The sequence below is a fragment of the Kribbella sp. NPDC056951 genome (genome assembly GCF_042674205.1).
Lineage (GTDB): Bacteria > Actinomycetota > Actinomycetes > Propionibacteriales > Kribbellaceae > Kribbella > Kribbella yunnanensis.
On record NZ_JBHUQZ010000006.1, the window covers coordinates 337968 to 395000 of the forward strand.

50 protein-coding genes (2 of these 50 running past the window's edge) are annotated in these 57033 nt (G+C 67.7%); 23 read left to right on the top strand and 27 right to left on the bottom strand.

Annotation, left to right across the window (positions count from 1 at the left end; all coding sequences use genetic code 11):
• A protein-coding gene (locus ACFTSF_RS24865) for a transposase (RefSeq protein ID WP_380156007.1) crosses the window boundary here: on the top strand, positions 1–885 show its 3' portion. It extends 786 nt beyond the left edge of the window; only the last 885 of its 1671 coding nucleotides appear in the window; its start codon lies beyond the left edge, outside the window; its stop codon occupies positions 883–885.
• On the top strand, positions 882–2219 hold the full coding sequence (locus ACFTSF_RS24870) for an AI-2E family transporter (protein ID WP_380156008.1): 1338 nt from the start codon (positions 882–884) through the stop codon (positions 2217–2219). Before ACFTSF_RS24865 ends, ACFTSF_RS24870 begins: the two co-directional genes overlap by 4 nt.
• 528 nt (positions 2220–2747) lie before the next feature.
• Here ACFTSF_RS24870 and ACFTSF_RS24875 read toward each other — a convergent pair.
• The 3 genes from ACFTSF_RS24875 to ACFTSF_RS24885 all read right to left on the bottom strand — a co-directional run bounded on the left by ACFTSF_RS24875 (position 2748) and on the right by ACFTSF_RS24885 (position 7033).
• Positions 2748–4712: a DUF222 domain-containing protein gene (locus tag ACFTSF_RS24875; RefSeq protein ID WP_380156009.1), complete on the bottom strand. Its 1965-nt coding sequence runs from the start codon at positions 4710–4712 to the stop codon at positions 2748–2750.
• 644 nt (positions 4713–5356) lie between these two features.
• On the bottom strand, positions 5357–6076 hold the full coding sequence (locus ACFTSF_RS24880) for a PIG-L family deacetylase (RefSeq protein ID WP_344154916.1): 720 nt from the start codon (positions 6074–6076) through the stop codon (positions 5357–5359).
• Between the two features lie 12 nt (positions 6077–6088).
• Positions 6089–7033, bottom strand: coding sequence for a GNAT family N-acetyltransferase (locus ACFTSF_RS24885; RefSeq protein WP_380156010.1), 945 nt, complete (start codon positions 7031–7033; stop codon positions 6089–6091).
• A gap of 160 nt (positions 7034–7193) precedes the next feature.
• Here ACFTSF_RS24885 and ACFTSF_RS24890 point away from each other — a divergent pair, with 160 nt between their 5' ends.
• On the top strand, positions 7194–9140 hold the full coding sequence (locus ACFTSF_RS24890) for a hypothetical protein (RefSeq protein ID WP_380156011.1): 1947 nt from the start codon (positions 7194–7196) through the stop codon (positions 9138–9140).
• On the opposite strand, the gene ACFTSF_RS24895 is transcribed toward ACFTSF_RS24890, so the two are convergent.
• The 4 genes from ACFTSF_RS24895 to ACFTSF_RS24910 form a co-directional block, all read right to left on the bottom strand.
• Positions 9121–9888: an alpha/beta fold hydrolase gene (locus tag ACFTSF_RS24895; protein ID WP_380156012.1), complete on the bottom strand. Its 768-nt coding sequence runs from the start codon at positions 9886–9888 to the stop codon at positions 9121–9123. The two genes, ACFTSF_RS24890 and ACFTSF_RS24895, sit on opposite strands and share 20 nt — an antisense overlap.
• 10 nt (positions 9889–9898) lie before the next feature.
• Entirely contained in the window at positions 9899–10198 is a 300-nt protein-coding gene (locus ACFTSF_RS24900) for a hypothetical protein (protein WP_344154904.1), read from the bottom strand.
• A gap of 65 nt (positions 10199–10263) precedes the next feature.
• Positions 10264–11655, bottom strand: coding sequence for a M28 family metallopeptidase (locus tag ACFTSF_RS24905; RefSeq protein ID WP_380156013.1), 1392 nt, complete (start codon positions 11653–11655; stop codon positions 10264–10266).
• A 76-nt stretch (positions 11656–11731) separates the two neighbouring features.
• Positions 11732–12766, bottom strand: coding sequence for a fatty acid desaturase family protein (locus ACFTSF_RS24910; protein ID WP_380156014.1), 1035 nt, complete (start codon positions 12764–12766; stop codon positions 11732–11734).
• 131 nt (positions 12767–12897) lie between these two features.
• Here ACFTSF_RS24910 and ACFTSF_RS24915 point away from each other — a divergent pair, with 131 nt between their 5' ends.
• Entirely contained in the window at positions 12898–14193 is a 1296-nt protein-coding gene (locus ACFTSF_RS24915) for a sensor histidine kinase (RefSeq protein WP_380156015.1), read from the top strand.
• Positions 14145–14789, top strand: a complete 645-nt coding sequence (locus ACFTSF_RS24920) for a response regulator transcription factor (protein ID WP_344154892.1) — start codon at positions 14145–14147, stop codon at positions 14787–14789. Before ACFTSF_RS24915 ends, ACFTSF_RS24920 begins: the two co-directional genes overlap by 49 nt.
• Before the next feature lie 43 nt (positions 14790–14832).
• Here ACFTSF_RS24920 and ACFTSF_RS24925 read toward each other — a convergent pair whose 3' ends face one another.
• From ACFTSF_RS24925 to ACFTSF_RS24940, 4 genes are read right to left on the bottom strand one after another with little or no spacing between them, the layout of a single operon-like run.
• Entirely contained in the window at positions 14833–15564 is a 732-nt protein-coding gene (locus ACFTSF_RS24925) for an amino acid ABC transporter ATP-binding protein (protein ID WP_380156016.1), read from the bottom strand.
• Positions 15561–16409 (bottom strand): amino acid ABC transporter permease, encoded by an 849-nt coding sequence (locus ACFTSF_RS24930; protein ID WP_344154889.1) that lies wholly within the window; start codon positions 16407–16409, stop codon positions 15561–15563. Before ACFTSF_RS24930 ends, ACFTSF_RS24925 begins: the two co-directional genes overlap by 4 nt.
• Entirely contained in the window at positions 16406–17275 is an 870-nt protein-coding gene (locus ACFTSF_RS24935; RefSeq protein WP_380156017.1) for an ABC transporter substrate-binding protein, read from the bottom strand. Before ACFTSF_RS24935 ends, ACFTSF_RS24930 begins: the two co-directional genes overlap by 4 nt.
• Before the next feature lie 31 nt (positions 17276–17306).
• The gene (locus ACFTSF_RS24940; protein ID WP_380156018.1) at positions 17307–18095 is read right to left on the bottom strand and encodes a helix-turn-helix domain-containing protein; all 789 of its coding nucleotides are present in this window, start codon (positions 18093–18095) and stop codon (positions 17307–17309) included.
• 49 nt (positions 18096–18144) lie between these two features.
• Here ACFTSF_RS24940 and ACFTSF_RS24945 point away from each other — a divergent pair, with 49 nt between their 5' ends.
• The 3 genes from ACFTSF_RS24945 to ACFTSF_RS24955 are packed head-to-tail and all read left to right on the top strand — an operon-like array spanning position 18145 to position 20848.
• Positions 18145–18927, top strand: a complete 783-nt coding sequence (locus ACFTSF_RS24945) for a phytanoyl-CoA dioxygenase family protein (RefSeq protein WP_380156019.1) — start codon at positions 18145–18147, stop codon at positions 18925–18927.
• 36 nt (positions 18928–18963) lie between these two features.
• On the top strand, positions 18964–19548 hold the full coding sequence (locus tag ACFTSF_RS24950) for a PadR family transcriptional regulator (protein ID WP_380156020.1): 585 nt from the start codon (positions 18964–18966) through the stop codon (positions 19546–19548).
• A 1-nt stretch (position 19549) separates the two neighbouring features.
• Positions 19550–20848, top strand: a complete 1299-nt coding sequence (locus ACFTSF_RS24955) for an FAD-dependent oxidoreductase (RefSeq protein ID WP_380156021.1) — start codon at positions 19550–19552, stop codon at positions 20846–20848.
• Positions 20849–20890: 42 nt separating this feature from the next.
• Here ACFTSF_RS24955 and ACFTSF_RS24960 read toward each other — a convergent pair whose 3' ends face one another.
• The 6 genes from ACFTSF_RS24960 to ACFTSF_RS24985 all read right to left on the bottom strand — a co-directional run bounded on the left by ACFTSF_RS24960 (position 20891) and on the right by ACFTSF_RS24985 (position 25986).
• Positions 20891–21922: a hypothetical protein gene (locus ACFTSF_RS24960; RefSeq protein ID WP_380156022.1), complete on the bottom strand. Its 1032-nt coding sequence runs from the start codon at positions 21920–21922 to the stop codon at positions 20891–20893.
• Between the two features lie 27 nt (positions 21923–21949).
• Positions 21950–22144 (bottom strand): hypothetical protein, encoded by a 195-nt coding sequence (locus ACFTSF_RS24965; protein WP_380156023.1) that lies wholly within the window; start codon positions 22142–22144, stop codon positions 21950–21952.
• An 87-nt stretch (positions 22145–22231) separates the two neighbouring features.
• Entirely contained in the window at positions 22232–24007 is a 1776-nt protein-coding gene (locus ACFTSF_RS24970; protein ID WP_380156024.1) for a 3-hydroxyacyl-CoA dehydrogenase family protein, read from the bottom strand.
• 62 nt (positions 24008–24069) lie between these two features.
• Positions 24070–24516, bottom strand: coding sequence for an NUDIX domain-containing protein (locus tag ACFTSF_RS24975; RefSeq protein ID WP_380156025.1), 447 nt, complete (start codon positions 24514–24516; stop codon positions 24070–24072).
• A gap of 201 nt (positions 24517–24717) precedes the next feature.
• Positions 24718–25629 (bottom strand): class I SAM-dependent methyltransferase, encoded by a 912-nt coding sequence (locus ACFTSF_RS24980; protein WP_380156026.1) that lies wholly within the window; start codon positions 25627–25629, stop codon positions 24718–24720.
• A gap of 33 nt (positions 25630–25662) precedes the next feature.
• The gene (locus ACFTSF_RS24985) at positions 25663–25986 is read right to left on the bottom strand and encodes a hypothetical protein (RefSeq protein WP_380156027.1); all 324 of its coding nucleotides are present in this window, start codon (positions 25984–25986) and stop codon (positions 25663–25665) included.
• A 54-nt stretch (positions 25987–26040) separates the two neighbouring features.
• Here ACFTSF_RS24985 and nucS point away from each other — a divergent pair, with 54 nt between their 5' ends.
• The 6 genes from nucS to ACFTSF_RS25015 all read left to right on the top strand — a co-directional run bounded on the left by nucS (position 26041) and on the right by ACFTSF_RS25015 (position 31193).
• Positions 26041–26700: an endonuclease NucS gene (gene nucS / locus ACFTSF_RS24990; protein WP_344154857.1), complete on the top strand. Its 660-nt coding sequence runs from the start codon at positions 26041–26043 to the stop codon at positions 26698–26700.
• Between the two features lie 29 nt (positions 26701–26729).
• Positions 26730–27035 carry a hypothetical protein gene (locus tag ACFTSF_RS24995; protein ID WP_380156028.1) on the top strand — a complete coding sequence of 102 codons (306 nt, stop codon included), beginning with the start codon at positions 26730–26732 and terminating at the stop codon, positions 27033–27035.
• 77 nt (positions 27036–27112) lie between these two features.
• The gene (locus ACFTSF_RS25000) at positions 27113–27394 is read left to right on the top strand and encodes a hypothetical protein (protein ID WP_238175947.1); all 282 of its coding nucleotides are present in this window, start codon (positions 27113–27115) and stop codon (positions 27392–27394) included.
• A 36-nt stretch (positions 27395–27430) separates the two neighbouring features.
• Positions 27431–29251 carry a glutamine--fructose-6-phosphate transaminase (isomerizing) gene (gene glmS / locus ACFTSF_RS25005; RefSeq protein ID WP_344154851.1) on the top strand — a complete coding sequence of 607 codons (1821 nt, stop codon included), beginning with the start codon at positions 27431–27433 and terminating at the stop codon, positions 29249–29251.
• 134 nt (positions 29252–29385) lie between these two features.
• Entirely contained in the window at positions 29386–30519 is a 1134-nt protein-coding gene (locus ACFTSF_RS25010; RefSeq protein WP_380156029.1) for a mandelate racemase/muconate lactonizing enzyme family protein, read from the top strand.
• Positions 30516–31193, top strand: a complete 678-nt coding sequence (locus ACFTSF_RS25015; RefSeq protein WP_380156030.1) for a FadR/GntR family transcriptional regulator — start codon at positions 30516–30518, stop codon at positions 31191–31193. The genes ACFTSF_RS25010 and ACFTSF_RS25015 overlap by 4 nt, the downstream gene beginning before the upstream one ends.
• Before the next feature lie 22 nt (positions 31194–31215).
• Here ACFTSF_RS25015 and ACFTSF_RS25020 read toward each other — a convergent pair whose 3' ends face one another.
• The 4 genes from ACFTSF_RS25020 to ACFTSF_RS25035 are packed head-to-tail and all read right to left on the bottom strand — an operon-like array spanning position 31216 to position 35424.
• Positions 31216–32466, bottom strand: coding sequence for a glucarate dehydratase family protein (locus ACFTSF_RS25020; RefSeq protein ID WP_380156031.1), 1251 nt, complete (start codon positions 32464–32466; stop codon positions 31216–31218).
• Positions 32463–33974, bottom strand: coding sequence for a tripartite tricarboxylate transporter permease (locus tag ACFTSF_RS25025; RefSeq protein ID WP_380156032.1), 1512 nt, complete (start codon positions 33972–33974; stop codon positions 32463–32465). The genes ACFTSF_RS25020 and ACFTSF_RS25025 overlap by 4 nt, the downstream gene beginning before the upstream one ends.
• Entirely contained in the window at positions 33974–34441 is a 468-nt protein-coding gene (locus ACFTSF_RS25030) for a tripartite tricarboxylate transporter TctB family protein (RefSeq protein WP_380156033.1), read from the bottom strand. Before ACFTSF_RS25030 ends, ACFTSF_RS25025 begins: the two co-directional genes overlap by 1 nt.
• The gene (locus ACFTSF_RS25035) at positions 34438–35424 is read right to left on the bottom strand and encodes a tripartite tricarboxylate transporter substrate binding protein (RefSeq protein ID WP_380156034.1); all 987 of its coding nucleotides are present in this window, start codon (positions 35422–35424) and stop codon (positions 34438–34440) included. Before ACFTSF_RS25035 ends, ACFTSF_RS25030 begins: the two co-directional genes overlap by 4 nt.
• A 102-nt stretch (positions 35425–35526) precedes the next feature.
• Between ACFTSF_RS25035 and ACFTSF_RS25040 the strand changes: the two genes are divergently transcribed.
• The 6 genes from ACFTSF_RS25040 to mmuM are packed head-to-tail and all read left to right on the top strand — an operon-like array spanning position 35527 to position 41572.
• Complete coding sequence (locus tag ACFTSF_RS25040) at positions 35527–36405, top strand: LysR substrate-binding domain-containing protein (RefSeq protein ID WP_380156035.1); 879 nt, start codon at positions 35527–35529, stop codon at positions 36403–36405.
• Between the two features lie 52 nt (positions 36406–36457).
• On the top strand, positions 36458–37363 hold the full coding sequence (gene kdgD / locus ACFTSF_RS25045) for a 5-dehydro-4-deoxyglucarate dehydratase (RefSeq protein WP_380156036.1): 906 nt from the start codon (positions 36458–36460) through the stop codon (positions 37361–37363).
• Positions 37360–38679 (top strand): enolase C-terminal domain-like protein, encoded by a 1320-nt coding sequence (locus ACFTSF_RS25050; protein WP_380156037.1) that lies wholly within the window; start codon positions 37360–37362, stop codon positions 38677–38679. The genes kdgD and ACFTSF_RS25050 overlap by 4 nt, the downstream gene beginning before the upstream one ends.
• Positions 38680–38710: 31 nt before the next feature.
• The gene (locus tag ACFTSF_RS25055) at positions 38711–39793 is read left to right on the top strand and encodes an esterase-like activity of phytase family protein (RefSeq protein ID WP_380156038.1); all 1083 of its coding nucleotides are present in this window, start codon (positions 38711–38713) and stop codon (positions 39791–39793) included.
• A 14-nt stretch (positions 39794–39807) separates the two neighbouring features.
• Positions 39808–40704 (top strand): FAD-dependent oxidoreductase, encoded by an 897-nt coding sequence (locus ACFTSF_RS25060; protein ID WP_380156039.1) that lies wholly within the window; start codon positions 39808–39810, stop codon positions 40702–40704.
• Positions 40694–41572 carry a homocysteine S-methyltransferase gene (gene mmuM / locus ACFTSF_RS25065; protein WP_380156040.1) on the top strand — a complete coding sequence of 293 codons (879 nt, stop codon included), beginning with the start codon at positions 40694–40696 and terminating at the stop codon, positions 41570–41572. Before ACFTSF_RS25060 ends, mmuM begins: the two co-directional genes overlap by 11 nt.
• Here the strand turns inward: mmuM and ACFTSF_RS25070 are convergent.
• Entirely contained in the window at positions 41561–42943 is a 1383-nt protein-coding gene (locus ACFTSF_RS25070; RefSeq protein ID WP_380156041.1) for a PLP-dependent aminotransferase family protein, read from the bottom strand. The two genes, mmuM and ACFTSF_RS25070, sit on opposite strands and share 12 nt — an antisense overlap.
• Positions 42944–42989: 46 nt before the next feature.
• On the opposite strand from ACFTSF_RS25070, the gene ACFTSF_RS25075 reads away from it, so the two are divergent.
• Together ACFTSF_RS25075 and ACFTSF_RS25080 are read left to right on the top strand one after the other, a co-directional pair.
• Entirely contained in the window at positions 42990–43451 is a 462-nt protein-coding gene (locus tag ACFTSF_RS25075; protein WP_380156042.1) for a carboxymuconolactone decarboxylase family protein, read from the top strand.
• Positions 43448–44149 carry an isocitrate lyase/phosphoenolpyruvate mutase family protein gene (locus ACFTSF_RS25080; RefSeq protein ID WP_380156043.1) on the top strand — a complete coding sequence of 234 codons (702 nt, stop codon included), beginning with the start codon at positions 43448–43450 and terminating at the stop codon, positions 44147–44149. The genes ACFTSF_RS25075 and ACFTSF_RS25080 overlap by 4 nt, the downstream gene beginning before the upstream one ends.
• Before the next feature lie 7 nt (positions 44150–44156).
• On the opposite strand, the gene ACFTSF_RS25085 is transcribed toward ACFTSF_RS25080, so the two are convergent.
• From ACFTSF_RS25085 to ACFTSF_RS25100, 4 genes are all read right to left on the bottom strand, one after another.
• The gene (locus ACFTSF_RS25085; protein ID WP_380156044.1) at positions 44157–45863 is read right to left on the bottom strand and encodes a DNRLRE domain-containing protein; all 1707 of its coding nucleotides are present in this window, start codon (positions 45861–45863) and stop codon (positions 44157–44159) included.
• A 92-nt stretch (positions 45864–45955) separates the two neighbouring features.
• Positions 45956–52078, bottom strand: coding sequence for a DNRLRE domain-containing protein (locus tag ACFTSF_RS25090; RefSeq protein WP_380156045.1), 6123 nt, complete (start codon positions 52076–52078; stop codon positions 45956–45958).
• A gap of 116 nt (positions 52079–52194) precedes the next feature.
• A complete protein-coding gene (locus ACFTSF_RS25095) occupies positions 52195–53178 on the bottom strand; it encodes a LuxR C-terminal-related transcriptional regulator (RefSeq protein WP_380156046.1) in 984 nt (327 codons plus the stop codon).
• A 149-nt stretch (positions 53179–53327) separates the two neighbouring features.
• Positions 53328–55172 (bottom strand): hypothetical protein, encoded by a 1845-nt coding sequence (locus tag ACFTSF_RS25100; RefSeq protein ID WP_380156047.1) that lies wholly within the window; start codon positions 55170–55172, stop codon positions 53328–53330.
• A 79-nt stretch (positions 55173–55251) separates the two neighbouring features.
• Here ACFTSF_RS25100 and ACFTSF_RS25105 point away from each other — a divergent pair, with 79 nt between their 5' ends.
• The gene (locus tag ACFTSF_RS25105; RefSeq protein WP_380156048.1) at positions 55252–55740 is read left to right on the top strand and encodes a pyridoxamine 5'-phosphate oxidase family protein; all 489 of its coding nucleotides are present in this window, start codon (positions 55252–55254) and stop codon (positions 55738–55740) included.
• Here the strand turns inward: ACFTSF_RS25105 and ACFTSF_RS25110 are convergent.
• A protein-coding gene (locus tag ACFTSF_RS25110; protein WP_380156049.1) for a sialate O-acetylesterase crosses the window boundary here: on the bottom strand, positions 55737–57033 show its 3' portion. The gene runs 737 nt beyond the window's last position; the window shows 1297 of its 2034 coding nt (coding positions 738–2034); the start codon falls outside the window, past its right edge — the gene reads right to left on this strand; it ends in the stop codon at positions 55737–55739. The genes ACFTSF_RS25105 and ACFTSF_RS25110 overlap by 4 nt on opposite strands.

Genomic DNA, 57033 nt, shown 5'->3' on the forward strand with positions numbered 1-57033 from the left:
AAGATCCGCGCCGAGGCCGAGGAGTCCGCCGAGCGCACCCTGAGCCGCACCCGCCGCGAAGCCGAGCAGGTGCTGAGCACGGCGCGCACCCGCGCCGAGTCCGAACTGGCGAGCGCGGCCGACGAGGCCGAGCGCTCACGCACGATCGTCGCCCGCGAGACCGAACGCCTCGCCAAGCGCCGCGACGGCATCCTCACCCAGATCGCCGGCCTGAACGAGATCGCCGGCAACATCGCCCGCCAGGCGGCCGAACTCGACTCCGAGACGGCAGCCGCGACGCCGTACGTGAATCCCTTCAGCCGCCCGACCGAAACCCCGGCAGCGAGCGGCTTCACACCGTCGGCGGATGGGCCTGCTGCGGCTGGTCTCGCGCCTTCGGCGGGTGGACCCGGTACGGCGGGCAGCCCGTTCGGGTCGTCGACCGAGAGCTCGCTGTCGAGCGACAACCCGTTCAGCGCGCCTGCCGTGGAGTCGAGCGACAACCCGTTCGGCGGGCCTATCGTCGAGTCGGGCGACAACCCCTTCGCGCCGAAGACGCCGGCCGACGACCACGCGTTCGGCGCCGGTACGTCGGCCGCCGACTCGGCGCTCGACGGCGACGGACCGTTCACCGGTTCGAGCCCGTTCGTCGGATCCGATGCCGGTGACGCCCGGGTCGACGAGACCCGCATCGACACCGGACTGCGGGTCGACCCGGCGACCGCCGCGAAGCTGACCAGCACGACAGCCGGCGGCCCGGCAGCTGATGAAGACGAGACCGCGGACGACGACGAGCCGGCCGACTCGACGAGGATCGACGAGTTCCGCCTCGGTGACCTCGCGACCGGCAAGACTTCGGCCGACGACGAGAAGACCGACGCGCGATCCCCGAAGGACACGATGTGACGCCATCCGGCGACGACAACTCGACAGCGACCCCCGATCCAACAGCGCCATCTGCTGAAGACGTCGCCAAGGCGACCCGCGAGGCCCAAGTGGCCGCCGCGCACGCCGAGGCCGCTGCCGAGCATGCGGAGAAGTCGGCCGACGAGGCCGAGGAATCCGCCAACCAGGCTGAGGAGTCGGCCGATGAGGCCGACGACTCCGCGGATCACGCGACCGAGAAGGCCAACGAGATCGACGACCTCGCCGACGAACTCCTGATCGAGGAACGGCACCCCGACGAAGGCATGGGCCGCCCCGGTCCGCCGATCCAGCGGTCGAACCCGTTCGTCTTCGGGTTCTTCGCGGCCCTCGGCGTACTGGTCGCCTGGGGTCTGTGGAACGCGCTCGGTCACGCGAAGTCGGTGCTGATCCTGCTCGTGGTCTCGATGTTCATCGCCGTCGGCCTGAACCCGCTGGTCGAGTGGTTCATGCGCCGCGGCCTGAAGCGCGGCCTCTCGGTCGGCGTCGTCTTCCTGATCATGATCCTCGCCGTCGCCGGCGTCGGCTTCGCGATCGTCCCGGTCGTCACCGACCAGATCGACGGCCTGATCAAGAACGCCCCTCAGTGGCTCGACCTGCTGCAGAAGTCGAAGACCCTGGACGAGCTCGACAACAAGTACCACTTCATCCAGAAGGCCCAGGAATACATCCAGGACCCGGCGCTCGCCCAGAAGGCGTTCGGGGGCATCCTCGGCGTCGGCAAGGTCGTCGCCGGTGCCCTCTTCAACACCTTCACGATCCTCATCCTGACCCTGTACTTCCTGGCGTCGCTCCCGTCGGTCAAACGCGCCGCCTACAGCCTGGTCCCCCGCACCCGCCGCAACCGCGTCTCGATCCTCGGCGACGAGGTCCTGACCCGCGTCGGCGGCTACGTCAGCGGCCAGTTCACCGTCGCCCTCTGCGCCGGCGTCTTCATGTTCATCTTCCTGGAGATCGTCGGCCTCCGCGAGTACGCCGTGGCCCTGGCGATCGTCGTCATGTTCACCGCCTTCATCCCGATGGTCGGCGGCCTGATCGGCGTCGTCGTGGTCTCCCTGATCGGCTTCACCGACAGCCTCTGGGTAGGCCTCGCCTGCCTCATCTACGGCATCGTCTATCAGCAGATCGAGAACTACGTCGTAGCCCCCCGCATCATGCGCCGCGCCGTAGACATCCCCGGCGCCGTCACCGTCATCGCAGCCCTCCTGGGCGGCGCCCTCCTAGGCGTAGTAGGCGCCCTCCTCGCCATCCCCTCAGCCGCCGCCATCCTGCTGATCATCCGCGAAGTCTGGGTCCGCAAAGCCGACGCTTCCTGACAGCCTGGTAGAGCCGACTGCTAACGCCGAGCGGCCGCCGCTCCCCCAGCCGGCCGCCTCGGCATGCTCGGTAACCGGCCAGCTCGGCGCGCTCAGTGACCCGTCAGCTCGGCGGACTCAGTCACCCGTCAGCTCGGCGTACTCGGTCGGCGTCGGCGGTCGGCGTACTCGGTCACAGGTTGGCGAGCTCGGTCGACAAGCGGCGTACTCGGTCGGCGTGCAGGCAGGTCGGCGTACCCGATCGGCAGGTCGGCGTACCAGGTCGGCGGGCACGCAGTTCGGCGTACCCGGTCGGCAGGTCGGCGTACCAGGTCAGCGGGCAGGCAGGTCGGCGGGCCGCAGGTCACCGCATTCGGTCGGCAGATCGGCCAGCTAGCAGCCCTCGGCCAGCCGAATGACCTACGACGACGCGACGGACGACGACGAACGACCGACGACGTACGAGCAGGCGCAGCGCCGCGGACGGCGTACGAGCAGACCGGGCGGCGCCCACACAGGGCCGTGCGCGGGCGCCGACGTGACGGAGCCTTAGTACGGCGGCGGATCTGAGGAAGCCGCTCGGTCGACCGAGTCCGGCTGCGGTTCGTTGTCGTCGATCGGCCTGCGGGGTTGGATCGGACCGCGGGCCGGCGGAACCGTGGTGTAGCGGTGACCGGTGGGTGTGGTCAGGGTGATCGAACCGTCTGGGTGGTTGTCGGTATGCCAGCCCCAGGCGGGTGTGTCCTTGATGACGTGGTGGTACTCGCAGTACGGCGCGAGGCCGGCCAAGCTCGTCGTACCGGAGATCACGAACCGCGTGCCGTGGTCGCGATCGCATTCGCGGGACGCCCGGTTGCAACCAGGCCACGCGCAGACCGGATGCCGTGCGAGCAGAGTCTCGCTCACCAAAGAGCCAGGCTCGTGCCGTGTCGTCGATGCCTCCAGGACGACCCCGTTCGCCGGGTCGGTCAGGAGACGCCGCCACGTACCGTCGGCGGCGATCCGGCGGGCCATCTCAGCGGAGATCGGACCGTAGCCGGACAGCTCACAGGGGTCATCGTCCATGCCGAGCAGCGTGCTCGCCGGGATCAGTACCTCAATGTGCGGACGTCTCCGGTGCTGGTCGGGCAGACGTCGCCCCAGCCAATCGAGCCCGTTGTGAAGCATGTACTCGAACACATCCGCCGCGACGTCAGCCCTTCGCTGCCCTGCTGTGCGCTCGTCTCGCCGAGGCTTCTGATCCCCACCTTCGACGCTCGCGCCCGGCGAACCAGAACAGTTGCTCACGGCATCATCGGAATCTGCATCACCATCGGCATCGGTGCTGCCGGCCGTGCTGCAATCGGTCGCCGTCCTGTTGGTCGCCGTGTCGGTCTTGCTGGAGATGTCGATGTCGCTGGAAGGGCCGGTGTTGCTGGCCGCCGTATTGCTGGACGTGCCGCCGTTGGTAGCCGTCGTGCTGGCGGCCATGCCAGCGCTGGTGGCCGCGCCGGTGTCGGTGGCCGCGCCGGTGTCGGTGGACGGGTCTGTGTTGCCGGGCCGTTTGGCGAGATCTGCCATGGCTTGGATGACAACCCACATTTGCTGGATCTTGTCGGCTTCGTGGACGATCCAGAGTCCGGCCATGCCGCCCGTCAGCGGAACGATCTTGCAGGTACGCTCGCGCACTGCCTCGCGGTGCTGGTCCGCCTCGGACTCGGCCGCATGCTTGGCCACCTGCTGGCGTAGGGATCGGCGCAGGTTGGCGTGGGTCTGGGATGCGGCGCGACGCAGGACGTGAGCCTCAACCGCCTGGGCCGACTCATCCGATAGGGACCGGGTCGCTTCCGAGATCGACAGGGCTTTGGACCAGGACAAGGCACCGGACCGCAGACCCGTCAGGGTCGCCGACAGCGGACCGGTCAGGTGCAGGGCGGTCTCGATGTGCCGGGTGGCTGTGTCCGCGGAAAGGCGCAGCGCGGCACCCACCTCGGCGGCCCAGGATCGCTCCGGGTCCACTGGACGACCGGACGAGTCAATCTGGGCAGGACGAGGAGCTTCGGCATGCTGGGCCTTGCGCTGCTGAAAGAACGATGCGACTGCGGTGGCTTTGATCGACTCGGCCCAGGACGCCATCCGAGCGGCCGCCTTCATCAACTCGATCAGCGCAACCGGTGTCTCCGCCTGTGGACGTACGGCCTCCAGTTCGGCGGCCAGATCGCCGCCCGGCGGCAGGAAGACCCAGGCCGGGGCGCATCGACGCAGCATCTCCCGCTCAGCCTCATCCTGGTCGACCCCCGACCACAGCTCCCATTCCAGCTCATCGACCTTGTTCGCCCGTAGCGGGATGTCGAACAGGTCTTCCACGCTCAGCGCGATCGGCGCGTCCGGGCCATCAGGGTCGTAGAGGTCGTCCGGAGGTGGAGAGTCTGGGTAGTCGGGCCATTGCTCGGGTGGCGGACTCAGATCGGGCTGCCCGGCGAGATAGCCGGCGAGCAGCTCCTCGTCAGTTGCGCAGAGCGATCGAGTAGTCATGGACCAATACTAGAACATCTGTTCGATTCACTCAAATCGGAGATCTCCGAAGGCAATGGCCGGCGGTCATGGCCTGCGGTCATGGCAGGTCACCGGCACCGCATCTGGCACATCCCTTCGCACGGCCGGACTGCATCTCGCGAAAGTTGGCCGACAGGGCGTCGAGGCTCGCGCGACCGACCCAAGGAAACCGCAGCCGAACCGCAGCGATGTCGACCTGCGGCTCGTCCACACGCCGGACTTGACCGAGCAACCTCACAAACCTCTCGACATCCACGTCAGCTGCGCTTCGACGGCACGACCTCGACGATGCGGAGCATCGCACCACCTCGGCGAGATTCGAGGGCTCTCCGTCAGCCTCCTGCGCCAGCGGGATACGCGGTGATGCGAAACACCGAGGACGTTGCTGATGTCGCGCACCGGAACGTCAGCGCTGGCACGCGACGGGCAATTCGGCTAGCCAGTTCAACCGGTGCAGTCGTCCGATCACGTGCGGGCGGCAGGACGCGGTCGCGCGATGAGCGCTGCTGCGGGCACCAGCCCGAACAGCCGCGCGGTAGCGCTAGGAGCGCGCGGCAGCACGCACCGTCGAGAGTGGGCGGGGCACGGCGGCGGAGGAGTCGGGCGCAGCGAGGCGGGGGTCCTTACGGGGCTGGGAGTTTGGTGAGTTCGGGGGTAGGCGTGCTGTGGAAGGCGGCAGCCCTGGGGTAGCCGGCTAGGCAGCCTCGGGTGGTGAGGAGGGCGGTGTAGTAGTCGATGTGGCGGAAGCCGTGTTCGCCGCGGGCGAAGGGCTGGTGGCGGATGGCGGAGATCCAGCGGTAGAAGGCTTCGTCGGGGATGGGGACGTAGAGGGTGGGGTGGAAGCCGTCCATGTCCTCCCAGTTCTCGGTGTGCAGCACGGTGCGGACGGCGTGCCGTGGGAGGTCGGCGAGGGCCCGCAGGTGGGGTGGGTCGGAGGGCTCCAGTGGGAGGTCGGCTAGGTGACGGGCGCGAGCGGTGAGGCGGGCGGCGTGTTCGTGGTCTCGGTTCCGGCTTTGCTGCCAGTGGGTGATGAGGGTGTCGGGTTGCTGGTCGCGGATGATGGTGGCCAGTTCGGCGGCGGCCTCGTCGGTGTCGGGGAGGAAACCGTCACTGTGGCCGAGGACCATGAAGTCGGCGCCGATCGCGGTGGCGAACGCTTCGCCTTCGGCGATCTTCTGTTTCTTATACTCGGCCGGCGCGAGTCTGGGGTGACTGCGTTCACCGGGCGTCAGGGCGACGATGGTGACGCGGGCGCCGTCGAGGATGAGCTTGGCCAGGGTGGGACCGGCGGTCAGGTCCATGTCGCCGATGTGGGCGCCGATGGCGAGCACGGTTCTGGTCATAGGTGACTCCCGTCAGACGTTGGCACGCAGGATGGTGAAGGTGCGGGTGATGGTGAACCCGGCGCTCAGGTAGAGGCGGCCGGCGGCGGACTGCTCGCCGGTCCACAGGAACCACGCGCTATGGGCGCCGGCCGCGGCCATCTGGGTCAGCGTGAGGTGCAGCAGCAGCTTGCCGAGTCCGGTACCGCGGCATTCGGGCAGCACGCCGAACGGACCGAACCGCTCGATGACACCCTCGTACGTCGCATGTTGCGCCCACCCGAGAATCCGCCGTACCGGGTCTCGTGCCACCACGATCCGCTCCAGCGGCATCCCGGCCACCACGGCTTCGCGGATCGCGCGGGCCCAGTCCGGCGTGAACTCGTTACCCGCAAGGCGGATCAACGCGGTCAGCTCGTCACCGGTCGGCGTACCGAAGCTGTAGCCCTCCCCCACGAGTTCGTCGAGCCGCTTGCCCACCTCGGCCGGCATCGAGTACCCGACAAGACTCCGGTCCATCGCCACGGCGTCGTACCCGGCTTCGAAGCCCAGTCCCGCCAGCAGCCGATCCGCGGCCGGATAGCGCGCTCGGTCGAGGCCCGGCAGGAAGTAGTTCGGTGTGTACGACGAGAAGAAGACCTCGGAGCACCCCACCTCGCGCAGCCAGTCCATCGCGGCGGTCAGTAGCTCCCGGCCGAGCCCGTGCCCGCGCGCGTCGGGGTGCACGAAGAAGAACGGGATCCAGCCCGTTTCCGGCTCCAGGTCCGCGCCGGCCAGCGGGATCAGCCGGCGGACAGCGTACGCCGCGCCAACGACGCGACCGTTGCGTACGGCAACCTTCAGGCCGGCCGGGTCGAAGTTGCGATCGAGTAGGAAGAAGTCGCGGAAGCGCGGGTACCCGATCGGGTCGGCCGGTGCCGCCGCGGTCCAGGCGGCGGCCAGCTCCGGACCGTCTCCCACCGCGAACGAACGGATCATCAGCACCCCGGACCACAACACGCCATGTTGAAAATTTACTGCCGGAAACGCAATCCAGTCAACGTCTTACAGGCGGCGGGTTCGATCAGGACTGAAGCTTCCACCGGTGAACCCGCCCGCCCTGTAGACAGCCGCCTCCGGATCACTACGAAGGAGTGCGATGAGACGACGTCCGTTGGCAGCGACGGCCGCGGCCATGCTGGGCCTGGCCAGCAGCCTGGTCGCCGGCCTGGTCACCGCGATACCGGCCAGTGGCGCACCACCGCAGTTCGAGCATCTCAAGCCGGGTGCGCAGCCCGAGCTCGCCGAGCGCGTCCCCCTGAACGTCGTACTGCTCGGCTACAAGCCCGGCAGCGTCGACCTGGCCGCGCTGAACGGCGCGCTGCCGGTCAACCACAAACCCAAGCAGATCACCCGATTGCTCGCCGGCATCGACGAGACGATCGGGCTCGACTACACCTATGACTACCGACTCCGGTACGCCGATCAGTCGTACCAGAACCGCTTCTTCCAGCAGCTCGCCTCCCTGGCTCGGCCGGTCGAGGTGAACTCGGTGCAGGCCAAGTACAACGCCCAGCAGCGCAACAAGCTGGAGGTGACCGCCAACCACGAGATCGACGCGCCCACCGTCGAGAAGTGGCTCGCGTTCAACCCGCCGTCCGGTGTCGACACCCGGGAGAACACGGTCTACCTGATCAACTGGTACGACCGGCCGGACTTCAAGTTCCACGTGTACACGAAGACGGACGAGCCGGACGCGGACACCGGGCAGAACTGGGGCAAGTTCGCCAGCCGCGGTCTGGTCGCCTGGGGCGGTACGACGGCCGCCGACGAGGAGAGCGGTCTCGGCAGCACCCGCCGGGTGTGGTTCCACGACCTCTCGGCCGGACCCGACCAGTTCTCCGGCAGCTTCAACGTCGACGACGCCGATCTGGACGGAGACAACCAGCCCGACTACCGCATCCCGCCGGCCTGGGAGTACGCCGCCGACGGCTACCGCAAGCCCGCCGACCTGACCGCTGACCTCGGCCGACTGCTCCGCACGGTCGTCGTCCACAGCCTCGTGACCGCATCACCGACGTACCCGGTCGAGCTCACCATCGCCAAGGCCGCGACCGTCAATCTCGACAGCAACACCTACGAGGGCTGGGCGGGCAGCGACAAGTACCTCAAGCCGGATCTGGTCACCAGCGAGCTCGGCGAGGTCCTGCCCGGGATCACCCTGTCCTTCGACCAGCAGAACCTCCCGTACGACGGTGAGGCCAAGCGCTGCGTCGAGGACTGGCTGCGCGACGTGTCGTGCTACCCGGAGACGAACCTGCCGCCGTTCGCGAACATGTTCCTGCAGAACAAGCGGGAGCTCGACCGCGTGCTCGACGACCAGGGCAAGGTCGACTACGAGCTACCGATCTTCAACTACGCCATGACCCAGGAGAACCTGCCATGGCTCGGCTACGCCGGTGACAACTGGTCCGACGGCAGCCCGGGGTACGTCTACAACTGGCTCTCGCCGCAGTACGTCGGCTGGGGCTACGGCTTCACCAGCACGATGATCCACGAGGTCGGTCACCACATCGGGCTGACGCATCCGCACGACGGGTACGACAGCATCACGAACAAGTTCTTCGAGCCGACCGGTCAGTACTACTTCACCTGGCTCGGCGGCGAGTCGAACTCGGTGATGAACTACATGCAGATCAACAACGACTTCGGCCAGTTCGACCAGGACAACCTGGCCAAGTTCCGCGCCGCCGCGCTGATCGAGGCCGCGAACGCGCTCGCCGCCGAGGTGCTGGCGGCACCGAACGCAGACCGCGCGTACGCCGATCTGATCCGCGCCGACCAGCTGATCGGCCAGACCAAGGGCCGGCTGGCCGCGCACGAGTACGACGTCACTCGCCAACTCGCCGCGCAGGCCTACGCCGCGGTCGTCGAAGGCGCGCGCCAGGTGGGAGTGAGCGTGCAGAAGTTCGAGGCCGAGCAGCGCGCCGAGGCCGAGGCCGCCCGCAAGTCACGCCCGGCCGAGCGGCACCCGGCGATCGTCGACGAGGTCCGCCCGAACACCGGGCTCAGCGTAGAAAAGGGGTTCAGGGCAAGAAAGGGATAAGCGCAGCGAGGAAGTCGTCGAGGCGCTCGGCATGTACCCAGTGCCCCGCCTCGGCGACTTCGGCGTACTGGACGCGCGGGAAGTAGGCCGCGATCGTGTCCCGGTGGTCCTGCTGGACGTAGTCCGACTTGCCGCCGTAGATGAACAGCGTCGGTCCGTCGTAGTGACCGCCCTCGAGGCCGGCCGGCCAGCCGGAGATCTGAGGCAGTGCAGCCTCGATCACCGGGAGGTTCGGCCGCCACCGGGCGCCCGAGTCGTCGAGGATCAGGTTCTGCAGCAGGAACGCCCGCGTCCCAGGAGTCGGTACGGCGTCGGCCAGCTGAGCGTCGACGTCGGACCGGCGCTGCACGTTCGACAGATCGGCGTTCCGCATCGCCTGCGCGTACTCGACGAACGCAGGCGGGTAGGTGACGGGCGCAGCGTCAACGACGACCAGGCGCTCGACCACCGCCGGGTAGAGCAGTGCGGTCAGCATGGCGGTCTTGCCGCCCATCGAGTGGCCGACCAGGGTGACCGGACCGGTACCGAGGCTCTCGATCGTCTCCCGTACGTCGGAGGCCATCTCCGGGTAGCTCATCGTGTCGACGTGCGGTGACGAGCCGTGGTTGCGCAGGTCCAGCGCGAAGACGCGGTGCTCGGTGGCGAGACGACGGGCGGCCGTCATCCAGTTGCGGCCGGAGCCGAACAGGCCGTGCATGACCACGACCGGCGTACCAGTTTCGCCGTACGCCGTGACTGGGAGCTTCATCCGCGGCCTTTCATCGCCGACGGCCCCAGCACGCGGTGTGCCAATGGCGTCGTTCGTCGAGGGACTGGGCGCCACCGAGAGCGCCGAGCAGACTGGGGTTGTCCGGCCAGACCACCACGTGCGGCGTGGCCGGTGCGATCAGCTGGTCGCAGCCGGGGCAGCGGTAGGACTTGCCGGACGCGGAGCCCGACACACGCCGGACGTTCCACTCACCGTCCGTCCGTTCCTCCCGGGCCTGGGAACCACCCAGTAGCGGCCGGTCGCTGACGGGCCGCTGCCACTTCGACGGTTTCCTGCTCCGGGGCGACATAGCCCTTCAAGGCTAGCCGTATGAGCCATGTCACCCCGGTGCAGGCACTCCTCCGTACTGCAGAGCTATTGCCGAGCGGTCGCGTACGCCGCGGTGCCGATCAGCTCCATCGAGACCTGGAGGCGTTCCAGGCTGACGTTCTTGGCGATGGTGTCCTCCGGCGAGTGGTACGGCGGCTCGAGGTGGGCCGGCGAGATCTCACCGCGCCAGGAGAAGTTCGCCGACGCGATGCCGACCTCCTGGAACGACTGGTGGTCGGACGCACCACGCAGTACCGGACCGACCATCTGCGGGTCGTACCCGAGTCGCTGACCCGAGGCACGGACCGCATCGGTCGCCGTGTTCGCCAGACCGGTGAACGACAGGATCCAGTAGGTGACCGCCGGGTCCCAACTGGTGGCGACCATGTCGTTCTGGAACACGGCCTTGTACCGGTCGCGCTGGTCTTGCGGCAGCTGTGCCACGTGGTAGCGCGATCCGATCAGCCCCTGCTCCTCCGAACCCCAGAGCGCGAACCGCAACGTCGCATTGGTGTTCAGGCGGCTCATCACCCGGGCGAGCTCCATGGTGAGTACGGTCCCGGAGCCGTCGTCGTTCGCACCCGGGGCGCCGATCACCGAGTCGTAGTGACCGCTGACCATCACGATCGGACCGTTCGGGCCGCTGCGTCCGCGACGCTCGCCGATCACATTGTTCGAGGTCAGGCCACGGTGGGCCTTGGTGCTGATCCGCAACGGCAGCGAGGTCACCACCGCGAGCGCCTCACGAATCAACCGCTTCTGCACCTGCGCGACGCCGATCACCGGGATCGGCGCATCGGTCAGACCGGCCGGTGCGAACGCCGACGCCCGGCGCGGGAACACCAGGTCGGCCGGCAGCAGGATGACACCGACAGCACCCCGCGTCACAGCCTCCGCGACAAAGGCTGGGCGCGCGGCCGCTGTGTCATCGGCGATCACGATCGCGCCGGCTACGTCAGCCGGCCAGACCGGTGCAGTGGCCGGGCCGACGTCGCGGACCGGTCCCTCGACAGTGACGTCGAGCTTGCCGCCAGGAGCAGCTCCGGCCTGCCAGCACAGGTCGTCCGGCAGGATGTCGCGGACGTCCTCGATCTGGGCAGTGAACTTGTCCGCCACCGGGAACGGCTGCAGCGAGGTGCGGTACCCGAACCGGTCGAGCTGGCCGGCGATGTAGTCGGCCGCCCGCTTCTCGCTGGCGGTGCCCCCGATCCGCGGGCCGATGTGCTCCGACAGCACCTGCAGGTGCCGCAGGGCCCGCTCCGAAGACAGCTCGGAGACGATCTGGCGGTCGTACTTGTCAAGCTTCGGATGGTTGAGTGCACCGGGCCGCTGGTCGTCCGCAGCCCAGGCGGGGGCGGCGGGGATCGCGGTCGCGGCGGTGACGCCGGCGACCGCGCCCAACAGCCCGCGGCGGCTCAAACCGGACGTTTCGGTCATGCAGGTCTCCTCACAAGGTGGGCGGCACCCGAGAGAAGTGAAGGTAATCGAGCGATCCGGGTTAGAGAAGGAGTTTTTAGTGTGCGAAGGCCTTTTCGTCCCGCAATTCACTGCCAACGTCATGCATGTGCCGTAAACCCATTCGGTACGAATCGATCAGGCCGGTGGTCAGGTAGGGCAGTCCCACTCGCTCGCAGTACTGCTGCACGATCGGCTGGGCGAGTCGCAGGTTGGCCCTCGGCATGCTCGGGAAGAGGTGGTGCTCGATCTGGTAGTTCAGCCCGCCCATCATCCAGTCGGTCACCAGACCGCCCTTGATGTTGCGCGACGTCAGGACCTGCTTCTCGAGGTGACCCCACTCGCTGTCCTCGCCGGGCATCTCCATCCCCTTGTGGCCCGGTGCGAAGACGCTGCCCAGGTGCAGCCCGAAGATCATGTGGTGCAGCAGCGCGAACACCACTGCCTGCGCCGGCGAGAGCAGCACGAACAGTGCGGTGAAGTACAGCACCAGGTGCGCCGCCATCAGCCCGAGCTCGACCTTCTCGGTACGACGTCTGGCGAGCAGGAAGCGGATGCCGGAGTACTTGAGGTTGAACCCTTCGAGGGTGAGCAGCGGGAAGAAGATCCGGGCCTGGTTGCGGCTCAGCCAGCCCTCCAGACCGGCTCGGCCGGCCGCCTGCTCGCGGGTCCAGACCAGGATGCCCTCGCCGACGTCGGGGTCCTTGTCGGTGTGGTTCGGGTTCGCGTGGTGCCGGTTGTGCTTGTCGTTCCACCACGCGTAGCTCATCCCGAGCAACAGGTCGGCGTGCAGCATGCCGATCCAGTCGTGCAGCCGGCGTGAGCTCGCGATCTGCTGATGCCCGGCGTCGTGCCCGACGAACGCGGCCCGCGTGGTCAGGACCGCGAGCGGGATCGTGAGCAGCAGCACCCACCACGAACTGCCGACGGCCGCGATCGCGGCCCAGGTGAGGGCCATCAGCGCCACGTTGACGCCGATGGAGATCGCGTACGCCGCGGTCCGGCGTTCGAGGAGTCCGGCGGCCTTGATCTCGCGCAGTAACGGCGCGAATCCGCTCCCGCGGGTGTCTGGAGTCGTCACTGTGCTCGTCATGGATCCAGCTTTGCGGTCGCGGGCGGGCGACACACTCCTGCTATCCCCCGAACCCGACCGGGGGTTAATCCCCGGTCTTTTGGGGGGTTAGCACCACTGGCCGGGGCCTCACCCTCGGTCATGATGGGTGCATGACCACCGTTGCCGTTCCTGCGCCACCGATGCGCTATCCCAAGCTTGCGCAGCCGTGGATCGCGCTCGCCCTGGCGATCCTGGCCGAGCTCGGGATCGCGTTCTTCGTGCTGAACGTGGTGGCCGTGCCGCTGATCGCCGTCTGGGTCGGGATCCCGATGCTGCTCGCGTTCGTGCCGGCCACCCGCTGGTTCGCGAACTGCCACCGGACGATCCTGGGCGGTTTCATCGGCGAGCGGATCCCGCGCCCGTACAAGAAGCCGCCGCTGCCCGGCATCCTGATGTGGCTGCGGACGACACTGACCGACCCTGCCACCTGGCGCGACATCGTCTGGCTGCTGGTGAACGCGGTCGTCGGCTTCACGCTGTCCCTGGTGAGCGCGGTGTTGTTCTTGAGCACGCTCTTCTACGGGGTCTATCCGCTCCTGGTCGGCGTCACCCCGGAGGGTGTCTTCACCGAGCCGTTCGGTGGGCTGCTGACGGTCAACTTCTGGACCAGCTTCCTCGTCATGCCGGTCGCACTGATCGGGTTCATGATCTGGAACGCCGCCGGTGAGAAGCTGCTGAAGGCGAACGCCTACATCGCCCGGTCGCTGCTCGGTCCGACCGAGAGCGCCAAGCTGGCGCTCCGGGTCCGCGAGCTGGCCGAGTCCCGCGCCGAGACCGTCGACACCCAGGCGGCCGAGCTGCGCCGGATCGAGCGCGACCTGCACGACGGGGCCCAGGCCCGGCTGGCCGCGCTGAGCATGAACCTCGGCATGGCCGAGGAGATGGTCGCCCGCGACCCGGCCCAGGCCGCCGCGCTGCTGACCGAGGCCCGCCAATCGGCCAGTACGGCTCTGTCCGAGCTGCGCGACCTGGTTCGCGGGATCCACCCGCCGGTGCTCGCCGACCGCGGGCTGGAAGGTGCGGTCAAGGCGCTCGCGATGTCCTGCCCGTTCAAGGTCGACGTCACCTTCGACGTACCGGGCCGGCCGCCGGCGCCGGTCGAGTCCGCGGCGTACTTCGCGGTGGCCGAATGCCTGGCGAACGCGGTGAAGTACTCGGCCGCGACGAACGCCTGGATCCAGATCACCCACGAGCACGAGAAGCTGCACATGATGGTCGGCGACGACGGCATCGGAGGCGCGGTCGTCCGCCCCGGCGGCGGTCTGTACGGTATCGAACGGCGGCTGGCCGCCTTCGACGGTACGTTGACCGTGGTGAGCCCGAGCGCCGGGCCGACCACCGTGATCATGGAGCTGCCTTGCGAGTCCTCATCGCTGAAGACCACGCCCTCCTCCGGGACGGACTGATCCGTCTCCTGGAGGCGCACGACTTCGAGGTCGTCGAGGCAGTCGACAACGGTCCCCGGCTGGTGCCCGCCCTGGTGGAGCACCGGCCGGATGTGGCCGTTGTCGACGTCCGGCTGCCACCGACCTTCACCGACGAAGGTCTGCGGGCGGCGGTCGAGGCGCGCCAGCAGGTCCCCGGCCTGCCGATCCTGGTCCTGTCCCAGTACGTCGAGCAGTTGTACGCCCGCGAGTTGCTCACCGGCGGCGGCGCGGTCGGCTACCTGCTCAAGGACCGCGTCTCCAACGTCGCCGACTTCCTCGACTCGGTCCGCCGGGTCGCGGGCGGCGGTACCGCGATGGACCCCGACGTGATCGGCCAACTGCTGGCCCGCAACACCCGCGACGAACCGATCGGCCGGCTCACCCCGCGCGAGTCCGAGGTCCTCGGCCTGATGGCCGAAGGCCGCTCGAACGCCGCCATCGCCAGCGCCCTCTTCGTCACCGAAAAGGCGGTGTCGAAGCACACCAACAACATCTTCGCCAAACTCGACCTACCGCCGTCAGAAGACGACAACCGCCGAGTGATGGCAGTGCTGCAATACCTGTCAGCCCGCTGACCGCAGGAGATGCGCCACCGCCGCCCTCACCTCCCGCGGGTGGCTAGCTGCGGATGCGGCTCAGGAACTCACGCGTGCGCGCTTCCCTCGGATCGTCGAGCACCTGAGCCGGCGGACCGACCTCGAGTGGTCGTCCTTCGTGCAGGAAGCAGACTCGGTCGGCGACGTCACGGGCGAACCCCATCTCGTGGGTGCAGACGAGCATTGTCATCCCCTCGTCCTTCAGCTCACGGAGTAGGTCGAGGACCTCGCCGACGAGCTCGGGGTCAAGGGCCGAGGTGACCTCGTCCAGGAGCAACAGCTGCGGTGAGTTGACCATCGCGCGGGCGATGGCAGCACGCTGCTGCTGACCACCCGACAGCTCGTCCGGTTTGGCGCTCGCCTTGTCTGCGAGGCCGACGCGTTCGAGCATCGCGAGCGCGCGACTCCGGGCCGTGGACTGGTCGACCCCGTGGACCCGGATCGGCGCGAGGGTGATGTTGTCGAGCACGGTCAGGTGCGGGAACAGGTTGTAGGACTGGAAGACGAACCCGATCCCCGACCGCACCTTGTCCGCGTTCACCCGCGGGTCGGTGATGTCCGCCCCGGCCAGTTCGATCACGCCGTCGTCGACGACCTCGAGCAGGTTGACGCACCGCAGCAGCGTCGACTTCCCGGATCCGGAGGCGCCGATCAGCACGACACACTCCCCCTCGTCGACCTCCAGGTTGAAGTCTTCGAGAACCACGTTCGCGCCGTACGACTTGCGCACTCCACGCAGGGACAACAACGTCATACCGGTCCACCTCCCCCGCCGTACCAGCCTTGCCTGCGAGCGACGTAGTCGGTCAGCCGGGTGAGCGGGATGGTCAGCGCGACGAACAGGAGCCCGGCCACGACGTACGGGGTGAAGTTGAAGTCGATCGCGGTCTCCAGTTGGGCGGCGCGGATCGCGTCGATGACGCCGAGGACCGCGATCAGGCCGGAGTCCTTCTGCAGGCTGACGAAGTCGTTCAGCAGGGGCGGGAGGACGCGGCGGACGGCTTGCGGCAGTACGACGAAGCGCAGCGTCTGGCGGTAGGTCAGCCCGAGCGAGCGGGCGGCGGCCCGTTGGGACGGGTGGACCGATTCGATTCCGGCGCGGAATACCTCGGCGACGTACGAGGAGTAGGTGAGGACGAGCGCAGCGCCGCCCCAGATGACCGCATCGTTGGGCAGGCCGCGCAGTTGCAACGCCGGTACGCCGAAGCCGAGCAGGAAGATCACCAGCAGCAACGGCAGCCCGCGGAACACGTCCGTGTACGCCGCGGCGAAGACGCGGAGCGGGAAGAAGATCGGGCCGCGTAAGGTCCGCAGGATCGCCAGCGTCATCCCGATGATCACGATCAGGACCGCGCAGACCAGCATCACCCGGATGTTCAGCCAGAGGCCCTGGGCGACCGTCGGCAACGCCTCCCAGGCCCGGTCGACGTTGAAGAACGTCTCCCGGACCCGCGGCCAGCCCGGGGTCGAACCGATGCCGACGGCAACCAGTACCAGCAGTACGACCGAGCTGCCCGCCGCGATCAGCGTGGACCGCTGCGCCTGCCGCCGGCGGAAGGCGATCCGCTCCTGCTGAAGCGGCGAAGGTTCCCAGCTCATGAGAGCTCGGGCGCGCCTTCCTCGGTCAGGTACTGCTTCTGCAGCTTGGCCAGCGTGCCGTCGGTCTTGAGTGCGTCAACGGCCTGCGAAAGGCACCCGGTCAGTTTCGACCCCTTCTCCAGCACAAACCCGAACTGCTCGGGAGCCCCGGTCGCCGGCAACTGGCCGACGATTTTGCCATTGTCGAGCTGCGCCGCGGTCATGTAGAACGCGGTCGGCAGGTCGACCACGATCCCGTCGAGCTGCTTGTTCTTCAGCGCCTGCACGGCCAGGTCGTTGGTGTCGAACGGGGCCACCTGCTGCTTCGGCTTGATCTGGTCCTTGGCGACCGTGTAACTGGTCGTCCCGACCTGGGCACCGAGCTTGGCATCCGCCAGTTCGGCGACCGTCTTGGCGTTCGCGATCTTGCTCCCCGCGGTGGTGATCACGGTCTGCCGCACGTCGTAGTACCCGGACGAGAAGTCGACCGCCTGGCGGCGCGCCTCCGAGATCGACACCTGGTTCACATCGAAGTCGAACCTCTTCGGCCCCGGCGCGAACGCAGCGTTGAACTGCACGGTCTGCCACTTCACCTCGGCCTTGGCGAACCCGAGCTTCGCCGCCACCGCATAGGTGACCGCCGACTCGTACCCTTCCCCGTTGCTCGGGTCGTCCTTGCTGAACCACGGCTCGTACGCCGGCTTGTCGGTCCCGACCGCCAGTGTCCCGGCCGTCCGCAACGCCAGCTTGTCCTTGCTACAGGCATCGACCCCGGTCGGAGCCGGCGTACCGGTCGTCTCGTTCTCCGGAGCACACGCAGCCAGCCCCACCATCAGCACAGCTGCCGCCACCACGCTGGATCGAATCAATTTGGCACGCGAAGTCATGCCGAGAAGCGTACGACCTGCCGGGGACAGATCAGCGTCGCCGGTAGGCCGTGGGACTGATGCCGGTGTGGCGGCGGAAGCGGGTGGAGAAGTAGAGGGGGTCGGTGAAGCCGACCTCGGCGGCGACCGAGGCGATCGAGCGGGTGGTGAGTTCGAGGAGGCGGGCGGCGGCGTCGATCCGGCGGCGTTCGACGAACTGTTGCGGGGTGACACCGAGTTGGTCGCGGAAGAGGTGGGCGAAGCGGGAGACCGAAAGGTTGGCGGCGCGGGCGAGCGTGGGCAGGTCGAGAGGCGTCTTCAGGTTCTGGTCGATGAGCTCGATCACGCGGAGCAGGCGGTCGTCGATGCGGGCGGACTTCGGGTTGGCGGTGTCGCACCACAGGAGGGCTGCTTCGAGGGAGTTCACGCTGAGCTGCTCGCCGTGTGGGAGCGGACTGAGTTGATACCTCGCCGCATCGCGGAGGTAGTCCGCGATCTTCGCGATGGCCAGGAGTTGGATGCGCAGGATGCCGGGTGCGACCTCCGGCCAGTCGAGCAGCGGCAGCCATTCCGGCTTGGGGTGCAGGTGGGCGTACATGAAATGCCACCGCTCCCCCACGGTCCCGTAGTCGTGCAGCGTGCCGGGCCGCACCAGGATGACCGTGCCTCGCTCGGCGGTGACCTCGCTGAAGTGGCCGGCGCCGTGCAGGGTCAGGACGAGCAGCCAGTCGGTGGTTCCGTGGCGGCGGAAGGTCGTGTACTCCGGCCCTTCGTCGAACTCACCGGCGACCAGCCGACGTACCTCGGGGGTCGGCGACTCAGCAGGATCTCGAAGGTTCACAGCTCGATAGGCTATCGCGTCCACGCACCCCGCGACGGATCCTTGAGTCATGACAGTCGCAGAGATCTACGCCGCCGAAGGGATCGTCCAGGTCCCGCAACTGCTCGCCCCTGCCGAGGTCGAGCGCGTCAGAACCGCTTTCATGCAACAGGTTGAGACCGATCGATCGATGGACTTCGACGACGGCATCCCGGACGGCGATCCGCTGGCGCGGTATCCGCGGTTCGTGCATCCGCATCGCCGGACCGATATCGAGGCCGGCCGGATCGCTCGCGACCTGATGCTCGACAGCCGGATCCTCGATGTCGTCACCACGCTGATCGGGCCGCCGCTGGGAGCCCAGTCGATGTTCTACTTCAAACCACCCGGCGGCCGCGGCCAGGCCCTGCACCAGGACAACCTGTTCCTGCGGGCCGATCCCGAGACCTGCCTCGCGGCCTGGATCGCGATCGACGATGTCGACGCGGAGAACGGTGGACTTGCCGTCGTCCCCGGTTCACACAAGACCGAGCTGGTCTGCCCGGAGCCCGCCGATCTGACCGAGTCGTTCACGAACGCCGAGGTGCCGATCCCGGACGGGCTGCAGAAGATCCAGACCCGGATGACAGCCGGCGACGTGCTGTTCTTCCACGGCAGCGTCGTGCACGGCTCCCGCCCCAACACCAGCACCGACCGCTTCCGCCGCTCGCTGATCTTCCACTACATCCCCGAGGCCAGCACCGAGATCGCCGCCTTCTACAACCCACTACTCCGCCCCGACCACCAGCCAACCACCCGGGCCGAGGCCATCGGAGGTGGTCCCTGCGGCAACTACGGCGACGCGGAGCCGTGATTGACTGCATATGAGTACTCGTGTTTGAGTACTCATATGCGATCTACTCGGTTATTTGTCCTCGGCGCACTGGCGGACGGGGGTCCGATGCATGGGCACAAGATTCGGACCGCTGCGCAGGTGGACCGGGTGGACTTGTGGGCAGACGTCAAACCTGGCTCGTTGTACGGCGCTTTGCGGCGGATGGCGGATGAGGGCGTGCTTGAGGTGGTGCGTACCGAGCAAGAGGGCAATCTGCCTGCTCGCACGGTCTACGGCATCACCCGGAAGGGGCGTGCCGAGTTGTCCACGCTGCTGCGCGCGACGCTGGCGGACACGACGCTTCGACCGGATCCGATGCAGTTGGTGCTCCTCCATCGCCGTGCGATCTCGGACGAGGAACTGCTGGCGGCGATCCGGGCTCGGCGGGAGTCGTACGACGCGCAGTTGGAGTACTGGGAGAACCTGCGCACCGAAGCGGAGCCGCACCTGACCGGGTTGGAGCCGGTTGCGTTCGACCACACGCTCTTGCGGCTGCGGGCCGAGGTGGAGTGGCACGACCGGCTGCTGGCCGCGGTGGCGGATCAGCAGTCCGACGCAGGCAGTTCGGATGAAGGCGGTTCTAGGAAACAGGGGGAATGACATGCGGGTGGGGGTTATCGGCGGCGGCATCGGTGGGCTGTGTCTCGCGCAGGGATTGCGGAAGGCGGGTATCGAGGTCGCGGTCTACGAGCGGGACCGGACACCGGAGTCTCGGCTGCAGGGGTTCCGGCTGAACATCGAGCCGATCGGTGGAACCGCGTTGCACGCTTGTCTTCCGCCGGCGCTGTGGGCGGTGCTGGTCGCGACGGCGGGTGATTCCGGGCGTGGCATCGGGTTCTTGGACGAGCAGATGCGGTCGATGATTCTGGTTGGCCGGGACGGCGAAGCGCCTCTCGATCCACTGGACCCGGCGACCGGTGAACATGCGGTCAGTCGAGTCACCCTGCGCCGGTTGCTCTTGGCGGGTGTGCAGGATGTCGTCCACTTCGGCAAGGAGTTCACCAGCTTCACCAGCGGGCCGGATGGCACGGTGAGCGCGCACTTCGCCGACGGCACGAGGGCCGAGGCCGACGTACTGGTTGCCGCGGATGGCGCGAACTCCCGGGCCTGGGCGCAGCTGCACCCCGAGGCCGGCCAGATCGAGCTGCCCGCGGTCGCTGTCGGCGGCAAGCTGTACCTCGACGAGGAGACCCTGGGGTGGCTGCCGGACACTCTGCTTAGTGGCAAGAACATCTTCTGGCCGCGGCGTGACTTCCTCTTCACGGCGGTCTTCCGTCGTCGCGAGAATCCGGAATCGGTGGTCGACCGGCTCGGCCCGGAGTTACGTGCGCTCGGCCTCGACCCGGGTCGACTGCTCACCGAGTCGACCGACCGGGACTACGTCATGTGGGCGTACATCGCTCATCGCGACTCCATGCCCGCAGACTTCTCTCGGTTACCACCGGAGGATGCACACGCGACGCTGGCCGGGCGCACCAAGCGTTGGCATCCCGCGCTGCACCGACTCATCACCTCGTCGTACCCGGACGATCTCTTCCAGACCGCGTTCACTGCGGCACGACCGCTCAGCCTCGGACCGGCGACCAACGTCACCGGGCTTGGCGATGCCGTCCACCACATGCCACCGGTCGGCGGTCTCGGCGGCAACACCGCCCTGCGCGACGCGCAGCACCTATGCGCGGCGCTCACCGCGGTGCACTCCGGTCAGCGAGAGCTTTCCGACGCACTCACCGAATACGAGCAGGAGATGGTCAAACACGGCTTCGCCACTGTGCGGGAGTCGGTCCGGAACACCGAGGGTGCCATCACCAGGAACCGGGTGGTGCGGACCGCGGCACGGACCTTCTTCAGGACCTGCGGCGCCATCCCGCCCCTCGGCCGAGCCGTCTTCGCAGCCTGAACAGCACTGGGCAGGTGAACAGCAGTGGGCAGCATGACAGGACTAGAGCGAGACTGCAGCGAGACAGCTGACGTAGGTCAGGCCGAGCAGGGTGGCCGCGAGGCCGGTCATTCGGAGCAGGGCGCCGCCGTAGGAGACCTCGAAGCCGGGGTCGACGAAGCGCAGACCGGGGGCGGGTTGGCCGGGATAGCTCCCCCAGTCTTCGAGGACGTGCCGGGGCACTTTGATGCGGTCGAGGCCGGACAGGCCTCGGGTCAGCGACTTGACGGTCAGCGGGGCGTCGTCGTACAGGACCAAGGCAGTGCCGGAGAGGGCGAGGCCGATCGGGCGGGTGTCCAGGAGGGCTTGCATGGTTCGGGGATGGAGGACGGACATCAGGTAGCGCGGGTTCTCACCCAGTACGTCGAAGCTGCGGTTGAATTCGGCGCTCTCGAGCACGATGTCCGAGCGAGTCAGGCCGCCGGGCCGGACCTCCAGTGTCGGCAGCGCCGCATCCAAGGTGGTGACGAAGACACTCAGTCTGCGCCGCCTCGCCAGTACGCCGTGCCATTGCAACCACTGCACCTCGAAGGCCACTCCGGTCGGAGTCTGTACGGCGTCGCGCGCGGTCCAGGCCCGGCCGACTGGCAACGGGAGCGTCGGCAACTGCAGTCCGCGGCTGTCGACGACTTGCCAACCGTTGCGTTCGGCAAGCTCTTTGAGTTCGCGGGACAGCGCTCGCGGCCGGGAGTAGACGAGTGCGACGGCAATCAGTACCACGAGGAGCAGCACTGGCAAGACCGCGATCACTACGGCGGGGCCGGCGTCGTACACGGACCAGATGAGGCGGAGCAGGACGGCGCCGACCGCGGCGAGGGCGATCCAGCGTGCGACCGTCGCCGCACCGGCCGAGACGAGGAGCAGGAGCCAGGCTGCGGGGAGGCACGTCAAGGCGACCAGGACGATGAGCGAGGTCCAGCCGGGCCAATCGGCGCCGACGCTCGACGGCATCATGACCAGCCCGAGCCCGGTCACCACCAGCAACAACAGCCAGCAGATCGTGAACAGCTCCTGCATCCCGAAGATCTTGCGCACCCACGGGAGTCTGCCAGGTCGCCAGTGTCAGGCAGCAGTATCAAGTGGTCGGTCGCTGTGGGGCGTGGCCGGGTTGGTGACCGTGCGCTGCACGCGGGGATTCGGGCGTGGGCTGGCGGGCGGGAGGTTGCGGTAGGCGCCGCCGGTCGTCCAGTTCGCGCCAGGTGTGGTCGGCCGGCCGCGGCCGGTGAAACGCCAAGGCTTGTTCTCCGGTGCCGTCATCGCTTCCCCCAAGTCGTTGCTGAACTCCTACGACTTGGAGGGTCCGCACCCGCCGATCAGGTTGCCAGGCGGTTCTTGCTCAAAAGATCAGGCGTAATCGCGGAAACCGCGGGCGGTCTTACGGCCGAGGTAGCCGGCGGTGACCAGGTGTTCGAGCAGGGGCGCCGGGGCGAAGCCGGGTTCGCGGAACTCCAGGTACAGGGTGCGCTGGATGGCCAGAGAGACGTCCAGGCCGACCACGTCGAGCAGTTCGAACGGGCCCATCGGGAGGCGGCAGCCGAGCTTCATCGCGGCGTCGATCTCGTCGACTCCGGCGTAGTGCGCCTCGAGCATCCGGACCGCGTCGTTCAGGTACGGGAAGAGCAGTGCGTTCACGATGAAGCCGGCCCGGTCGCCGCAGCGGACCGGGTGCTTGCCGGCGGCAACGGCCAGGGCGGCGACGGTGTCGGCGACGTCCGGGGCGGTGCTGACCGTGCTGACGACCTCGACCAACTTCATCACCGGAGCCGGGTTGAAGAAGTGCAGCCCGACGACGGCGGCGGGGCGCTTGGTCGCCATCGCCAGGTCGATCACCGGGAGGGACGAGGTCGTGGTGGCGAGGATCGCGGACGGCTTGCAGATCTCGTCGAAGGTTTCGAACAGGGCCTGCTTGACGCTCAGCTCCTCGACCACGGCCTCGATCACCAGATCGGCGCCGGCCAGGTCGTCGAGTCGCGCCGTACCGGTGATCCGGCGCAGGGTGGCGTCCCGCTCCTCGGAGGAGAGCTTGCCGCGCTGAACGCCCTTCTCCAGCGAACGCTCCAGGCCGGCCCGGACCTTGTCCACCTTCTCAGTACCGCGGGCGACGTACAGGACGTCGTAGCCGGCCTTGGCGCAGACCTCGATGATGCCGACGGCCATCGTGCCGGATCCGACCACGCCGATCTGCTGGATCGGACGGATCACGGTGTCGGCGCCGTTCGGCTTCGGCGTCTGCTCGTCGTCCACGACGACCGGCGAGTCCGGGGACTCGTAGGTGTAGAAGCCGCGGCCGGTCTTGCGGCCGAGCAGGCCGGCGGTGACCATCTGCTTGAGGATCGGGGCCGGCGCGTGCAGCCGGTTGCGGCCCTGCTTGTACATCGTGTCGAGAATCTCGTACGCCGTGTCCAGACCGATCAGGTCGAGCAGCGCGAGCGGGCCCATCGGGTAGCCGCAGCCGAGACGCATCGCGGCGTCGACGTCCTCGCGGGTCGCGTACCGCGACTCGACCATCGAGACGGCGTGGTTCAGGTAGCCGAACAGCAGCGCGTTGGCGATGAAGCCGGCCCGGTCGGCGGCGACCACCGGGACCTTGTCGAGGCGGCGGGCCAGGGCCTGCACGTCCTCGACCACATCCGGTTCGGTGACGACGGTCTTGATGACCTCGACGAACTCCTGGACCGGCGCCGGGTTGAAGAAGTGCATGCCGACCACGCGGCGCGGGCGCTGGGTGGCGACGGAGATCTCGGTGACCGACAACGACGAGGTGTTGGTGGCCAGGATCGCGTCGTCGCGGACGACCTTGTCCAGCGCGGAGAAGATCTCCCGCTTCAGCTCGAGCCGCTCGATGACGGCCTCGATCACCAGGTCGCAGTCCGCGAGCGCCTCCAGCGAGGTCGCGAAGGTGACCCGGTCGAACAGCGCCTGCTGGTCCTCGACGGACAGCTTGCCACGCTTCACCGCCCGGTCGGTCGAGTGCTGGATGTGAGCGCGGCCGCGTTCGACCGCCTCGTCGTCCCGCTCCACCCCGACCACAGTCAGGCCGTTGCGCGCGAACACCTCCGCGATACCGGCACCCATCGTGCCGAGACCGACCACTCCGACGACCTTCAGTTCCCGAGCCATGCTGGCACTATGCCAGTCCGCGACTGGTCAGCCCATGAGCTGAGTCACCCGCGAGGTCAACCTCACACCTCGTCGAACGCCGGCGGGGCGGTCAGCCACTCCGTCACGAGCGCCTCCGGGTCCGGTACGGCGGCCAGCGTGGCACCGATCGGTTTCGGCTTCAGCTCCCCGTAGCGGTGCGGCGGTAACCACATCGCGCGATAGCTCCCCCGCTCCGAATCCGCCGGACTGTCCATCTCCGGACCGTTCCCGGTGCCGAACTCGCCACCGAGCGTCTCGGCGAGGAAGTAGTGCTGGGTGGTGTCGCGGAAGTTCACCACCGCGACCGCGCCGTGGATCCGCACATGCAGACCGAGTTCCTCATAGGTTTCGCGGCGGGCAGCCTCGGCCAGGGTCTCCCCGGCATCCACCTGACCACCGGGCAACACGTAGTAAGTCAGACCATCACGCACCCGCTCAATCACCGCGATCCCCTCGGAGGAGAACAGGACCACGCCAGCACGAATCATAGGCGGGATCCCGGCAGGGGCGGATCGCCGAGAAGGGAAATGGCGGCGCCGCGCGTCATGAGCAGGCGCGCAGGCAGGCAGCACGGGCGGCGCGCCCGGAGGGGGGATCGCCGACAAGGGGGACGGCGGCGCCGGGCGTCGTGGGCGGGAGGGCAGGTACGAGGTTTGGGCGGGGCGCCGGGAGGGGCGGGGCGGCGCGTGTCATGTGCGGACTGCCAGGATTTGGAACCAGCCGACTGCGCTGTCTGGGAGGCGGGGCATGCTGACGGGAGGTGGCTCGCTGCGGATTAGGTTGCGGACTGTCCAGCCGGTCGAGGTGAGTAGGTCGCGGAGGGGTTGCTCTTGCCAGAGGACGAAGTGGCGTGGGAGGTCTAGGTGGCGGTCCGACCATTCGGCACCTGAGCCCTCTTTTGTGCTGAAGGCGAGGACCGGGGCTGCGCGTACGGCCTTGCGGAGGACTCCGGTTAGCTGGGAGCGGTCGAAGTGTAGGAAGACTGCGTCGGCGAAGACTGCGTCGTACTGGCCGCCGAAGTCGTCGGTCAGGGCGTTCAGGTGGTCGGCGTCGTGACCGTCGGCTCGCATCATTTCCAGGAACGCCTCGGTGGCGTCGGTTCGGCGGACCGCGAAGCCTCGGCGTTCTAGTTCGACGGCGTCGCGGCCGGTGCCGCTGCCTAGCTCCAGGATGCGGGCGCCGGGGGCGACTGCGTCGGCGAGGAGGTCGATTAGGTCGTGGTTGGCTTCAGTCGGGATCGATGCGCGGAATTTGTCCGCCGCTTGTTCGTACGTCGCGAGCGTGAGTTCGTTGTCGGTCGGGACGCGGGTCCAGCCGTCGCCGGTGTGTTCGACGATCGCCGGCAGTTTCAGGCCGAGGTCGACGCCGAGGACGACCACGGTCTCGCCGCGATGGAGGTCCGCGATCGCCTGCAGTTCCGCGTCAGGGCGCCGTACCAGGTCTGGTAGGACGGTCAGCTGGACGCCGAGCCGCTCGGCCAGCCGCGAACCGGCCGAGGCGTCGAACGTCCCCGCATAGACCTGCGCGATCCGCTCACCGACGGCAGCGTCGTCCCCATCGCCGGGCAGCAGCAGGATCCGCGCCGGGCACATGAGGTTCATACGAACCACCCTCGCACGGCCGCCCACCACCGGTCACCCGCGAACGTACTCGAGGGCGTCGGCGCCGTACTCGGCCCAGACCGCGGACTGCTCCAGCGGGATCAGCACCCATTCCTTCATCGGCCGCCCGCCGGCCGGGTCGAACGGACCTGCCCCGGGCACGGCCAGCGCTTCCTCCAGCACACCCGGCGGCAGCTTGAACGCCATCGCGTTCCCGAACATCCCGGCGACCATCTTGCGGCCGACCTTCAGGCACGGCATCCCGAACGACTGCCCGCGCGTCACCCCCGCAGGCTCCAGCTCGGCCGCCAGGTCGTCGTACGCCGCCAGTGCTTCTTCGCTGATCTTCTCCATCACTGGCCCAGCGTCGCAGGCCGCACCGACAACCGCGCACTGGTAGCGTCACTCCTCGTGCGCTTGGTGATTGCAACGTGTTCCGTGGACTACTCCGGCCGTCTGACCGCCCATCTGCCGATGGCGCCGCGGTTGCTGATGGTGAAGGCGGACGGCTCCGTGCTGATCCACGCCGACGGCGGTTCGTACAAACCGCTCAACTGGATGTCGCCGCCGTGCAAGCTGGTCGTCGAGGACGACGTCTGGAGTGTCACGAACAAGGCCGGCGAGGAGCTGCGGATCTCCATCAAGGAGGTGCACAGCGACACGGCGTACGAACTCGGCACGGATCCCGGTCTGATCAAGGACGGTGTCGAGGCGCATCTGCAGGAGCTGCTGGCCGAGCATGTTCACACTTTCGGCGAGGGTTTCACGCTGGTACGGCGGGAGTACCCGACCGCGATCGGGCCGGTCGACCTGTTGTGTCGTGATGCCGACGGGAAGCATGTCGCGGTCGAGATCAAGCGGCGGGGCGAGATCGACGGTGTCGAGCAGCTGACCCGGTACGTCGAACTGCTGAACCGCGACCCGCTGCTGGCCCCGGTGCGCGGTATCTTCGCCGCCCAGCTGATCAAACCGCAGGCCCAGTTCCTGGCCACCGATCGCGGCCTCGAATGCGTCACCGTGGACTACGACCTGCTCCGCGGGATGGAATCCGACGTCCTGCGCCTGTTCTGACCGCGCAGTCCGACCGAGGAGCCCCGCTGATGGGACCGAAGCCCGCGAACCCGATCGAGACGATTCTCAGCCTGATCATGTGGGTGGCGCTGCCGCTCCTCGTCGTGGGCGCGGTCGTCCTGGTGGTGATCCTCGTCCTGCGGTCGCAGCGCAAGCGCAGTCAGCCGCCCGCGGGGTATCAGCAGCCGTACCCGCCGAACCAGCAGTACCCCCAGCAGAACCAGCCCTACCCGCAGCAGCAGTTCCAGCAGTACCCGCCGCCGCAGAACCAGGCTTACCCGGCCCAGAATCCGGCCCACCATCAGCCCCCGCAGCAGCCGCCGTACCAGCCTTAAGGCTGATAAGTCAGGGTTTTTGCCCGATTTCGGGCAGATCCTTTGTGTTGAGCCTGGAAAAGCTGCAGAGTTGTCCGGTGATCAGTGAGGCGGCGGCAGCGCCGGTGGACGAGCTGGCTGAGCAGGTCAGCCGGACGACCGGGCTGTCCGCGGACGACGCGCGGCGAGTGGTCGCGGACGTGCTGGCGTACTTCACGGAGACCGCCGAGGAGTACGTGCGGCGGCGGCACCGTGAGTTGCAGACCTATGGAGCCCGCAACGACGAGATCTTCGCGCGCGTGGGCTCGGAGCTCCGGCACTGGCCGGTGCGCTCGCCCGAACTGTCCGCACGTCAGCTCCGACGGATCGTCTACGGCTGACGGCTGCTACCCAAGACCTACGAAAGGCACCAACACATGTGCGGAATCGTCGGGTACGTCGGCACCAAGCCGGCCACGCCCATCCTGGTGGACGGCCTGGCCCGGCTGGAGTACCGCGGGTACGACTCGGCAGGTGTCGCCGTACTCGGCACCAGCGAGCTGAAGGTGCACAAGGACGCCGGACGGGTCCGTGAGCTGGAGGCGTCGCTGCCGAAGCGGTTCGGCGGCAAGCTCGGCATCGGCCACACCCGCTGGGCGACCCACGGCGGCCCGAGCAAGGACAACGCGCACCCGCACGCCAGCGGCAACGAGCGGATCGCGGTCGTCCACAACGGTATCTTCGACAACGCCGGTGCGCTCCGCGCCCAGCTCGAGGAGGCCGGCGTCAAGCTGCGCTCCGAGACCGACACCGAGGTCCTCGCGCACCTGATCGAGCAGTCCGACGGCGCCACCCTCGAGGAGAAGGTGATGGCCGCGCTGCGCCGGATCGAGGGCACCTACGGCATCGCCGTGATCGACCTGGACTTCCCGGACCGGATCGTGGTCGCCCGCAACGGCAGCCCGCTGATCCTCGGCATCGGCGACGGCGAGATGCACGTCGCCTCCGACGCGGCCGCACTGATCCGCTACACCCGCCAGGTCGTGTACTTGGACGACGGCGAGATGGCGACCGTGAAGGCCGACGGCTACCGCACCTTCACCCAGGACGCCTCGCCGACCACCAAGACCGCGAAGACGGTCGACTGGGAGGCCGACGAGTACGAGCGCGGTCTGCACGAGCACTTCATGATGAAGGAGATCCACGAGCAGCCGGACGCGGTCGGCCGCGCGCTGCGGGGTCGCCTGGACGAGCGCTTCCACACCGTCCACCTGGGCGGCCTGAACATGGATGCGCGTGAAGCGCGCGAGATCAAGCGGGTCAAGATCCTCGGCTGCGGCTCGGCGTACTACGCCGGTCAGATGGGCGCCCAGTTCATCGAGGAGGTCGCCCGGATCCCCGCCGACGCCGAGCCGGCGTCGGAGTTCCGCTACCGCAACCCGGTGGTCGAGCGCGACACGCTGTACATCGCGGTCAGCCAGTCCGGCGAGACGCTGGACACCCTGGTCGCCGTCCAGGAGCTGAAGCGCAAGGGCGGTCGGGTGATCGGCCTGGTGAACGCGGTCGGTTCCAGCATCGCCCGCGCCGTCGACGGTGGCGTCTACCTGCACGCCGGCCCGGAGGTCTCGGTCGCCTCGACCAAGGCGCTGACCAATATGGCCGTCGCGTTCGCGATGCTCGGCATCCACCTCGGCCGGATCCGCGACGTCTCCCCCGCCGACGGCCGCCGGCTGATCGAGGGCCTGAAGAAGCTCCCCGAGCACATCCAGACGATCGTCGACCAGGAGGAGGAGCTGGCCAAGATCGCCGGCCGGCTCGCCCAGCACGAGAGCCTGTTCTTCGTCGGCCGCACCCGAGGCTACCCGGTCGCCCGCGAGGGTGCGCAGAAGCTCAAGGAGATCTCCTACCGGCACGCCGAGGCGTACCAGACCTCCGAGCTGAAGCACGGCCCGCTCGCGCTGATCTCGCCGGACGTCCCGAGTGTCGCGATCGTCCCGCAGGACGAGCTGCTCGACCGCAACATCGGCGCCCTGCACGAGATCGCCGCCCGCTCCGGCCCCCTGTACGTCGTCACCCACCCGGGCGTCGATGTCCCGGACGGCGTCGCCGCGCAGATCGTGGTCCCGAAGAACGAGCCGGAGCTGGACCCGATCCTGCTCACGATCCCGCTCCAGATCCTCGCGTACTACGCCGCTGTCGCCCTCGGTCACGACGTCGACAAGCCCCGCAACCTGGCGAAGTCCGTCACGGTCGAGTAGTCGTCCCGGACCCACAGGCCATCACAACTGCACTCCCCCCGGCCCCCGTCACGCTCAGCGCGGCGGGGGCCGGCCAATTGTGAGGGGATCCAGGTCCGTGCTACCACTCGTCATACAAGCTAGGCACTTGTACGATGACTCAGGTGACCGATCACATCCGCCATGTCCGGTTGTCCTCAGTCGTGCTGCCGTTGGCGCAGCCCGTCAGCGATGCGAAGGTGCTGACCGGCCGGCAACGGCCGATGACCGAGATCGTGCTGCTGTTCGCCGAGATCAGTACGGCGCAGGAGCAGCACGGGATCGGGTTCTCGTACTCGAAGCGGGCCGGCGGACCGGCGCAGTACGCGCATGCCCGGGAGGTCGCCGGGCAGCTGATCGGCGAGGATCCGTCCGATATCGCCAAGGTGTATGACAAGTTGCTGTGGGCGGGCGCGTCCGTCGGGCGCTCCGGCGTTGCGACTCAGGCGATCGCGGCGATCGACATCGCGTTGTGGGACCTGAAGGCCAAGCGAGCCGGTCTGCCGCTGGCCAAGCTGCTCGGCGCGCACCGGGATTCGGTTCGGGCGTACAACACGTCCGGTGGGTTCCTGCACGCGTCGATCGACGAGGTGCGTGAGCGTGCCGCACAGTCGCTTGCGGATGGGATCGGCGGGATCAAATTGAAGGTCGGCCAGCCCGACAGCCGGATCGACCTCGAGCGGGTGCGGGCGGTCCGTGAGCACCTGGGCGACGCCGTACCGCTGATGGTTGATGCGAACCAGCAGTGGGATCGGCCGACCGCACTGCGGGTCGGGCGCTCGTTGGAGCAGTTCGACCTGGTCTGGATCGAGGAACCACTCGACGCGTACGACGCTGAGGGGCACGCGCAACTGGCGGCCGCACTGGACACCCCGATCGCGACTGGCGAGATGTTGTCGAGTGTCGGTGAGCACGTGCGGCTGATCGAGGCGCGGGCGGCCGACATCATCCAGCCCGACGCACCGCGGATCGGTGGCATCACGTCGTTCCTCAAGCTGGCGACGCTGGCCGATCACGCCGGTCTGCAGCTCGCACCGCACTTCGCGATGGAGATCCACCTGCATCTCGCGGCTGCCTATCCGCGCGAGCCGTGGGTTGAGCACTTCGAGTGGCTGAACCCCTTGTTCAACGAGCGTCTGGAGACTGTCGACGGCCGGATGCTGGTACCGGACCGGCCTGGTCTCGGCTTCACCACCAGCGAGCAGTGCGCGGCTTGGACCGTCGACTCGTGTGAGTTCGGCAGCCGATGAGTGCGCGGCGCGGACTCGCGTACGACGTCGTCGCGGAACTGAAGCGGCGGATCCTGGCCGGTGAGCTGGCGCCTGGCGCGAAGCTGCCGGCGGAGAACGGTCTGGTCGAGGAGTTCGGGGTCAGCCGGACTGTCATTCGCGAGGCTGTCTCACGGCTGCAGGCGGCTGGGCTGGTGGAGACGTTCCAGGGGCGCGGGTCGTTCGTGCTGGAGGTGCCTGGACCGGTTGAGTTGCGCGAGGTCCGCAGTCATCAGGACGTGCTCGAGCTGATGGACTTCCGGATCGGCGTCGAGAGTGAGGCGGCCGGGCTCGCGGCTGTACGGCGTACCGATGTCCAGGTGCTCGGGATCGAACGGGCGCTGGACGGGTTCCGGCGGGTCGGGGATGATCCGGCGCGGTCGGTCGAGGCGGATTTCGCGTTCCATCTTGCGGTGGCGCTTGCCTCGGGCAACCGTTTCTACGGCGAGGCGATCCGGGAGCTCGGGCCGATGATGATCATGCTGCCGCGGACCCGGCTCGATCCGGCGTACGAGATGTCCGACCCGGACCATCTGACCCGGGTGATTCACGAGCACGAGAACATCCACTCCGCGATCGTGCACGGGGACGGCGAGGCAGCACGCGCCGCGATGCGCGTGCACCTCGCGAACACCCGCCACCGGCTGGGCGCCTAGGAAGCGGGCGGTGGCGCCTGCTCTACCACCGATGATGGTTTGGGGTGAAGGTCGGGTCGATCGTTCGCATGTACGTCGTGTCGTCGCGGCGGCGGATCCCGGCCGCGAGGTACTGCTCGTGCAGGCGACCTAGCTCGTCGGTGTCGAGTTCGATCCCTAGTCCGGGGCCGGTCGGTACTCGCACACTGCCGTCCGCGAACGAGAGCACTCCCGGCTTGATCAGGTCCTCGGTCTTCCAGGGGTAGTGCGTGTCGCAGGCGTAGGTAAGGTTCGGGGTTGCGGCCGCTAGGTGGGTCATCGCGGCGAGGCTGATTCCGAGATGTGAGTTGGAGTGCATCGACAAGCCCATGCCGAAGGTGTCGCAGATCCCGCCGAGCAGTTGCGACCGTCGCAGTCCACCCCAGTAGTGGTGATCGGACAGGACGACCTGGACCGCGTCTGCCAGGACTGACGGTTTGAGGTGGGCGAAGGCGATCACGCACATGTTGGTCGCCAGCGGGATGTCGGTTTGTGCCGCTACCGCGGCCATGCCGTCGATACCGGGTGTCGGATCTTCTAGGTACTCGATGACACCGGTCAACTGTTGAGCAACCTTGATCGAGGTGTCGACCGTCCAGGCGCAGTTCGGGTCGATCCGCAGTTTGTGGTCGGGGAAGGCGGCGGCCAGTGCGTGGACCGCCTCGATCTCTTGATCGGGGGGAAACACTCCACCCTTGAGCTTGATCGCTGTGAATCCATACTGATCAATCATTGATCGGGCTTGATCAACGATTCCCGCTGGATCAAGAGCGGCACCCCACGAGTCCTCCGCGGCGCCGGGATGCCCGGCCCACTTGTAGAACAGGTAGGCGCTGAAGGGCACCTCGTCCCGCACGGCACCGCCGAGCAGGTCGACGACCGGCCGACCGAGTTCCTTGCCCTGCAGGTCGAGCAGCGCGACCTCGAACGGTGACAGTACGACGTCGACCGGGTCCTGCAGGTTGAGCATCCCACCGACTTCGGCGCCGCTGTCCTTGGCCAGGACCGCTGCGACCCGCTGCCGCAGGCCGTTCACGTCAAAGGTGTCCAGCCCGGGCAGGACCGCGGCCACCGCCTCGAGCCGGGCCAGGTGAGTGTCGTCCGCATAGGTCTCGCCGAGTCCGTGGTTGCCGTCGTCGGTCCAGACCTGCACGATCGTCCGCAGCGCGAACGGCTGATGGACGCCGGAGACGTTCAGCAGCGGCGGGTCCGCGAAGGCGACCGGGGTCAGTTCGATCCTAGAAATCCTGCTCACACAGGGTCCTTATCTCTCGAAGAGTCTTGAGAACGTCGGATCAGCAATCGGACGGCCGGTAGCGCGAGCACGACGATCAGGACAGCCAGCACCGTGCCGGAGATCGGCCGGGTGAAGAAGCCGGCCGGGTTCCCGCCGAAGATCAGCAGCGACTGCCGCACGGCGGTCTCCATCACGCTCCCGAGTACGAACGCCAGCACCAGCGGACCAGGTTCGAAGCCGAACTTCTTCATCAGGTAGCCGAGCACCCCGAAGACGATCACCAGGAAGATGTCGAAGACCTGGTTGTTCACGGTGTAGACACCCAGCAGTGTGATCAGCACCGTTATCGGCGCGAGGATCGCCGGCCGGACCCGGAGGATCTTCACGAACAGACCGACCATCGGGATGCTCATGATCAGCAGCAGGATGTTGCCGATGTACATCGAGTTGACCACGCCCCAGAACAGGTCCGGGTGTTCCGACACCAGTTGCGGACCCGGCGGGATGCCCTGGATCAGCAGCGCGCCGAACATCAGCGCCATCGTCGCGTTGGCCGGGATGCCGAGGGTGAGCAGCGGGATGAACGACGAGGTCGCGGCCGCGTTGTTCGCCGTCTCCGGTGCCGCGACACCTTCGATCGCACCCTTCCCGAAACGCTCGGGATTCTTGGCCCGACGCTTCTCGACCGCGTAGGCGACCAGCGAGGAGAGTGTCGCACCGCCGCCTGGCAGCACGCCGAGGATGAACCCGATCACCGAGCCGCGACCGATCGCACCGCTGGATTGGCGGAGATCGGCGCGGGACGGCCAGACGTTCGTGACCTTCGCCGGCTCCTGCAGCGCGCGGTGCCGTTCCTCCAGGTTGTGCAGGATCTCGCCGAGGCCGAACAGACCCATCGCGATCGGGACGAAGTCGATGCCGTCGGCAAGGTTCAGGGTGTCGAAGGTGAACCGGCTCGCACCGGTGAAGGTGTCCCTCCCGACCGTTGCCAGCAGCAACCCGAGTCCGGCGGCGATCACCGCCTTGGTCCGGCCGCCGTTACCGACGGTCGCGACCAGGAGTACGCCGAACAGCGACAGCGCTGCGTACTCGGGTGGGCCGAAGTCGAGCGCGACCTCGGCTACGACCGGGGCCAACAGCGTGAGCCCGATGATCGACACCGTGCCGCCGATGAACGACCCGATCGCCGCGACACCGAGCGCCGTACCGGCTTTCCCTTGTTTGGCTAGCGCGAAGCCGTCGAACACGGTGACCACCGACGACGCCTCGCCCGGGAGGCGGAGCAGGACGGACGTGATCGTGCCGCCGTACTGGGCGCCGTAGAAGATGCCGGCCAGCAGGATGATCGCGGAGACCGGTTCGGCGCCGTACGTGACCGGTAGCAGGATCGCGATCGTTGCCGCTGGCCCCAGTCCGGGCAGGACGCCGATCAGCATCCCGATCACGACGCCGATCAAGCAGTACAACAAGTTGGTGGGTTCGAGGACGACGCCGAAGCCGTCGATCACGGGGTTGAAGAGGTCCATCAGATCAACCGCGGCAACGGGATCTCGAGCAGTACGACGAACAACACGTAGAACGCGGCCACCGTGCCGACGCTGACAGCCGCCGACGACACCCAGGACTCCTTACCCAGGAAGCGCATCCAGCCGAACACCAGCAGGACCGACGGAATCTCGAAACCGATCACTGGCAGCAGCACCGCGAACAGCACCAGGCTTGCCACCGAGACGGCGGTCAGCACACTCGCGCCGGTGAACCGTTCGGTGTCCGTCCCGTGCCGCCCGGTCAGCGCGAGTACCACCGACAGCACGGTGATCAGGACGCTGACCGCGAACGGCCACAACCCGGGACCAGGCGCGGTCAGCTTGCCCAGACCGAGGGCGAGGGACCCGAGCAGCCCGAAGACGCCGATCGCCGCCGTCACGACCGCCGCACCCAGCTGGGACCGCGGGCCCGCAGCTGGTGGACGGTCCTCGACGAGTTCGCTCACTTCTTCGCGCCGAGCGAGATCTGGAACTGGTCGAGCTGTGCCTTGTACTTCGTCGCGTACTCGTCGAGGATCTTGCGGACCTCGTCCGGCGAACCCTCGATCGGCGTCAGGCAGTGGTTGTCGTTGAACTGCTTGTACGACTCGGTTGCGAAGGTCTTCTTCGCCGCCTCACCGAGCTTGGTCTTGACCGCGTCCGGCGTCCCCTTCGGCGCGGTCAGGAACCGGTACTGCGACACGACCACGTCGTATCCCTGTTCCTTGGCCGTCGGGACGTCGGGCAGGAACTTGATCCGCTCGGCCGAGAACACCGCGAGCGGCACGACCTTCTTCGCCTTGATCTGCGCGATGCTGTCGCCGACCTGGATGGTCGCGACATCGACCTGGCTGCCGAGCAACGCGGTCAGCGCGGGCGCACCACCATCGAACGGTACGTCGGTCGCCGGGATGCCGGCCTGTTTGAACGTCAGCGCGGCCGCGAGCTGCGCGCCGGTCCCGACCCCAGTGGTGCCGTACTTGATGTTCTTGCCGGACTTCTTCAGGTCGTCGATCGACTTGGCGGCCGACGCGACCGGGGCGAGCAGGACGTAGTCGTCCTGGGAGATGCCGCCGATCAGGTCGAAGTCGTCGAGTTTCACGGCCTCGTTGGCGGAGACCGCCAGCGGGGTGATCGTGAACAGCGACGCGTTCTGGACCGCGATCTTGTAGCCGTCGGGTTTGGCCGACTGCAGTTCCTTGGCGTTCAGGGCGCCGTTCGCACCGGGTTTGTTCACCACCGGCACCGAGACACCCAGCTCCTTGCCGAGACCCTCGGCGATCGCGCGGGTGATCAGGTCGGTGCTGCCACCAGGCGCGGCACCGACACTCATCTGGATGTTGCCGGTCGGGTAATCGCCGTCACCGCCGGTCGACGTCGTCTTCACGCCTCCACAACCCGCGACGAGCGCAACCGTCGCTCCGGCTGCCACGACATGGCTGAGCCTCATCAAAGATCCTCCTCTGGTTCGGCCCCGTTTGCGTGAGCGTAGGGAGACCCGTCGATGCCTGTCCAAGGTTGTTTATGCATCGAGTGATACCTTTCGGGAATCATGTTCTCGCTGGACCAGCTGACCGCGTTCGTGGCGGTCGCCGAGGAACTGCACTTCGGCCGGGCGGCCGAGCGACTCAACATGACCCAGCCGCCGCTGAGCCGGCAGGTGCAGAAGCTGGAGCGCGCGGTCGGGGTCCGGCTGTTCGAGCGGGACAACCGCCGCGTCGTCCTGACCGAGGCCGGGCAGGCGTTCCTGGGCGAGGCCCTGCGAATGCTGGCGCTCGTCGAGACTGCGGGTGATCTCGCTCGCCGCGTCGACCAGGGAGCAGCCGGGACGCTGCGGCTCGGCTTCACCGCGGTGTCGGCGATCCGGACGCTCGGCCCGTTCCTGCGCCGGGTGTCCGACGAACTGCCTGAGGTGGACGTGATCCTGCATGAGCGGGTCACGTCGGCTCAGATCGACGGGCTGCTGCACGGCGAACTCGACCTCGCGCTCGGAAGGCCGCCGTACGACCCGCACCTTCTCGACTCACTGGTGGTGGCTCGGGAGCCACTGTGCGCTGCCCTGCCTGCAGAGCACCCGTTGACCGCGCTTGAGCGCCCACTCACCGCGGCTGACTTCGCTGCGGAAGAGGTGATCAGTTATGACCCCGTTCGCGCCGGCTACTTCCATGAGCTCACCATTCGGTTCCTGGCCGGGTCCCAGCACCGCATCACCCAGCGCGTGCAGCAGGTGCTCACCGTCGTGCTGCTGGTCGCGGCGGGTCGCGGGGTCGCGCTCGTCCCCGAGTCGGCGCGCGATCTCGGCGTACCAGGGGTCGCCTATCAAGAGATCGCGCTGGCCGGTGAACCGGTCGAGCTGCACGCGATCTGGCATCGCGAGTCGGCCAATCCGGTGCTGCGGCGAGTGCGAGCGATGCTCTCAGAGCATCAATAGATCCACAAACAGACTTGGACAGGTATCCACCGACGTTCCTAGGCTGACCGGCGTGACTCCCACCGAACTCGCTGCCCAGCTGAAGACCGGCCTGCTCTCGTTCCCCGTCACGCACTTCCGTGCCGACCTGAGCTTCGACGAGCCGGCCTATCGCGAGCACCTGTCCTGGCTCAGCCAGTACGACGTCGCCGGGCTCTTCGCGGCGGGTGGAACCGGGGAAGGGTTCTCGCTGACCCCGGTCGAGATCGACACCGTCGTTCGTGCGGCCGTCTCCGAGGTCGCCGGGCGCGTGCCGGTGATCGCACCGGCCACCGGCGGGACCGCGACCGCGATCGCCCAGGCGCAGGCCGCCGAGGCCGCGGGTGCGGACGGATTGTTGCTACTGCCTCCCTATCTCACCGAGGCCGGTCAGCGCGGGCTCGTCGAGCACGTGTCGGCCGTGTGCCGCAGTACGAGTCTCGGCGTCACCGTCTACAGCCGCGCGAACGCGATCCTCAACGATGTCTCGGTCGCGGAGCTTGCCGACCGCAACGACAATCTGGTCTGCCTGAAGGACGGGGTCGGCAACGTCGAGATGATGACGCGGACCTACGCCCGCGTCGGCGATCGGCTGACCTACATCGGTGGACTGCCGACTGCGGAGACGTTCGCGCTGCCGTTGCTGCAGCTGGGCGTCAGCACGTATTCGTCCGCGATCTTCAACTTCGTACCGGAGTTCGCGCTCGGCTTCTACGCCGATGTGCTCGCGCAGGATCGGGATGCGGTCTACCGCAAGCTGAACGACTTCGTCATCCCGTACCTCGACATTCGCGATCGCACGAAGGGGTACGCCGTCTCGATCGTGAAGGCCGGCGTGAAGGCGATCGGCCGCCCGGCCGGCCCGGTGCGACCGCCACTGCAGGACCTGACCGAGGACGAGCTGACCCAGCTCACCGCGTTGATCGGCCGCGTGAAATGACGCCACGGGTGGTGTCGGTCGAGGTCGTTCCGGTGGCCGGGTACGACAGCATGCTGCTCAATCTGAGTGGTGCCCACGGGCCGTTCTTCACTCGCAACGTGGTGATCGTGACCGACAGCTCGGGGAACACCGGGCTCGGCGAGGTGCCGGGTGGCGCCAAGATTGCGGGCACGATCACGGAGGCCGCGGAGTTGCTGGTCGGGCAGGAGATCGCGCGGTACCGCCAACTACTGCGCTCGGTCGCGACGTCGTTCGCGGATCGGGATGCGGGTGGTCGCGGGTTGCAGACATTCGATCTCCGTACGACGGTGCATGCGGTGACCGGGCTCGAGTCGGCACTCCTCGACTTGTTCGGACAGCATCTCGGCGTACCGGTGGCTGAGCTTCTGGGCGACGGTCAGCAGCGGGACGCCATACCGGTGCTTGGTTATCTGTTCTATGTCGGCGATCCGGGGCAGACCGATCTGCCTTACCTGCATGATGCCGGCGACGATCGTTGGTCGCAGTTGCGGCGGCAGCCTGCGTTGACGCCTGAGGCTGTGGTGGCGTTGGCTGAAGCGGCGCAGGAGCGCTACGGATTCGCGGACTTCAAGTTGAAGGGCGGGGTGTTCGAGGGCGCGGTCGAGCTCGAGGCGATCCGTGCACTTGGCAACAGGTTCCCGCAGGCGCGGATCACGATCGATCCGAACGGCGCGTGGCCGGTTCGCGAGGCCGTTGCCTTGTGCAACGGGTTGGACGACGTGCTCGCGTACGTCGAGGATCCGTGTGGTGCCGAACCTGGGTTCTCCGGCCGCGAGACGATGGCCGAGTTCCGCCGTACGACGGGATTGCGCACAGCCACGAACATGATCGCGACCGACTGGCGTGAGCTGGCCCAGGCGGTACGAACCGACGCCGTGGACATCCCGCTGGCGGATCCGCACTTCTGGACGATGGCCGGTTCGGTGCGCGTTGCCCAGCTCTGCAACGACTTCGGGCTCACCTGGGGTTCGCACTCGAACAACCACTTCGACATCTCGCTGGCGATGTTCACCCAGGTCGGAGCGGCGGCTCCGGGCGAGATCACCGCGCTCGACACGCACTGGATCTGGCAGGACGGTCAGGCGCTCACGAAGGAGCCGCTGCAGATCGTCGACGGCACAATCGCCGTACCGACGCGGCCTGGGCTTGGCGTCGATCTCGACCGTGATGCGCTCGCCGCGGCTCACGCTCTCTACCTCGAACATGGACTCGGTGCGCGCGACGATTCGGTGGCCATGCAGTATGTGATGAAGGACTGGGCATTCGATCCGAAGCGCCCCTGTCTGGTGCGCTGATGTTCATCTCTCGTTGATCGAGGAGTCTGGAATGCGTTGGCAGAAGCCGCTCGCCACAGCTGTTGTTCTGACCACTCTCACCACGCCACTCACCGCCACCGCTGCTGATCACCGCGCCGGTGGAGCTTGCTCGCCGGATGCCCGGTTTCTCGGGTTCAGCGACGCACTGAACAAGACGACGTACGACGGGCAGCCCGTCTCCGGGTTGTCCGCGCTCAATGTCACCGGTCCGCACAGCGCGATTGCGCTGGTCGACAACGTGGGGACCACTCCCGCGCGCGTCTTCGACCTGAAGATCAGTAGCAAGCCGACCGTCAGCGTCGACGGGATCACGATCCTCAAGCGCCCGGACGGTACGCCGTACACCGGACAGGACTTCGATGGCGAGGGACTGGTCGTCGAGCGCGGTCAGCGAACCGTCCTCGCGACGTCCGAGCGCGAGCCGTCGATCCGGCGGTTCCGGCTGTCCGATGGTCTGCAGATCGGGTCGCTGCCGGTGCCGGCACGGTTCCAGGTGGCGCCGGCCGGTGAGGCGGTCTCGAACGGGACCTTCGAGTCGCTGACCGCGAGCCGGGACGGGCGGTCGGTGTTCGCGGGCATGGAGGAGCCGCTCGGACCTGACGGTCGGGATGCCGATGGGCGCGGCCGGAACCGGATCCTGCGGTACGCCGGTTTCTCCGGACATGACTACCGGGTTGCCGCGCAGTACGCGTACCACACCGACCCGGGGCTCTCGCTGGTCGAGCTGGCCTGGGTGAACCCGTCCGAGCTGGTCTCGATGGAGCGGACCTTCGTGGCGGGCGTTGGGAACACCATCCGGGTGTTCACGGTGTCGTTGCGGCACGCAACCGATGTGACGGCGCAGGCCTCGCTCAAGGACGCGCCGGACAAGACGTTCGTGCAGAAGAAGTTGCTGTTCGATCTGGTGAACTGCCCGCCGTCCGGTGCGGTCGCCAAGCAGCCGCAGCCGAATCCGTTGCTGGACAACGTCGAGGCACTCGCGCTCGGTGGTCACCTGCCTGGCGGGCGTCGGCAGTTGTACCTGCTGTCGGACGACAACAACGGCGCAACCCAGATCACCCGCTTCTACTCGTTGGCGGTTGACCTGCACTAAGCGACACTGTGCGTATGCGCGTGATCGTGGTGGGTGCCGGTGTCATCGGACTGACCTGTGCCGTTCGGCTGGCCGAGAACGGTTACGAGGTGGCAGTACTGGCTCGTGACCTGCCGCTGGAGACCACGTCTTCGGTGGCAGGCGCGATCTGGGGTCCCTACCTGGCCGAGCCCGCTGACCGGGTGGCCGCGTGGGCCAAGGCGTCGTACGACGAGTTCACCAAGCTGGCCGATCATGAGCCGTCGGTGCAGTTGCGGCACGGGCGTGAGCTGCTCGAGGAGCGGACTCCGGATCCGGCGTGGGCAGACGTCCTGCCGGATCTGACTCGGGTCGCGTCGCCGCCGACGGGGTTCGCGGACGGGTGGGCGTTCACCGCGCCGGTGATCGAGATGCCGCAGTACTTGCCGTCGTTGGTGAAACGCCTCGAGAACGCCGGTGGCACGTTGACTCGCGCGGCCTTGTCGGGATTGCCCAGCTCGGCCGATCTCGTGGTCAACTGCACCGGTCTCGGCGCCCGGCTGACCGCGGCCGATCCGACCGTGACGCCGGTGCGCGGGCAGGTGCTGACCGTTGCGCAGTGCGGTTTGTCCGAATGGCTGATCGCCGACTCCACCGTCGTGATTCCGCGCTCGAACGATGTGATCGTCGGCGGCACGAGCGAGGCGGGTGACTGGAACCTGGCCGCGGACCCAGCAGTCAGTACGGCGATTCTGGAGCGCGCCGCCGAACTAGTGCCGCAGTTGCGTAAGGCAACGGTTTTGCGGGCGCGGGTCGGACTCCGCCCGGCTCGGCCGTCTGTGCGGTGTGAACTGGTGGGCAAGGTCATCCACTGCTACGGCCACGGCGGTTCCGGCGTCACCCTGTCGTGGGGTTGCGCCGACGAGGTTCTGGCGTTGACGAATGGGCTCTGAGGCAGTGCACTCTGAGCAGGGGATCGTCCTCGACGGCGGCCTGTCGAACGCGCTCGAGGACCGCGGTCACGACCTGTCCGACGCGCTGTGGTCGGCTCGGCTGCTGAGGGACGCCCCGGCGGAGATCGCCGCCGTCCACCGCGCGTACTTCGAGGCCGGTGCGATGGTTGCGACGACCGCCAGTTACCAGGCGAGTGTGCCCGGGTTTACGCAGGCCGGCGTACCGGTCGCGGAGGCCGAACGGCTGATCGCGTCGAGTGTGCGGATCGCTCAGGAGGTTCGCGACGAGTTCGGTGGTGAGCGGCTGGTCGCCGCATCGGTTGGTCCGTACGGCGCGTTCCTTGCCGATGGCTCCGAATATCGCGGTCGGTACGGCGTCAGTGCGTCGGCGCTGCGTGATTTCCACGGGCCGCGGCTGGAGTTGCTGATCGGCGCCGGGCCCGACCTGCTCGCCGTCGAGACGATTCCTGATGTCGACGAGGCCGAGGTACTGGTTCAGTTGTTGCAGGAGCTCGACTTCCCGGCCTGGCTGTCGTACAGCGCGGCCGACGGCCGTACGCGGGCGGGGCAGCCGCTGGCCGATGCGTTCGCGCTCGGTGCCATCGACCAGGTGGTTGCCGTAGGCATCAACTGTTGCGCGCCGGAAGAGGTCGGTCCGGCGATCGCAATGACTGGCAAGCCTGCTGTGGTCTACCCCAACAGCGGGGAGATCTGGGACGCCGACGCCCGCGGTTGGACCGGCTCGTCGGAGACTCTCACCGATCTCGCACCGGGCTGGGCCGCTGCCGGAGCTAAGTACATCGGCGGCTGCTGCCGGGTCGGCCCGAGCGGGATCCGCGCCTTGGCTGCTGCGATTTCAGACGCCTAGGACTTGGCACAGCAGGTCGAGGGCACCTGGGTAGGCGTGGTCGGGCGGGGTGCCGTAGCCGACGATGACGGCTTGGCGGGTGGCTGGGGTCGGGGCGAAGTGGTAGGTGCTCATGCTGGTCAGGCCGAGGCCTTGGCGGGCGGCGCGTTCGACCATCTCGTCGGCATCGCCGGGTACGTCGAGTAGTACGTGCATGCCGGCCGCGATTCCGGCGACCTTGACGTTCGGGGCTCGTTCGGCGAGCAGTTCGACGAGGCGGTCGCGGCGACGGCGGTAGTGCAGGCGCGACCGCCGTACGTGCCGGTCGTAGTGGCCGGAGGCAATGAACTCGGCGAGGACGAGCTGTTCGAGCGTGCCGGTCTGGTAGTCGGCGACACGCTTGACGGCGATCACCGGCTCGAGCAGGTGTTGCGGGAGGACCATCCACGCGAGCCGCACGCCCGGTGCGAGGCTCTTGCTGGCGGTGCCCGTGTAGACGACTCGCTCCGGGTCCAGTGCCTGCAGGGCTCCCACGGCCTGCCGGTCGTAGCGGAACTCGCCGTCGTAGTCGTCCTCGATCACCACCGCTCCGGACTTGGCCGCCCACTCGACCACCGCCGTACGGCGTTCTGGCGAGAGCGGGACGCCGGTCGGCATCTGGTGCGCGGGGGTCAGTAGCGCGGCTTGGCCGGTCAGCTGCGACACGTCGGCGCCGTACTCGTCGAGTGCGAGCGGGACGGGTCGCAAGCCACGCGCCCGGATGACGTCGCGGTGCAGGTCGTAGCCGAACTCCTCGGTGGCGACCGTCGTACCGCCGAGGTTGTGGACTGCTTCGCAGAGCAGGCTGAGGGCCTGGACGTAGCCGGAGCAGATCAGGATGCGTTCCGGATCGGCCCGTACGCCGCGGGCTCGGGCGAGGTAGTCGGCGAGGGTACGGCGAAGTTCGATTCGGCCGCGGGGGTCGCCCATGCCGAACGCCTCGTTCGGGGCAGCCGGCCAGGCCTTGCGGGCCGCGGCTAGCCACTCACCGCGTGGGAAGGTCGAGACGTCGGGTGAGCCGGGGGTCAGGTCGTAGCGGTAGGTCCGGATCGGCGGAAGGGTCGCGATCGGGGTCGGGGCGATGGTGGCGCGGCTGGCGACGACTGTGCCGGAGCCCTGTCTGGCGGTCAGCCAGCCTTCGGCGACGAGTTGGCCGTAGGCGTCGGCGACCGTGTTCCGGGCGATGCCGAGGTCCTTGGCGAGTGAGCGGGACGAGGGCAGCCGGGTCCCGGCCGGGAGCCGTCCGCTGCGGATCGAGGCGTGCAGGGCCTGGACCAGGTCGTTGCGGCCGCGCGAGGCGGCCAGGTCGAGGTGTAGATCAGCGCCGGCGGAATTGGCCCCTGAATCTTCCATGGAAGTGGACCATACACCTGGGCCGATCCACCTCTAGGTTGGAGCCATGAGCACAACGACAACGCGCCGGGTCAAGCTGGCCATGCTGGTCCCCGAGTTCTACCAGGCACTGAACGCACTGGACGAGGTCTCCGCCACCGGCCTCGACGCGAACTTCGCCAACCTGATCCGGACGCACGCCTCCCAGCTGAACGGCTGCGCCTACTGCACCGATATGCACAGCCTCGACTACCTGACCGGCGAAGGCCCGCAGCAGAAGCTGAACCTGCTGCCGGTCTGGCGCGAGTCCCGCAACTTGTTCACCGAGCAGGAGCAGGCCGCACTCGAGTTGACCGAAGCGATCACGCTGGTCAGCGACGGCCATGTACCGGACGCGGTCTACAACCTGGCCGCCGAGCACTTCGACCAGAAGGAACTTGCACAGTTGATCGCATTGATCATCATGATCAATGCGTGGAACAGAGTCGGCATCACCGGCAAGATGGCCCCGGGCCACTACAAGCCATGACCGCCGAGGCGTTCCGGGCCCGGCACCACTCGGGCCCACCACTGATCCTGCCGAACGCGTGGGACCCGGTCAGCGCCCGGATCATCGCCGCCGGCGGCGCACCCGCGATCGCGACCAGCAGTGGCGCGATGGCGCGCGTGCTCGGGTACGACGACGGTCAGCTGACACCGGCTGCGGAGATGCTGACCGCGGTGGCGCGCGTCGTACGGGCTGTTGAGGTACCGGTGACTGCGGATATGGAGGCCGGGTACGGTCTGCCGGCCAAGGAGTTCGCCGAGCGGTTGCTGGAGACCGGTGCGGTCGGCTGCAACCTCGAGGACTCGTTGTCGACTGGGCTGGTGGATCCGGTGGAGTTCGCCGACTACCTCGCCGAGGTGCGCGCGACTGCTGGTGCCGACCTGGTCATCAACGCCCGGGTGGACACGTTCCTGGTAGCGGGTACACCCGCCGACGCCGTCGCGCGTGGACGGATCTATCGGCGGGCCGGTGCGGACTGCATCTACCCGATCTTCGCGCCACTCGACGCACTGCCGTCGCTGGTCAGTGAAATCGGCGGTCCGATCAACGCGCACGCCGGAATCGACGGACCGACGCCGGCCGAGCTGATCGCGGCCGGTGCGCACCGCATCTCCTACGGGACCAGCGTGCACGCGCATCTGATGGACTCGCTGCAGAAGCTCTTACCGAGCCTGCAGTGAAACAGGGCTACATGGTGACCACGGTGAACTCGCACCAGTTCGACCACTCGCCGGGAGACGTGCCGTCGGTGCCTCGGACACGCCAGGCGTAGCTGCTGCCTTCGGTGAAGGCATCGTCGGCGATGGTGGTGCCCAGCCAGGATCCAGAGGCGCCGGGACCTTCGGTCGTGGTGGTGCTGACGGTGCTGCCGACCACTTTCCACTCGAAGGTGCCATACACCTGGGCTCCCAGAGTGTCGCTGATCTGCGCCCGCAACTGCGGAGTCAGGCTGGACATGTACGGCCGGTCCGTGCCGGTGGCGCAGGTGGTGTCAGGCGCGGTCGCCACGGCATCCACCGCGGTCTTGGTCTGATAGGTGACCGTCACCGACGGCGGGTTGGCCGTGGCCTCGCGGGACGCGAATCGCTTCCAGCCCAGGTTGTCGGTCTCGCTCGCCGCGCTGATCCCGATGTTGGTACTGGTCAGCTTGTTCGCCGCCGTGTACTGGAACGCCGCGGTCACCGGGATCGTCACCCAGCCGTCGGCGCAGGCGCTTCCCCAGCCCTTGGTCTGGGTCGAGGTTCCGACCTGCTCGTACTGCGCCGGCCGATTCGTCCAGCGAGCCGTGTTCGACACGGCAGCGACCCGGTACGCCACCCACCCCCTGGCCGTGCAGGAGTACGAGTGATGCCCCCACAGGTTCAGCGTGACGGCCTGGATCTGCTTGTCCCACAGCCATTCCTGGTTGTCGAACCGCAGATATGACTTGGCCTTGTTGGCGCCACTGTCGTTCGTGCCGATCTTCAGCTCGGTCGCGGCGGACTGGTCGGTGCTGTAGCTGGACTGGACAAAAGCGTCGAAGTTCGCGCCCGAGCTCTGCGACGGGTCGATGGTGACCGGGTAGACGGTCTTCGGATCGGTCAGGAACGACGCGTCGGGCGTCAGCAGCAGCGCACCCTTGGCGAGCCCGAGCCCCACCGGCGCTCGCCTGAGGTGTTCACCCGACGCCTGATCGACGGTCGAGTCCCACATCAGCGGAGCCGGTACGTCGCGGCTCTCGCGGCCCGCCGAGATCTTCAGACCGCCCTTTCCGTCGAGCTTCGTGGTCAGACCGTCCGTCTTCCACGGCATCCTGATCTGCTGCAGCTGTACTGCGGCCTGCCGGTTCTTCACCAGCAAGTGCTGCTGGTAGCCGGTCCTGGTCGCTTCGACGACCAGGTCGACACCGGGCTTCACCTCGCGATAGGTGGCTTTGGTCCTGTCGATCTCCGGAGCAGGCAGCGGACCGGACCAACCAAGAGTGGAACGCCTGCCCGGCGTGCCGAGTGCGACCAGGTCGTGATCCCCCTGGCCGGCAGGCCCGGACAGCTTCAGCCCGTACGGATGGGCCTTCGCAGCGACCGAGCCGTCGGCCTGCCGGACCAACGACAGGTCGACGGCGATCCACGCGCCGTACGCATCGCGCATCCGAACCGGACCACCGGCGATGGTCGCCTCGAGCTTGCCCGAGGGCAGCGCGCGGTACTCCGTGGTGTCGGTGGTCAGGCCGGCGATCAGCACCGGCTTGCCGGTCGTTCTGGCGGTGCTGAGAGCAGCCGCCTCGTCGGGACGCTCCAGCGGCCTGACAGCAGGTTGCTCGACCGGTACGGCGGTCGCCGGTTCGTGGAGCAGGCCGGCCACCAGAGCCAGGCCGACGGCCGCGCCGATCCAGCGCGCTCTGGAATCAGGAGACATGCGGATGGCCTTTCTGGGCGGAACCCCGGGCGGCCCGTCAGCGGGCCGCCCGGGGTCGGATCAGTAGTTCAGTAGTTCAGTGGTCCAGTGGCTCAGCCGTACGTCCCGTGATGCGGGAAGGGGTACTTGGGCCGCCATTCCTTCACCCGCTTCCAGGCGTAGGTACTGACGACGCCGAACGCGCAGCCTTGCGCACCCCAGCGGCCGATCTTGTACGGGAGCTTCCGGAACTTCGCCCAGAAGGACTTCCGCAGCATTGCCCCACCGGCGCCCTTGATACAGGCCTTCACGTACTTGTTCTTGACGACCTTGCGCCAGACCCACCGCACGTACTTGTTGCGCTTGATCTTCTTCTTGAGTTCCTTCAACTTCTTCGCGAGTGCCTTGGCCACACACTTCTTGGTCCAGCACATCCACTTGCCGTCCAGGTCGGTCTTGTCCACCGGATCGGCGCAGGTGTACTCGTACGCGTTGCAGCCGGCCCCCCAGATCGGGTCGGTCTGCAGGAAGCGCCCGGTGGTCGGGTTGTAGAGCCGGACACCCATCAAGACGATCCCGGACGGCGCGTCCGCGGCTCGTTGTTGCGCGCCGAGCCAGCCGTAGCGCTGCTTGCCGACGGCTTCGGAGTCGCCGAGCTGGCCGTACTCGTCGGCCTCGCTGGTGCTGGACAACCCCTCGTCACCACTGTGGATGGTGGCCACGATGTCGCCGGACAGGTCGGAGATCTGCCAATCCGCTACGGCGGAGTCGCTGTCGAGGATCGCGGTCAGGCCGGACAGGCCCGGGATGACCCGGGTGAATCGGGTCGTCCCTTCCTGGGTCCACACCGGTGAATCGTCGTCACCGTCGTAGTGATTGACGTTCGTCACCACCTCGCCGGTCGAGTTGTCGGTCCAGGACCGGATCCGCTCACCGGTGACATCGACGGTGTAGTCCGTCGTGCGACTGCCCTGGGTGACCGTGTCGACCAGGTCGTCCGCGTGGTAGGTGGCCGTCACGTTCCCGGCCGCGGGTGCTCCCGTGTCGATCGCCGGCAGTGTCGTGGTCCGGCCGAGAGCGTCGTACGCGTAGCCGGCGGTGGTGACCCGGTTCGCCGTGTCGTACGTCCAGGTACGCGAAGCCGCCGGGGTCGTCGTCTGGCAACTGCCGTCAGCAGCCGGCCCGTACTCGGAGCTACTTGTCCGGTCCGTCGCAGTGCTGAACTCGTAGGTCCGGGTCACACACTTCTCACCGACGATCTCCTCGACCGAGGTGACCCGGCCCGCCGCGTCCTGGCGGTAGAGCTGACTGGACAGGGTGGACACCCGCCGGGCCGTCTGGCCGGTGGCGGAACCGGTCAGCGACTCACTGAACAACGTGCAGTCGCCGGAGGCACAGCCTGGTTTGCTGTAGGTGATACCGGCCGCTTCGCCGGCCTCGTCGTACCGGGTGTCGACCTTGACCCCGTTGGGCCAGGTCTCACCGACGAGCAGTCCGTCAGCGTTGTAACTACCGGTGTAGGTGCCGGTGTGGCTGTCGGTCACCGAAGTGAGCAGACCGCGATTGTCGTACCCGTGGGTTCGGGTGGCTTTGCCGTCCGAGGTGGTCGCCGCCCGGCCGAGCAGATCGTAGGTAGTGGTGGACAAGTTGCCGTCGGCATCTTTGTAGGAGGTGACCCGGCCGAGGGTGTCGTAGGTGCGGACGATCTCGGCGGTGACCGTGCCGGCGGATACCGACTGGCTCCGCAGCACGTTGCCGGTCAGCGGGTCGTAGACGTTGCGCTGGATCGGAACCGCCGTACCGAGGCCTGCTGCCGCGACGACCTCGACCTCCAGGACGCGGCCGGCCGCGTCGAACCTCGTCGTACTGGTTCGCAGTGTCCCGGCACTGGTCTTCTCGACCAGTACTCGCTGCCGGTTGTACATGTCGTACGTCTGAACCTTGACCGGCAGCTCAGGCCCGGTGGCCGCCTGGCCACCTGGCTGGATCCGGCAGACCAGGTTCGCCCACTCGGGCCGGAGATCGCACTCGCTGTACCCCGATCCGGAGGTGGCCCGGTAGTAGATCAACTTCTGCGTGGCCGGGGTGTTGGTGGTCGTACCGCCCGCGACCTGGGTCGTCGAGGTGTCGAGACCGGTGACCGCGTCCACGGTGTTACGGACCGTCCGGTTCAGCCCTCCCGGGTCGGTGGTCGTCACCGTGGGCGTGCGCAGGGTCCAGTTGTACCCAGTGGTCGTGACCCGGCGGTCTGCCTCGACCGCGGTACCGCCCGCGCCCCAGAGCCGAACCACCGACTCGGCGGTAGTGATCAGATTGAACGGACCGCCAGTGGCCGGCGCGCCCTGGTCGTAGGTGTTGCGAATCAGGTGCTTGCCCCGGACCGTGGCGCCGGTGCTGAGGCGGACCTCTACCTCAGGCCCCAGCGTGGTCTCGAGCCGTTCTCCGTCCAGCGAGTAGTTGTTCACCATGGAGTAGGTCTGCGCCAGGGTCTGCTCCGCGGCGTCGTTGTCCGACTGCGACTGGTTCAGTGCCCGATTGCGGTTCTCCGCGGTCAGTGCGCGAACGGTGTTACCGAAACCGTCGAACCAACTTGTGGTGATGTTGCCGCCCGGTGACGCCGTGTTGACCTCCCGGCCGCTGGCATCGAGGTAGCTGACGGTCGCCCGCTCCCAACTCGACGGCAGCGCACCGGTTGCCGGGTTGCCGCTGGGCACCTGGTCGGCCGGGAAGACAGCCGCGGCGTCAGTGGGCGCTTCTGACTGCCCCCACCGCTTGGTCTGCCCGGGAGACATGTCGTACGGCGCGCCTGCTCCGGACAGGGGCACCTTGTAGACAACAGTTTCGACAGCGGTGCCCGCGGTCAGGGCAGAGCGGGACACCTTGGCGATCCGGCCGATGGCGGGGTCGTTCGGCAGTGTCGTGTAGCTCAACTGCCAAGGCTCCTGCCCGGCCGTTCTGACAGTCGAGAGAACACCGTCGGCCTGGTAGCTGTAGGTGTCGCCGACGTGGGTGGTGCCGGAGTCCAGCCGCGGGTCCCAGGCCGAACGCAGCCGGCCCGCGTTGTCGTAGCTGTACCGCGCGACCACCACTGTCCGCAGAGCCGGCGTCGCGAGGTCCGGATCCCAAGCGGTGAAGGAGATCTCCTTGACCCGCCCGAGATAGTCACCCCAGGTCGCCTCGGTGGTGCCGGTGGCTGTGGTCGCGGTGGCGTAGGTGAAGTTCAGTGCCCGGCAGCCGCGTGCCATCGTCGCGCAACTGACCCCGTCCGGAACCGGAGCCAGCATGCGGGTCGGCCGCACCACCTCGGCACCGCCGATCGTCACCTTCTCCCAGTTGTAGGTGGTGATCTGGTTGCTGCCCGGCAGCGTGGTCGCCGTCGGGTAGTACTGGCCCGCAGCTGTCCCAGTGACCCGGCCGAACGTCACGATCGAGCCCTGCTCGTCCGTGAGCTTGTACGAGTCGGTCGCACTCGCATAGGTCAGCTTCAGGCTCGCCTGACCCACCTCGGGGTCGAAGTTGACACCGTCGCGAGCGGTGAATCCGACGGTGTCGCCCTCGGGTGTTCCGACCTGGATCAGGGTTCCGAACACATCGAGAGACGTGTACGGCGTCTGGGCCTCGTCCACGACGGCCCCGGAGATCCAGCCCGGGCCGAACATGCCCGAGTCGTCGGTCTTGGCCGACTGCCGGCTGTTGTAGGTCCGGCTGACCGTCAGGTCGCTGCCGTAGGAGTCGACCGACACATCGGTCTCGGACATCGAGAGGTTGCCCGTCAGCAGGTTGACCTCACCGGGGCCGATCTCTTCGGTCGCTGCCGTCGCGAGGTTGCGGTCGAAGGTGAGCTTCACCGCGCCCGACGACGCAGCAGTTCCACCGGTGAAGTTGCCCCGGATCTGGACCGGTCCGTCCCGCGGGATCGACTGGGTGTCGACCGCGGCCAACGTGGCCTCCAGGTTCCAGTTCAGCTTCGGGAACTGGCCGCTGCCACTGGTCGCCAGCGGCCAGGTCACGGCACCGCCACCGGCGGCGACCTGAACGTGAGCGGCCGGGATCGTCACCCAGGCGTCCGTATCACCGCGACGCCACTGGTAGGTGACACCGGTGGCCGTGGTCCGGCCCGCGCCGACAATCGATGTCTTGGCCGCGCTGACGTCACCGTTCTTCGGTGAGATCACCGCTCCACCACCGACAGCGAACTCGTACGCCGTCAGCGGCGAACGGTTGCCGGCCCTGTCCCTGGTCCGGACCCACAACGTGTGCGGTCCGTCCGCGGTCGGAGTGATGCTGATGCTGGTGGTCGCCCCCGGGGTGGCGGCGTTGACCACCTCGTCCGGCGGGTTGGTGTCGACGCCGTACTCGTAAGCCACCACGTCACCGACGCCCGCGGCGCCGAACGTGAAGGTCCCCGCCGTACCGGCCGCACCTGACCACTGGCCGACCGGGTACGTCGTGGACGAGACAGTCGGTGCACTTGCGGGTGCGATGGTGTCGACGGTGAATTCGCACCAGGCCGACCATGCCCCAGGCGTCGTACCGTCGGTGCCCTGCACTCGCCAGGCGTAGCTGCCGCCCTCGACGAAAGCACCGCTGGGGATGGTGGTGCCCAGCCAGGCGCCGGATGCGCCGGGACCTTCGGTCGCCGTGGTGGTGGCTCCACCAACGGGCTGCCACTCGAAGTTTCCGTACACCGGCGCGCCGAGGCCATCACTGATCTGGGCCCGCAACTGCGGCGTCCGGGTGGAGATGTACGGCCGTGCGGCACCGGTGCCGCACGCCGTCGCAGGCGCGGTCGCCTGGGCGTTCACCGCGGTCTTGGTCTGGTAGGTGACCGTCACCGACGGCGGGTTGGCTGCGGCTTCACGGGAGGCGAACCGCTTCCAGCCGGCGCTCTCGGTCTCGCTCGCCGCCTTGATCCCGATGTTCGTCTTGGTCGCGTGGTTGGTCGCCGTGTGCTGGAACGCGGCAGTGACCGGGATCGTCACCCAGCCGGCCCCGCAGGACGACGAGAAACCCTTCGTCTGGGTCGAGGTACCGACCTTCTCCAGCACAGCCGGCTGCGCGGTCCAACGCGCCGCGCTGGTGACCTCGGCCGTTCGCCATGCCTCCCAGCCCGCCGCCGCGCAGGAGTACGAGTGGGTTTCCCACAGGTTCAGCGTGGCGGCCTGGATCTGCTTGTCCCACAGCCATTCCTGGTTGTCGAACCGCAGAAACGACCTGGCCTTGGTGCTGCCGCTGTCGTAGCTGCCGAGCTTCAGTTCGGTCGCCGCGGACTGGTCGCTGGTGTAGGTGTTCTGCACGAACGCGTCGAAGCTCGCGCCCGAACTCTGCGACGGGTCGATCGTCACCGGATAGACCGTCTTCGGGTCGCTCAGGAAGCCGGCGTCCGGCGTCAGGACCAGCGCGTTCTTGGCCAGGCCCAGCCCCACCTTCGCCGTGCGGGTGTGCTCACCGGAGGCCTCGTCGACGGTCGAGTCCCACATCAGCGGAGCCGGTACGTCGCGGCTTACGGTGCCCGACGAGACCTTCAGACCGCCCTTGCCGTCCAGCTTGGTGGTCAGGCCGTCCGTCTTCCACGGCATCCGGAGTTGCTTGACCTGGGCGACAGCAGCCTTGCTCTTCACCAGCAGGTGCTGCTGGTAGCCGGTCCGGGTCGCCTCGACGACGAGGTCCACGCCGGGCTTCACGTCGCGGTACGTGGCGATATTGCCGGCTAGTTCGGGGGCCGGCAACGGTCCGGCCCAGCCGAGGCTGGAACTCGTGCCGGTCGTTCCCAGGGTGACCAGTTCGTGGTCTCCCTTGCCGGTGGTGGCACCGGCGAGCTTCAGCCCGTACGGGTGAGCTTCGGGAGCGACCGAACCGTCGGCCTGGTGGACCAGCGTCACGTCGACGTCGATCCACTCCCCTTCCTCGTCCCGCATCCGGATCGGACCGGCGGCGACGGTCGCCTCGATCTTGCCCGAGGGCAAGGCGCGGTACTCGGTGGTCTCGGTGGTCTTGCCGGTGATCAGCACCGGCTTGCCAGTTGTCCTGGCAGTGACGATGGCCGCTGCCTCGTCATCACGTTCGAGCGGAAGTTCGGCGGTCACGTCCGTCTGTGCAGCCGGGACGGCCGCGGAATCGTCGGGAGCTTGCAGCACGGCGGCTACGAGCGCCAGACCGAGGGTGACGCCGATCCAGCGCCTGGACTTCAGGCCTGGATAAGGACGGTGGAATCGGGACTTCGGATATCGGTGCATGGGCGGTGACACCTCCTGGGGCGGATTACTCCGCTCCAGCGTGCGGCCCCGCCCCCCGCCCCGGACAGGTCAGTAGTGGACACCTTCCGCTACTGGCCACGCGTCCGATCGTTCGGTCAGCCCAGCAGACCTAGTCGTTGCGCGGCCGCACCGGCGGCGAAGCGGGTCGGCGCGTCGACGAACTCCATGATGGCGGCGATGTGACGACGTACTGTGCGCACGCTGAGCTGCAGGTGACGCGCGATTGCGTCGTCTTTGAGGCCGTGGACCAGTAGGCGGAGCACTTCGCGTTCGGTGCCACCTAGGCCCTTGGTCTGCGTCTGCACGACTGGTGTGGCGGACTCCCACAGCTGGTCGTAGTACTGCGTCAGCGCAGCCACTAGCGGCGCTGAGCGGACCAGGAGCGCGCCAGTGCTACCGCCACCGGCCAGACCGACCAGGGCGAAGTGGTCGTCGATGATGGCCATCCGAGTGGGCAGATTCCGGACTGTGCGAACCTCGACGCCCGCACTGATCGCAAGGTGCGCGCCGTGCTCGGCCAGATACTCCGGTGTGCACAGCTCACGGAACTGCATGCCACTGCACTGACCGTTGAGCGGCGACGGCAGCGCCGCCGGAGGGCCCTCGTCAGTGAGGATGGAGCGGTACGTGCACTGGACGGTGTGGATCGACGTCGTCCAGCGGGCAGTCAGCTCGTCCGGATCGGTCAGCATCTGAGCCAGCACCGACGGCACCTGATCGGCGCGACGGTCGTGTAGCTGGAGCTGATGCATCTCGGCGGCTGCGACGTAGCCCTGCAAGAGGCGGTCGTGCTGCTTGGTGAGCTCGTGGTGGACCTGAGTGAGCAGTCCGGTCACGGCGATCAACGGATCGACGGCACGCAGCAGTACGACGTCCGGTCCGTGCTGCAGGTAGGCCAGGTGCCGACTGAGCAGCTCCTGGTCGATCGGGTCCTCCGGATACGCCACCCGGGCACCTGCGTGTGTCAGGTCCAGGTAGGCATCGGCCACCTCATCGGGGAGCAGCTCGCGAACGAGCTTCTCGTGTTCGGACAAGTCCTGCGGCTGCCGGCTGAAGCCGGCCGTGACTCCTGCAACCACGGCGACATCCCCCACCACGATCGGCCACCAGGGCGGATGGCCTTCTTGTCGTGAAGTTACCATCCGGCACCCCAGCAAAGGTAGTTATCTTTCGTAAACTGCCGGTGTCATCTCTCACTCGCCTGTGGTGCTTTTACCACCTTCCATCGTTAGAACGCTGAGTTTTTCTGACGCAGGGCATAGACCAGCGCCCAGTCCTGGTCGTTGGCGAGCGGGTCCGCGACGTGCGCCGGCTGCCCGTTCACACAACTCGGGTAGACGAACGCACAGGTCGCCGTACCGTCCGGTGCGAAGTTGACGAGGTTCGCGCGCAGGATGGCATCTGCCGCAGCGTCTAACCAGGCTGCCTGCGTCTCCGTGACCAGCTCGCGCGGCCAAGCGTCGTACACGGCCGCACTGAGCACAGACCAGTAGTGCGGGAAGACGTCACCCCAGAGCCGCAGTCGTCCGAACCAGTAGCCGTCCCAGTGCCGAATCGGTACGTGTCGCAGCCGTACGTCGGGCTGGTCGGCGGCGAACGCGGTCAGCCACGGCAGTCGGCGGCTGAGTTCGGCAGCGTCGATCTGGTCGGGTGCAATCCGGTACGCCGCGACCAGGAGCTCGAGGAGCGGCGCGACCATAGATTGTTCGTAATTCACCTCGTGAGGCGGCAGCTCGTCGCCGTACTGGAGAAACGTGCGCGCATGCCGGACTAGATGGTCATGTAGTCCCAGCTCGGTCAGTAACGGTCCTAGATCGAAGGCGAGGAAGTGGTCGCCGCCCAGCTCGTAGTACCGGTTGAGGATGCGTACGGCACCGTCCCGGTCGCCCTGGCCCAGCAGGAACCGTGCGAACCACGGGAAGTTGTAGAGCCGCACCTCGCCGCGATGCTCGCTGTCTTCCTGGACCGTGCCGTCCTCGTCGACCAGATAGTCGTGGACGAAGCGCTCATACCCAGCCAGTGCTTCGTCGAGCTCGCCACGGTCGCCCCAGCCGCGATCTCGGACCTCCTGGAGCAGTAGCGCCATGCCGATGCGCTCGCGGCCGTCGGACCAGTCCCGCCAGTCGTTGGCCTGCACAGTCAGTCCGCTGTCGACGTCGTACGGGACGAAGGCGTACTGGCGACTGTCCGTCAGCTCCGGACGACGCTGGTGATCCAGGACGAACCGCACACGACGCTCTGCGATCACACGCAGCGGCTCGTGGAACAGCAACGCGATCCGCGCACCATCGGCCTCGACATACCTCAGGCCGGGCTGGGCACCGGTGACGGAGCCATGGCCATGTACTTCGATCGTCTCCCCCACCTCGGCTGCCAATCGGTCCGCAGCGAGCCGTGGCTGCCGATCGGCGTGAAACGCGGGCAGGTCGTCGTACCAACCGAGCTGCCAGGTCCACCGGTACGACGCGCCCGGGGCGAGCGTGATCTGCGGCTGACCGCCCATGGCGTGCGGTGCGCGTGCGTGGTCGGTGACGTGCAGGTAGAGGTGGCCGCGGGTATTGCTGCCACTGCTGTGCTCACGGGACTCGACGGAGTACGCCCAGAGCTCGCCCTCTTTGAGCTGGAGCCCCAGACCGGGACCACTGCCGTCCATCGGAACCGCCCAGACCCAGGAGTCCGCTCCACCGGTCCACACGTGTGCATGGAGCGCACCGGTGAGGCTCTCGCGACTCGAGCGGTACACGTCGCGGTACGGCGTACTGATCGCCAGGGAACCGATCTCTACCGGCTCAGCGGTCGGATTGCGGAGTTCGTAGGTCTCAGTCCAGCGGTCGCCGAAGCGGCGGCCGACCCGAAGCTCCAGGTCGCCCAGCTGGTACAGGAGGTCGACTCCGGTGCTTCGCCAGCGCATCAGCGCCGGCTGGTCGAAGCGGTGGCTGCCGCGGTCGGTGATGACGAAACCCTTGCCCCAGACGCGCTGGAGCACCTCACGGCCGTCTGGGTGCAGGACCTGCGCGACGGCGCCGTCGTCGGCGATCTGAACCGTCCCGGGACCGAATCCGAAAGATTCCACAATTCCCCAACCTACTGATGTCGAGGACCGCCGGATGGCTTCGTCCCCCTGATGAGAACACCAACCGGAAGGACTCGAAATGACCCCCGAAGAAATCTCCACGATCCTCGCCAAGCCCTACTCCCAGCAGCTGCTGAACGGCCCCGAGCCGGCCCGGTTCGCCTACGACGGCCTGGACGGCGACCCGCGGGTGGTCCCGATCGGGTTCTGGATGGAGGGCGGCAAGCTGCTCATCGCGACCGTGCCGAAGTCGGCCAAGGTCGCCGCGCTGAAGAAGAACCCGAAGGTCGCCCTGACCATCGACAAGGGCGCCTTCCCGCCCAAGGTGCTGCTGCTGCGCGGCACGGCCGAGGTCGAGCTCGTCCAGGGCATCCCGGAGGGCTACCTGGTCGCCGGTCACAAGGTGATGACCGACGACCAGTACGTCGACTGGGTGGCCGGCGTGAAGGGCCTCTACACCGAGATGACCGTCATCACGGTGACGCTGACCTGGGCCAAGCTGCTGGACTTCGAGACCACCATCCCGAAGGCCGTCGAGGACCTGATCAAGGAGAAGACGAGCGCCTAGATGGCCAGGCTGAACGCGAGTAGTCCGGTTCCGGTGGCGTTGGTAATCGCCGGCCCTGTCTTCAGGTGTCCCTGGTAGACGAGTGCGGTCGCACCGGTCGGCGTACCGGACAGGGACAGCTTGAGCGAGCCGTCGGCTTGGTAGACCACCGAGGTGACCGTGACGGTGGAGCCGACCAGGCGGAAGTCAGCGCCCACTCCGGCATCCACTGTCAGCGGGTCAGCCGACCGGAGCTTCACAGTGAGGGTCGTACCGCTCTTGGTGACGCTGGCCGGGTTCGGCGGAGCCACACCGGCCGACGGGCCGCCGTACAGGTCTCTAGCCAGTACGGCGAACGTCTGGTCGCCCATCTCGCGGTAGCCATCGGCGTAGGCGTAGTGGCAGCCGTCGTGGCCGGGCAGGGCGGTCGTCGACAGCAGCGTGACGTTGTGGGTGTCACCGAGCTTGCGCTGCGCGTCGCGGAGGTTGATGTTCGTGGTGTTGTTACAGGGCGACGTGCGGACCTGGTAGACGAAGTACTTCGCAGTGGTCATCTCGGTTCGCCAGTCCGCCAGCAGTGAGGTGAAGCCGGAGACGTGGACTGAGGCGTTGTCGCTCTCCGCTTCGCCCTGGTACCAGAGCACGCCCTTGACCCGGCTGAGCACTCCAGACGCCTGCAGGCGGCTACGCAGCCGTCCGTAGTTGGTGGAGAGGTCGTTCGGGGTGGTGTCGTTGCGCTGGAAGAAGCTGACCGGCTTCCCGCCGTGAGAGCCGTTGAACAGCGCCACGGGGACGCCGTACGTGTCGACGATCCGACGGCCCATCCGGATCGCCCACTGGCCGGCCGAGCCGGACTGCTGCGTCACGTCGCCGGTCGCGTAGTGCCAGACCCGGTCGGCGCCGGAGATACCCGCTTCGGCGTTCGAGCTGCCGTAGCTCCTCAGGTAGGGCGATTCCTCGACGTTCGCGGCACCTGTGCGTTTGGCCGCCTCAGCGTTCGATTGGCCTTGTACGACGTAGACATCACCGGAGACGATGCCGGTGCGCCTGGCCACGACCCGGTCGACTCCGGGCCCGGTGGCTCTCAGCTCGAACGTGTAGTCCCATAGGCCCGCCAGGATGCGCGGTGTGAACCGGAAGGGCGCTGAGGCTGGCGCTGTGAAGGTCTGCGTCTCGCCGTTGCCGGTGACACGCAGCTCGACCTGATCCACCCCGGCACCAGTGACTTCACCGGCCACTGCGGGGTTCGCACCGTTCTGAGCGTCGCGCGGAATCAGCTTCAGGTCCTGGGGCATCTCGGTCAGCTTCACCAGC

Excerpts from the sequence above, each read along its gene's own strand:
- ACFTSF_RS25085 (WP_380156044.1), bottom strand. The coding sequence starts at position 45,863 with ATGTCTCCTGATTCCAGAGCGCGCTGGATCGGCGCGGCCGTCGGCCTG.
- ACFTSF_RS24895 (WP_380156012.1), bottom strand. The coding sequence starts at position 9,888 with ATGAAGCTCCCAGTCACGGCGTACGGCGAAACTGGTACGCCGGTCGTG.
- ACFTSF_RS25010 (WP_380156029.1), top strand. The coding sequence starts at position 29,386 with ATGACTCAGGTGACCGATCACATCCGCCATGTCCGGTTGTCCTCAGTC.
- ACFTSF_RS24875 (WP_380156009.1), bottom strand. The coding sequence starts at position 4,712 with ATGACTACTCGATCGCTCTGCGCAACTGACGAGGAGCTGCTCGCCGGC.
- ACFTSF_RS25080 (WP_380156043.1), top strand. The coding sequence starts at position 43,448 with ATGACCGCCGAGGCGTTCCGGGCCCGGCACCACTCGGGCCCACCACTG.
- ACFTSF_RS24915 (WP_380156015.1), top strand. The coding sequence starts at position 12,898 with ATGACCACCGTTGCCGTTCCTGCGCCACCGATGCGCTATCCCAAGCTT.
- ACFTSF_RS24935 (WP_380156017.1), bottom strand. The coding sequence starts at position 17,275 with ATGACTTCGCGTGCCAAATTGATTCGATCCAGCGTGGTGGCGGCAGCT.
- mmuM (WP_380156040.1), top strand. The coding sequence starts at position 40,694 with ATGGGCTCTGAGGCAGTGCACTCTGAGCAGGGGATCGTCCTCGACGGC.
- ACFTSF_RS25015 (WP_380156030.1), top strand. The coding sequence starts at position 30,516 with ATGAGTGCGCGGCGCGGACTCGCGTACGACGTCGTCGCGGAACTGAAG.
- ACFTSF_RS24975 (WP_380156025.1), bottom strand. The coding sequence starts at position 24,516 with ATGATTCGTGCTGGCGTGGTCCTGTTCTCCTCCGAGGGGATCGCGGTG.
- ACFTSF_RS24955 (WP_380156021.1), top strand. The coding sequence starts at position 19,550 with ATGCGGGTGGGGGTTATCGGCGGCGGCATCGGTGGGCTGTGTCTCGCG.
- ACFTSF_RS24970 (WP_380156024.1), bottom strand. The coding sequence starts at position 24,007 with ATGGCTCGGGAACTGAAGGTCGTCGGAGTGGTCGGTCTCGGCACGATG.
- ACFTSF_RS24910 (WP_380156014.1), bottom strand. The coding sequence starts at position 12,766 with ATGACGAGCACAGTGACGACTCCAGACACCCGCGGGAGCGGATTCGCG.
- ACFTSF_RS24980 (WP_380156026.1), bottom strand. The coding sequence starts at position 25,629 with ATGAACCTCATGTGCCCGGCGCGGATCCTGCTGCTGCCCGGCGATGGG.
- glmS (WP_344154851.1), top strand. The coding sequence starts at position 27,431 with ATGTGCGGAATCGTCGGGTACGTCGGCACCAAGCCGGCCACGCCCATC.
- ACFTSF_RS24950 (WP_380156020.1), top strand. The coding sequence starts at position 18,964 with ATGCGATCTACTCGGTTATTTGTCCTCGGCGCACTGGCGGACGGGGGT.
- ACFTSF_RS24885 (WP_380156010.1), bottom strand. The coding sequence starts at position 7,033 with ATGATCCGTTCGTTCGCGGTGGGAGACGGTCCGGAGCTGGCCGCCGCC.
- ACFTSF_RS25050 (WP_380156037.1), top strand. The coding sequence starts at position 37,360 with ATGACGCCACGGGTGGTGTCGGTCGAGGTCGTTCCGGTGGCCGGGTAC.
- ACFTSF_RS24930 (WP_344154889.1), bottom strand. The coding sequence starts at position 16,409 with ATGAGCTGGGAACCTTCGCCGCTTCAGCAGGAGCGGATCGCCTTCCGC.
- ACFTSF_RS25105 (WP_380156048.1), top strand. The coding sequence starts at position 55,252 with ATGACCCCCGAAGAAATCTCCACGATCCTCGCCAAGCCCTACTCCCAG.
- ACFTSF_RS24945 (WP_380156019.1), top strand. The coding sequence starts at position 18,145 with ATGACAGTCGCAGAGATCTACGCCGCCGAAGGGATCGTCCAGGTCCCG.
- ACFTSF_RS25060 (WP_380156039.1), top strand. The coding sequence starts at position 39,808 with ATGCGCGTGATCGTGGTGGGTGCCGGTGTCATCGGACTGACCTGTGCC.
- ACFTSF_RS24925 (WP_380156016.1), bottom strand. The coding sequence starts at position 15,564 with ATGACGTTGTTGTCCCTGCGTGGAGTGCGCAAGTCGTACGGCGCGAAC.
- ACFTSF_RS25025 (WP_380156032.1), bottom strand. The coding sequence starts at position 33,974 with ATGGACCTCTTCAACCCCGTGATCGACGGCTTCGGCGTCGTCCTCGAA.
- ACFTSF_RS24890 (WP_380156011.1), top strand. The coding sequence starts at position 7,194 with ATGAGACGACGTCCGTTGGCAGCGACGGCCGCGGCCATGCTGGGCCTG.
- ACFTSF_RS24965 (WP_380156023.1), bottom strand. The coding sequence starts at position 22,144 with ATGACGGCACCGGAGAACAAGCCTTGGCGTTTCACCGGCCGCGGCCGG.
- ACFTSF_RS25070 (WP_380156041.1), bottom strand. The coding sequence starts at position 42,943 with ATGGAAGATTCAGGGGCCAATTCCGCCGGCGCTGATCTACACCTCGAC.
- ACFTSF_RS25090 (WP_380156045.1), bottom strand. The coding sequence starts at position 52,078 with ATGCACCGATATCCGAAGTCCCGATTCCACCGTCCTTATCCAGGCCTG.
- ACFTSF_RS24900 (WP_344154904.1), bottom strand. The coding sequence starts at position 10,198 with ATGTCGCCCCGGAGCAGGAAACCGTCGAAGTGGCAGCGGCCCGTCAGC.
- ACFTSF_RS24995 (WP_380156028.1), top strand. The coding sequence starts at position 26,730 with ATGGGACCGAAGCCCGCGAACCCGATCGAGACGATTCTCAGCCTGATC.
- ACFTSF_RS24905 (WP_380156013.1), bottom strand. The coding sequence starts at position 11,655 with ATGACCGAAACGTCCGGTTTGAGCCGCCGCGGGCTGTTGGGCGCGGTC.
- ACFTSF_RS25075 (WP_380156042.1), top strand. The coding sequence starts at position 42,990 with ATGAGCACAACGACAACGCGCCGGGTCAAGCTGGCCATGCTGGTCCCC.
- ACFTSF_RS25040 (WP_380156035.1), top strand. The coding sequence starts at position 35,527 with ATGTTCTCGCTGGACCAGCTGACCGCGTTCGTGGCGGTCGCCGAGGAA.
- ACFTSF_RS25055 (WP_380156038.1), top strand. The coding sequence starts at position 38,711 with ATGCGTTGGCAGAAGCCGCTCGCCACAGCTGTTGTTCTGACCACTCTC.
- ACFTSF_RS24880 (WP_344154916.1), bottom strand. The coding sequence starts at position 6,076 with ATGACCAGAACCGTGCTCGCCATCGGCGCCCACATCGGCGACATGGAC.
- ACFTSF_RS25035 (WP_380156034.1), bottom strand. The coding sequence starts at position 35,424 with ATGAGGCTCAGCCATGTCGTGGCAGCCGGAGCGACGGTTGCGCTCGTC.